Below are 57,107 nucleotides of genomic sequence, written 5' to 3' on the forward strand. Positions count from 1 at the left end.
GCCCGTCGGCACCGGCGTCCGCCAGGAGCAGGATGAAGAACAGCGGCGCCATGAGGATGCGCACCACGGTGATGATGTTGGCGACGTTCGCGGTCGATGCCGGACCGGGCCCCTTGCGGAGGATCCGGCCGCGCCACGGGAATCGATTGGTCGTGCCGTCGGAGGCGGTCATGGTCTCACTCCCTGCCCGTCAGGCCCCAGGCGTCCTCGTCGGTGTCGCCCTCCACCTCATCGTACCCGCGCGTCATGCCGGCCACCGGGTCGTCTCCGTAGCGGTCGTCGGAGCCGTCGCCGGACGGCGCAGCCGCGGCTGGCGCAGCGGGAGCGGCGGGCGCCGCCGGGGGTTCCTCACCACGCAGCTTCGCGAGCACCGCCGGCAGCTGGTCCCCGGTGACGAGCACGTCGCGGGCCTTGGAACCCTCGGACGGCCCCACGATGTCGCGGGACTCCATGAGGTCCATGAGACGCCCGGCCTTGGCGAAGCCCACCCGGAGCTTGCGCTGCAGCATGGACGTCGAACCGAACTGCGTCGAGACGACCTGCTCGACCGCCGCGAGCAGCAGTTCGAGGTCGTCGCCGATGTCCGCGTCGATATCCTTGCGCTCGACCACGGCGGCGACGTCCTGCCGGTACTCGGGCTGGGCCTGCCGGGTGACGTGCTGGACGACCTCGGCGACCTCGGTCTCCTGCACCCACGCGCCCTGCACGCGGACGGCCTTCGACGACCCCATCGGCAGGAACAGTCCGTCACCCTGGCCGATGAGCTTGTCGGCACCGGGCTGGTCGAGGATGACGCGGGAGTCCGTGACGCTCGTGACGGCGAACGCGATGCGCGACGGCACGTTCGCCTTGATGAGCCCGGTGATGACGTCCACCGACGGACGCTGCGTCGCGAGCACCAGGTGGATGCCGGCGGCGCGGGCGAGCTGGGTGATGCGGACGATCGACTCCTCGACGTCGCGTGGGGCGACGAGCATGAGGTCGGCGAGCTCGTCCACGACGACGAGCAGGTACGGGTACGGCTTGAGCTTCCGCTCACTGCCGGCCGGCAGCACGATCTCCTCGTTCTGGACGGCCTTGTTGAAGTCGTCGACGTGCCGGAAGCCGAAGGACGCCAGGTCGTCGTACCGCATGTCCATCTCCTTCACGACCCACTGCAGCGCTTCGGCCGCCTTCTTCGGGTTCGTGATGATGGGGGTGATGAGGTGCGGGACGCCCGCGTAGATGGACAGCTCCACGCGCTTCGGGTCGACCAGGACCATGCGGACCTCGGACGGCTTCGCGCGCATGAGCAGCGAGGTGATCATCGAGTTGATGAACACCGACTTGCCGGAGCCGGTGGAGCCCGCGACGAGCAGGTGCGGCATCTTCGCGAGGTTCGCGACGACGAACCCGCCCTCGACGTCCTTGCCGACACCGATGGTCATCGGGTGCTTCGACTTCGTGGCGGCGCTCGAGCGCAGCACGTCGCCGAGGGACACGATCTCGCGGTCGGTGTTCGGGATCTCGACGCCGATCGCGCTCTTGCCCGGGATCGGCGAGAGGATCCGGACCTCGTTCGAGGCGACCGCGTACGACAGGTTCTTCGACAGCGCCGTGACCCGCTCGACCTTGACACCGGGGCCGAGCTCGATCTCGTACCGGGTCACCGTCGGCCCGCGCGAGAAGCCGGTGACCTTCGCGTCCACCTTGAACTCCGTGAGCACGCCGGTGATCGCCGCGACGATCTCGTCGTTGGCCTGGCTGCGCGCCACGGACGGTGTGCCGGCGCTGAGCGTCGTCGCCGCCGGCAGGCGGTAGGGGTGCGCCGGGTCCTCCTCCGCCGCGACGGGCGGGAGCCCGTCGGGCTCGTCGTCGACGCCGACGTCGCCGAGGTCCGACTCCGCCGACACGACGGGGACGGAGGGAGCCTCCGGCGCGGGACCGGTCGCGAGGCCCGTGGCGACGGCCGCCGCGACGTCGCGGTCGGGACGGAACGCCTCGGTCGGGGACGACGGTGCGGGCGACCCGAAGTCACGCAGCGCCTGCTCCGCCCGGTCCAGGTCGTCGGCGACGTCCTGCTCGAGTGAGTCGTTGAGGTTGACCGACACGGGCTCGGCCGGCGTCAGGTCGCGCAGGCCGCCGGCAGCGCCGGTGGCAGGTGCGGCGGCAGCAGCGGCCGGAGCGACCCCGGTACCGGTCGGCGGGATGACGGGGCTGTCGTACGCCGGGTCCTCTTCCCGCCCGGACTTGTTGCGACGCCACCACGGCAGGTGCTCGTCGGCGTCCTCGCCGGCGGGAGCGCCGTCCTCGTCGAACCCGAGGTCCTCGAACAGCGGGAAGTCCTGCGACTGCCCCTTCGCACCGCGCTTGCGGGCCGGCTTCGTCGAGGGCGCTGCCTCGTCCTCGGCGACCGGCGCCTCGGCGGCGGGACCGGGCGCACCGAACAGGTACGCGTACAGCTCGTGCAGACGTCGGCCGAGCTTGTTCGGCGGCGTCTTCGTGATGATGAAGAGCGAGAGCGCCAGCAGCACGATCGCCACCGGGACCGCGACCCACGTCGTGGCGACGGCGACGAGCCAGCCGATGACGACCCAGCCGAGCACGCCCCCGGCCGCGGCCAGGGCCGGCATGCCGTCCGACGCGTTCGGCTGGCCACCGAACACGTGGCAGAGCGAGGCGATCGACACCACCATCAGACCGAGGCCGATGCCGATCCGGGTGTTGTCGTGCACGGACGCCGGGTGCCGGAAGAGCCAGCCCGCGAAGACGACCATGATCACCGGCAGCGCGAAAGCCAGACGCCCGAACAGGCCGCCGAACGTGTACGCGTCGAGCGCGACGGAGACCGGGTTGGTGGGGTTGAGCCACTCCACGACGGCCCCGACCACCGCGAGGACGAACAGCAGGAACGGGAACCCGTCCCGACGCTGGTCCTTCTCGAGCGACTCCTTGCCGAGCAACCGGAAGCCGGCGCCGACGCCGTGCGCCATGCCCAGCCACGCGGTGACCAGCGGGTTCTGCTCGCGGAACACCGGTGTCGGCGCCGCCTGTGGCAGTTTCTTCGTCGTGGCCTGGGTGCGCGACGTCCCGCGCGACCCGCCTCCACGGGTCGACGACGAGGACGCGCGCGAGCGCGTGGTCGACTTGGTGCCTCCGGCCATGGGGAGACCCTAACGCCAGCGGGCGACGAACGACGCGAGGCCCGCCGCAGCGTCCGTGGTGGACGTGCGACGGGCCTCCTGGCCGTGTGACGGGACCTACGCCTCGATGACCACCGGGACGATCATCGGACGTCGGCGGTGCTTCGTGTTCACCCAGCGACCCACGGTGCGGCGGACGACCTGGCTGAACGCGTGCGCGTCGCGCGTGCCGTTGCCGGCGGCGTCGGCCAGGGCCTTGGCGATCTGCGGCCGGACCTCGTCGAAGACCGAGTCGTCCTCGGCGAAGCCCCGCGACTGGATCTCCGGGCCGATGACGCACTGCCCCGTGGTGAAGTCGACCGCGCAGAAGACGGTGATGAAGCCCTCTTCGGCGAGGACCCGGCGGTCCTTGAGGTCGGCGTCCGTGATCTCGCCGACCGTGGAGCCGTCGACGTAGACGTACGCGATGTCGAGCTGCCCGGCGACGGTGACCTGGCCGTCCTTGAGGTCGACGACGGTGCCGTCCTCGCCGAGGATGACGTTGCGCGGCGGGACACCCGTCTGGATCGCCAGGTCGGCGTTCGCGAACAGGTGGCGGTGCTCGCCATGCACGGGCATGACGTTGCGCGGACGCAGGATGTTGTAGCAGTAGAGCAGTTCGCCGGCGGAGGCGTGTCCGGAGACGTGCACCTTGGCGTTGCCCTTGTGCACGACCTTCGCGCCGAGCTTCGTCAGGCCGTCGATGACCCGGTAGACGGCGTTCTCGTTGCCCGGGATCAGCGACGAGGCGAGGATGACGGTGTCGCCCTCGCCGATCTCGATCTGGTGCTCGAGGTTCGCCATGCGCGCCAGGACCGCCATCGGCTCGCCCTGTGACCCCGTCGACATGTAGACGATCTGGTCGTCGGGGACGTTCTTCGCCTTCTTCGTGTCGATGAGCACGTTCTCCGGCACCCGCAGGTACCCGAGCTCGGCGGCGATCGTCATGTTGCGGATCATCGACCGGCCCATGAACGCGACCTTGCGGTCCGCGGCGGCGGCGGCGTCGAGGACCTGCTGGACGCGGTGCACGTGCGACGAGAAGCTCGCCACGACGACCTTCTTGCGGGCGCGCGTGATGATGTTCTCGAGGACCGGTCCGATGTCGCGCTCCGGAGCGGTGAAGCCCGGCACGTCGGCGTTGGTCGAGTCCGGCAGGAACAGGTCGACGCCCTGCTCGCCGAGACGCGCGAACGCACGGAGGTCCGTGATCCGGTCGTCGAGCGGCAGCTGGTCCATCTTGAAGTCACCGGTGTGCAGCACGCGGCCGGCCGGCGTCGTGATGGCGACGGCGAGAGCGTCCGGGATCGAGTGGTTCACGGCGACGAACTCGAGGTGGAACGGGCCGATCTGCTCGGTCTGGTCCTCGGCCACGTTCAACGTGTAGGGCTTGATCCGGTGTTCCTTGAGCTTCGCCTCGACGAGCGCGAGGGTCAGCGTGGAGCCGATCAGCGGGATGTCACCGCGGAGCTTCAGCAGGTACGGGACGGCGCCGATGTGGTCCTCGTGGCCGTGCGTGAGCACGACACCGAGGACGTCGTCCAGGCGGTCCCGGATCGGCGCGAAGTCCGGCAGGATCAGGTCGACACCGGGCTGGTGCTCCTCGGGGAAGAGCACCCCGGCGTCGACGATGAGGATCTTGCCCTCGAACTCGTAGACGGTCATGTTGCGACCGATCTCGCCGAGTCCCCCGACGGGGATGACTCGGAGTGTTCCGGGTTCGAGCGGCTGGGGTGTGGAGATCTGTGTGGGCATTCGGTCCTTGCTGCTTCCGGCGGCGCACCGTGGTGCGCCGCGTCCTGTCAACGGGTGGTGCCTGGCACCTTCGGTAGAGCGCCTCCGGCCGCGGCGTTGCGGTCGGGGCGGAAGTTGGAGAAGTCGGCGCCCGGGACGCCCTGGACGGCTTCGAGCGAGGTCTCGATGGCGTACGCCTCGGAGTCCTCGGGCCCGACGAGGGGCAGGCGGACACGCGGGCTGCCGATCCGGCCGAGGCCGTGCAGCACGTACTTGGCGGCGACGGTGCCGGGCACGTGGGTCATGATCGCGCGGACGAGGGGCTCGAGCCGCTTGTGCTCGGCGGTCGCGGTCGCCAGGTCACCACGGTTCACGGCGTCGACGATGGTCCGGTACGGCGCGCTGGTGATGTTGGCGGTGACGCCGATGAGCCCGGTGGCACCGATCGACAGGTGCGGGAGCACGTTCGTGTCGTCACCCGAGAAGTACATGAGGTCGGTGTTGTTGAGCACGCGGGAGACCTCGGCGAAGTCGCCCTTGGCGTCCTTCACGGCGAGGATGTTGGGGTGCTTCGAGGCTCGGAGGATCGTGTCGTACGTGATCGGGATGCCGGTGCGGCCCGGGATGTCGTAGAGGATGACCGGCAGGTCGGTCGCGTCGGCGATCATCCGGAAGTGCGTCAGGACGCCGGCCTGCGTCGGCTTGTTGTAGTACGGCGTCACGATCATCACCCCGTCGGCGCCGGCCCGCTCGCTCTGCTTGTACAGGTGGATCGCGTGCGCGGTCTCGTTCGAGCCACCGCCCGTGATGATCTTCGCGCGTCCGGCGGCGACGGACTTGCCGACCTCGACCAGGCGGAGCTTCTCGGGGTCGGTGAGCGTGCTCGTCTCACCGGTCGTCCCGGTCACGACGATGCCGTCGGCACCGGCGGTGATGCAGTCGTCGATGTGCTGTTCGACGCCCGGCCAGTCCACCTCGCCGTCGGCGGTGAACGGGGTCACGAGCGCGACGAGGACCTGACCGAAGGGATTCTCACGCGTGGACACGGGGTCCAGCGTACCGGGGATGCGCGCGAGCACCGCCGTCCGCCCGGACGGTGGCGGCCGGGAGGCTCGGATCACCTCCGGCGGGCGGCGCGGGAGCGCGGGTTCAGGCGCCGCGCCGCCACTCGAGGAAGCGGTAGCGGGTGCCGTCGACGCGGGACTCCTGCCAGGGCCCCTCGTCGACGAGGGTCCAGTCGTCGCCGAGGGTCGGCGCGACCGTGTCCCCGTCGACCTCGACGTCGACGACGGTCTCGGAGACGCGGTCGGCGAAGGCCACGGCGTCGGCGTAGACCGCACCGCCACCGATCACCCAGACGGGCTCGTCGGTGTCGAGTGCGGTCGCGAGGTCGTGGACGACCTCGGCACCGGCCGCGGACCAGGTGTGGTCACGGGTGAGCACCACGTTCCGCCGGCCCGGCAGCGGCCGGAACCGTTCGGGCAGCGAGTCCCACGTGCGACGGCCCATCACCACGACGCCGTCACCCGTGACCTGCCGGAAGTGCGCGAGGTCCTCCGGCACGTGCCAGGGGATGCTCCCGTCCGCACCGATCACCCCCGACACCGTGCGGGCCCACACCATGCCGACACCGGTGCCGTGGGACTCCATCAGACCGCGACCTTGCCGGAGATCGCCGGGTGGTGCTCGTAACCGACGACGGTGATGTCCTCGTACTCGTAGTCGTCGATCGAGTCGCGGGGGGCGAGCTCGAGCGTCGGCAGTGGGAACGCCGTCCGGGACAGCTGCTCCTGCACCTGCTCGACGTGGTTGTCGTAGATGTGGCAGTCGCCGCCGGTCCAGATGAAGTCGCCGACCTCGAGCCCGGTCTGGGCCGCGACCATGTGCGTCAGCAGCGCGTACGAGGCGATGTTGAACGGGACACCGAGGAACATGTCCGCGCTCCGCTGGTACAGCTGGCACGAGAGCTTGCCGTCGTTGACGTAGAACTGGAAGAACGCGTGGCACGGGGCGAGCGCCATGCTCGGGATGTCCGCCACGTTCCATGCCGACACGATGAGCCGACGCGAGTCGGGGTCCGAGCGGATCTGCTCGATGACCTGGGCGACCTGGTCGACGTGTTCGCCGGACGGGGTCGGCCAGGATCGCCACTGCACGCCGTAGACCGGTCCGAGGTCGCCGTCCTCGCCGGCCCACTCGTTCCAGATCCGGACGCCGTGCTCCTGCAGCCAACCGACGTTCGAGTCGCCGCGGAGGAACCAGAGCAGCTCGTACGCGATCGACTTCATGTGCACGCGCTTCGTGGTGACGAGCGGGAAGCCCTGCGACAGGTCGTAGCGCAGCTGGGCACCGAACAGGCTGCGGGTCCCGGTGCCGGTCCGGTCGCCCTTCGGGGAGCCCTCCTCGAGCACTCGGCGCAGCAGGTCTTCGTACGGCGTGGGGTTCTCGGTCACGTCGACGAGCCTAAGCGACCGCAGGGACATCACGGGGGCGTCCGTTCCGGACGTGGTCCGCGCCCGCGAGCCGGGGTACGGGGTCGCACCGGGCCCCCGGCAGCTGGCTGAGTACCGTGGCGATATGATGTCACAGCCGCTCTCGATCCTGGTGGCCGGCGCGTCCGGCTTCATCGGCACCCCGCTGGTCCGCGCCCTCCGCGACGCCGGACACCACGTCTCGACGCTGGTGCGCCGCGAACCGCGGACGCCGACCGAGTTCCGGTGGTCGCCGGGCGAGCGGCCGCTCGACCCGACCGTCCTGGACGGCGCCGACGTCGTCGTCAACCTCTCGGGGGCCAACCTCGGCAAGTTGCCCTGGACGGACGCGTACCGTCGCGAGATCCTGTCGTCCCGCATCGACGCCACCACGACCCTGGTCGAGGCGATGCACGCCGCGACGACACCGCCCCGCGCCTTCCTGTCCGGCTCGGCGTCGGGCGTGTACGGCGACCGGCCGGCCGACGTGCTGGAGGACGACGCGACGAGTGGCAGCGGGTTCCTCGCCGACGTCTGCACCGCGTGGGAGGCCGCTGCGACCCGCGCACCGGAGGGCGTCCGCGTCGTGCTCCTGCGGACCGGCATCGTGGTCGGGCAGGGCGGCGGGGCCCTCGCCCCGCTCGTCCCGCTCACGAAGGCCGGCCTGAGCGGCCGCCTCGGCACGGGCGGTCAGTGGTGGCCCTGGATCGCCCTCGAGGACGAGGTCGGCGCGATCGTGCACCTGGTCACCGCCGAGGACGTCTCCGGCCCGGTCAACCTGGCCGGTCCGGAACCGGCGGTGGCGGACCGCATCACCAAGCGCGTCGCCGAGGCCCTGCACCGCCCGTACCTGTTCCGCGTGCCGGCGTTCGCCCTCCGCACGCTGCTCCGGGACGCGGCGGACGAGATGCTCTTGTCCAACCAGCGGTTGGTCCCGACCAAGCTGCTGGGGTCCGGCTACACCTTCCGGTACACGCGGGCCGAGGACGCCGTCGACGCCGCGTTCTGAGCGTCGCGGCGACGGACCTGCGCCAAGGCGCCTGCGTCGACGGACCCGCGTCGACGGACCCGCGTCAGCGCGCTGCGTCAGCGCGCGTGCGTCAGGGCGCGTGCGTCAGGGCGGTGCGCATGGCCGCGCGGGCGCGCTTCCGGTCCCCCGCCGCGTCGTAGACGACCCCGAGGCGGTACCAGGCGCGCCAGTCGGACGGGTCGGCCTCGACCGCTGCCCGGTAGCGCGGGAACAGGTCGTCGGCGGCGCTGCGGTCCGGACGTCCGGACGGGCGGACGGGGACCACGTCGTCCGGCACTCCGCCGTCGCGTTCGAGCCGGGCGCCGAGGCGGGTGATGCGCACCCCGAAGCGGAGCTCCAGCACGAGGAGCAGCGCCCCGACCACGGCGACGACGATGAGCGCGACGCCGATGCCGATCCCGACCGGGATGCCCGTCGCGACGAACGCCACCGCCCGCTGCCCGACGAGCACGATGTAGACCACGAGCAGGACGGTCATGAGCAGCACGCCCCAGAGCGGTGACCGCAGGCCTCGCACGAGCGTCTCCTAGCCGATGCCGAGCACGGAGCCGAGTCCGACCGTCAACCCGCGCATCGGACCGACGGCCTGCAGTGCGGCACGGATGCCGGGCAGGTACGCCGCGTCGTCCCCGGTGTCGTGCCGGATGGTCAGGGTCTCGCCGGGGCCGCTCAGCACGACGTCCTGCACGGCCTTCACCCCGGGCAGCCGGAGCGAGTGGACCGGCACGCTCGCGACCTGCTGTCCGCGGGCGCGCTGGTCGACGTGTGGCGCCTCGACCGGGCCGACGTCCCGCCGGGCCTCGGCGATGAGCTCGGCCGTGCGGACCGCGGTGCCCGACGGCGAGTCGATCTTGCCCGCGTGGTGGCTCTCGACGATCTCGACCGAGGGGAACCAGGGTGCGGCGATCGTCGCCAGGTGCGTGCCGATCACCGACCCGATCGAGAAGTTCGGCACGACGAAGGCGCCCTGCTCGGGCCGGTCGGCGAGTGACGTCCGCAGCCTGCCGAGCCGCTCCCCCGACCAGCCGGAGGTGCCCACCAGCACGTTCGCGCCCGTGGCCAGGGCGTTCTCGACGATCGCGGGACTCAGAGCCGGGACGGTGACGTCGACGACGATCCGGGCGCCCGCGAAGACCGACCCGGGGGCGTCGTGTGCGCTGTCCCGCGAGGACAACCGTGCGACGAGTTCGAAGTCGTGGAGTTCCTCGACGACGGAGGCCACGAGACCCCCGAGCCGACCGGAGGCGCCGACGACGGCGACGGGAGTGACCATGCCCCCATCCTAGGATCGGAGCATGCCCGAGGATCGCAGTCAGGTCAGCGTCCGCGTCGTCCCCGCCGACCTCCCCGAGGTCGACGACCTGCTCGACCGGTACCTCGACGAACGCGAGGCGACGTTCCCGAGCGCGCAGGGCAGCTACGCACGCAAGCGCACCCCGGCCGCCGAGTTCGTCCCGCCGAACGGGGTGTTCGTGGTCGCGTTCGACGGTGACACCGCGGTGGGCTGTGGTGGGCTCCGGCGCATCCCGGACGCCGACGGCGACGTGCGCTTCGAGGTGAAGCACGTGTTCGTCGCGCCGGAGGGCCGGGGCCGCGGGGTCGCGACCGCCGTCATGGACGTGCTCGAAGCCGCCGCGGTGGAGTTCGGGGCGACCGGCGTCGTCCTCGACACCAACGACTCGCTCGTCGCAGCGGGGGCGATGTACCGCGGTCGCGGCTACGAGCGGGTGGCGGCGTTCAACGAGAACCCCAACGCGACCGCCTGGTACCGCAAGCCGGTGCGCTGACACGGCCGGCAGCCTCCCGTCCGGGATCGTCCACGGGACGGGCGGCCGGCGTCGCGTCAGAGCGGCTGCGGGACGGGCAGTCCGGTGCGGAGCTCCACCGGCAGGTGCGCCAGGTCGTTGAGTGTGACGAGCTCGGCGGGCTTCGCCGAACGGATGCGGACGATCGTGAGCGACCCGTGCGCGACGTTCGTGCCCATCCAGCGCCACTCCGGGGCCTGGAAGACCTCGCGCACGAACCAGCCGATCACGGCGTTGTGCGTGATGAGGAGGTCGTGCCGGTCCTCCATGGCGGGGGTGAACCACTCGGCGACCGCGTCGCCCATCTGCGCCTGCCCGGCGGCGATCTCCTCCTCGGTGACACCGCCGTACCAGCCCTTGTAGGCGTGCGGCATGTCGGGCGTCGGTCCGGACGGGATGCAGTCGAACAAGAGGGTGGACGGCTCCGGCTGGATGGCCGGCAGCCGCTGCTGCAGGAAGGACGCGGTCTCGCTCGGGGCGTCGAGCGGGGAGTGCCAGACGCCGTCGAAGGGCACGCCACCCAGTCGGTCCGCGATGAGCATTGCCTGCCGCTTGCCGCGTTCCGAGAGCTTGCCGTCCCGCAGACCGTGCTCGGCGTCCTGGTGTTCACCGTGCCGGACGAGGTAGAGGTAGTGCGACATCGTGGAGGTCAACCGTCGATCCCGAGTGCGGCCGCCAGACGGTCGCGCTGCACGTCGCCGACGACGGCGGTCACCGTCGGCCGGGTCAGGAGGTCGCGGGACAGGTCGAGCACGTCGGCGGCGGTGACGCGGTCGACGCGCTCCAGGGCGGTTGCGAGGTCGGTGAACTCACCGGTGCCGAGCTCGGCGCGGCCGAGGCGGGTCATCCGCGCGTCGGAGTCCTCGAGCGAGAGGGTCAGCGCGCCTTCGATCTGGCCCTTGGCACGGCGGAGCTCGTCCTCGGTGATGCCGTCGTCGACCATGCGGCGGAACTCGCCGTCGATGATCTCGACGACGCCGGTGACGTTGTCCGGAGCGCAGCCGGCGTAGACTCCGAAGGCACCGTTGTCGAGGTAGGCGGGCGCGAAGGACGAGACCGCGTAGGCCAGTCCGCGGCGCTCACGGACCTCCTGGAAGAGCCGTGAACTCATCCCGCCGCCGAGCACGGCGTTGAGGACACTGAGCACCGGGCGGCGGTCGTCGCGGAGGTCGAGACCCTGGGATCCGCGGAGCATGCTGACCTGCTCGGTGGGGCGGTGCACGACCCGCACCGAGGACTGCACCGGGTCCGCCACGGGTTGCGCGGTGCGCCGTCCGAGCGGCGCGGCTGCCGCGGCGTCGGCGAAGACGGACTCCACGAGCGCACAGAAGTGGTCGTGGTCGACGGCGCCGGCGGCGGTCACGACGATGCCGTTCGGCTCGTAGTGCTCGGCGTAGTGCGCCATCACCTCGTCGCGCTGGACCTCGCGGATCGACTCCGGGGTTCCACCGATCGGTCGGCCGAGGGCGTGTCCGTCGAAGGTCGCGGCGAAGAACGCCTCTCCGGCGACGTCGGCCGGGTCGTCCGCAGCCATCGCGAGTTCTTCGAGGATGACGCCGCGCTCGACGTCGAAGGCCGCGGGGTCGAGTGTCGAGTTCGTCACCATGTCGCCGATGACGCCCACCGCCATCGGGACGTCGGTGTCCCGGACGCGGGCGTAGTAGCAGGTGTACTCCTTCGCGGTCGCGGCGTTGTGCTCGCCACCGACGGAGTCGAACGCCACCGCGATGTCGAGCGCGCTGCGGTTCGCGGTGCCCTTGAAGAGGAGGTGCTCGAGGAAGTGCGTGGAACCGTACTGCCCGGCGCGCTCGTCTCGAGAGCCGACTCCCACCCAGTACCCGATGCTCGTGGAGTGGACGGACGGGACGGACTCGGTGAGCACACGGACGCCCGAGGCGAGAACGGTGCGCCGGACGAGGGCTCCACCGGACGTCACGAAGGACGTTTCCGGAGCCTCGAGCGGCAGCGGCACTGGGCGGTTCATCGTGATGACTCTACTGAAAGCCGTCGGGTGCACCGCCCAGTTTCCCGCCCGTGTGGGGAAGTCACTCGAACAGGGGTACAAAAAAGAAGGACAGACGGACTCGTCTGTCTGTCCTCCTTGTGCTACAGTGATGTCACCGGATCGGGAGCCCCCCTAGATCTCGATCCGGTGGCTCGGGACATCAGTCCTGCGCGGCAACGAGTCCCCCCACTCCGCCGCGGAGCCGATGACCCAAGGAGAGCCACGCTGTGACGGTCGATTCCCCCCAACCGACCGTCCAGCGTCTCCTGGGCCAGCGTCTGCAAGGACCGGTCTCGAGCAACCAGAACCTCGCGTCGCCGGACGGGTCGAGCGTCCCCCCGGCTCCCCGCTCCGGCGGCGCGAAGGTCCGCATCCTCGAGACGGCGACCCGTCTGTTCTACGAAGAGGGCATCCACGGCGTCGGCGTCGACCGTCTCATCTCCGAGGCGAGCGTCACGAAGGCGACGTTCTACAAGCACTACGGCTCGAAGGACAACCTGATCCTCGCCTACGTGCGTGAGCAGCACACGCGCGTGCAGGCCTGGATGGAGTCCGTCGTCGCCGACGCGGACACCCCCGAGTCGGCCGTCCGCGCCTGGGTCGACGCCCTCGCTGCCGACGTGAACCGCTCTGGCTTCCGCGGTTGCGCGTTCCTCAACGCCGCCGCCGAGTACCACGACCCGCGTGACCCGGTGCGCGAGGTCGTCGCGATGCACCGCGACTGGTACACCGAACGACTCGGCGACCTGCTGCAGGCCGCCGGACACCCGCTCGCCGGGGACGGTGCCGACGAGCTCATGCTCGCCCGCGACGGTGCGATGTCCGGCGCCTACGCCGGTGACGCGATCGCGGCGACCGCGGCGCTCAACCGGGTCGCGGACCGGGTCCTGTCCGCCTGAGGGGCCGGTCGACCGTTCCCGGTGTCCGTGGGGCGTGCGGGTGTTGGCTCGGAGCATGACCAACGACCCCAACTGGAACCTGCCCGACGTGGCGTCCTTCGCCCTCTCCAGCCCCGACTTCACCGACGGTGGACAGCTGCCCGGATGGGCGCGCGGCACCGACGCCGGCGGCGAAGACCGCTCCCCCGCGCTGACGTGGTCCGGCGCACCCGAGGGCACGCAGAGCTTCGTGCTCACGGTGTACGACCCCGACGCCCCCACCGGCTCGGGCTTCTGGCACTGGACGGTCTCGGACATCCCCGCGTCGGTCACGTCCCTGCCGCAGGGCGCCGGCACCGACGACACGCTGTTGCCCGAGGGCGCGACCCGTCGCCGCAACGAGTACGGGACGGACACCTTCCTCGGTGCGGCCCCGCCTGCCGGCCACGGCCCGCACCGCTACTTCTTCACGCTGAGCGCGCTCGCCGTCCCGACGCTCGAGGTCCCCGCCGACGCGACGCCGGCCGTCGTCGGCTTCATGCTCCGCGAACACCTGCTCGGTCGCGCGCAGCTCGTCGGCATCCAGGAGACGCCCGCCTCCTGACCACGCCGCCGCCCGGCGACGGACCGTCGGGAGGCCCGCCCCGCGACACGACGACGGCCGCCGTCCTTCAGGACAGCGGCCGTCGTGGTGTTCCGGCGATCGGTGATCAGCCTTCGGCGGGCATCTCCGCGTGGGTGCCGTGGTCGTCGCGACCCTCGGTGTCCACCTCGTCGGCCACGACCGGGGCGAGCGACAGCTTGCCGCGGTCGTCCACCTTGGTGACCTCGACCAGGATCTTCTGGCCGACGCCCAGGACGTCCTCGACGTTCTCGACGCGCTTGCCTCCGGCGAGCTTGCGCACCTCGGAGACGTGCAGCAGACCGTCCCGGCCCGGCAGCAGCGACACGAAGGCGCCGAAGGTGGCGATCTTCACGACGGTGCCGAGGAACTGGTCCCCGATCTCCGGGTTCGTCGGGTTCGCGATCGCGTTGACCTGGGCACGGGCGGCCTCGGCCGACGGACCGTCGACGGCACCGATGTAGACCGTGCCGTCGTCCTCGATCGAGATGTCGGCACCGGTGGTGTCCTGGATCCCGTTGATCGTCTTGCCCTTCGGGCCGATCAGCTCGCCGATCTTGTCGACCGGGATGGTGACCGAGATCACGCGCGGGGCGGTGTCGGCCATCTCGTCGGGGGCGTCGATCGCCTCGGTCAGCACGCCGAGGATGGCCGAGCGGGCCTCCTTGGCCTGCTTGAGGGCGGCGTCGAGGACCGACGACGGGATGCCGTCGAGCTTGGTGTCGAGCTGGATCGCGGTGACGAAGTCCGCGGTGCCGGCGACCTTGAAGTCCATGTCACCGAGGGCGTCCTCGGCACCGAGGATGTCGGTCAGCGCCGCGTAGCGGGTCTGACCGTCGACGGTGTCGGAGACGAGGCCCATCGCGATGCCCGCGACCGGCGCCTTGAGGGGCACACCGGCGTTGAGGAGCGACAGGGTCGAGGCGCAGACGGAGCCCATCGACGTCGAACCGTTGGAGCCGAGGGCCTCGGACACCTGACGGATGGCGTACGGGAACTCCTCGCGCGACGGCAGCACCGGCACGAGGGCGCGCTCGGCCAGGAAGCCGTGCCCGATCTCGCGACGCTTCGGCGACCCGACGCGGCCGGTCTCACCGGTCGAGTAGGGCGGGAAGTTGTAGTGGTGCAGGTAGCGCTTCTTCGTGACGGGCGACAGCGAGTCGATCTGCTGCTCCATCTTGAGCATGTTCAGCGTGGTGACGCCCAGGATCTGGGTCTCGCCGCGCTGGAAGATCGCGGAACCGTGGACGCGCGGGATCACGGCGACCTCGGCGTCGAGCGGACGGATGTCGGCGAGGCCGCGGCCGTCCATGCGGACCTGCTCGGTCAGGATGCGGCCGCGGACGACCTTCTTCGTGACCGACTTGTACGCGGCGCTGACCTGGCCGTTGGCGGTCTCGGGCAGCGTGCCCGCGGCGACCTGCTCGGCGATGGCCGCCTTGACGCGGGCCTTGAGGGCGTCGTCGGCGTCCTGGCGCTCGAGCTTGCCGGCGATCTGGTAGACGCCCGTGAGGTCCTCGAGCGCGATGGACTCGACGGCGGCGTAGACCTCGTCGGCGTACGGCGGGAAGACCGGGTAGTCCTGGATCTCCTTGGCCGACTGCGCGGCCATCTTCGCCTGCGCCTCGACGAGCACCTTGAGGAACGGCTTGGCCGCTTCGAGGCCCTGCGCCACGACGGCCTCGTCCGGCTTCGTGGCACCGCCCTCGATGAGGTCCCAGCTGTGCTCGGTGGCCTCGGCCTCGACCATCATGATCGCGACGTCCTCGTTGCCCGCCTCGTCGGTGACGACACGGCCGGCGACGGTGAGGTCGAAGACGGCGTCGGCGAGCTGCGAGGCCTTCGGGAACGCGACCCACTGGTCGGTGCCGTTCGCACCCGGGATGAGGGCGAGGCGCACACCGGCGATCGGGCCGGAGAACGGCAGACCGGAGATCTGCGTCGACGCGGAGGCCGCGTTGATCGCGAGCGCGTCGTAGAACTCGTCCGGCGCGATGCTCAGGACGGTGATGACGATCTGGACCTCGTTGCGGAGGCCGTCGACGAACGACGGGCGCAGCGGCCGGTCGATGAGGCGGCAGACGAGGATCGCCTCGGTGCTGGGGCGGCCCTCGCGGCGGAAGAACGAGCCGGGGATCTTGCCCGCGGCGTACGAGCGCTCCTCGACGTCGACCGTCAGGGGGAAGAAGTCGAAGCCCTCGCGCGGGTGCTTGCCGGCGCTGGTGGCCGACAGCAGCATGGTCTCTTCGTCCAGGTACGCGGCGACGGCACCCTGTGCCTGCTGCGCGAGACGACCGGTCTCGAACCGGACCGTCCTGGTGCCGAAGCGACCGTTGTCGATGATCGCTTCGGCGAACTTGATCTCGGGACCCTCCAAGAGGATGCCTCCTTGCGTGTGTGATGCAGCAGACCCGGCCTCGGGCACACGCGTGCACGTGCGCTCCACGACGCGGAACGCATGTCTGGCCAGCAGTAGAAGCACTCGGGACGCGTGTCCGGCCCGGATGCCACCACCGATGACCAGCTTCGTGCCGGTCTGCGTGCGGTGTTGTGTGTCGTCTCGGGGAACGGTCCCCAGACGAGCCGACCTTAGCATTCTGCGGTGGACCAGCGGCGGCGCTGACGGCGAACGGGCGTGTCCTCGGTAGCCTGCACCCATGCGCGGGGAAGCAGCACGACGGAACGCCGGACCACGGGTCGCAGCACCGGGCGACGTCCCTCGGCGGACGGGGGCCCGTCGTGCCCTCCTCGTCGCGGGCGTGCTGGTCGGCGCCCTCCTGGTCCCCGCCGTGACCGCGGCGCCGTCCTCGGCGACCGAGTACCCGACGTGGCAGGACGTCGAGCGGGCGAAGGGCGACGAACAGGCGAAGCAGGCCGAGGTGACGAAGGTGCGCGCGGCGCTGCGCGCGGTCCAGGCCGACGCGGCCGAGACGTCGCAGGCCGCCCTCGAGGCCGCAGCCGACGCCGCTGCGGCCGAGGCGGACCTGACCGAGGCCACGCGGACCGCGACGGGCCTCCAGGCCCAGGCCGACGAAGCGTCCGCGACCGCCGAGCGCGCCCGCACCCGGGCCGGGCAGCTGGCCGCCGACCTGTACCGGGACGGCTCGACCGACCAGATGACGACGCGGATCGCGACGGCCGACGACCCCGAGCAGCTGCTCTACCAGCTCGGCGCGCTCGACCAGCTGTCGACGACGTGGGACGGGGTGATGGACGAGGCCGAGGTCGCCGCCGGCACCGCGTCCGCACTGCACGACCAGGCGGCGCGGGCCGAACACGAGCGTGCGTCCCTCGCGGCCGCGGCGGAGACGACGGCGTCGACCGCGCGCGCGGCGAAGCGCCGGGCGGACGCGGCCGTGGCCCGGACCCGGTCGCACAGCGACGAGCTGTACGCGCAGCTCGCCGAGCTCGAGGACTCCACCGCCGAGACCCAGCGCCGCTACGAGGTCGGGCAGGCGGTCGCGGCACAGGCGGCGGCGCAGGCAGCCGCGGCACGGGCCGCCGCCGAGTCTGCGGCACGGTCGGCATCGGGGGCTGCGACGTCGTCGGACAACGCCTACCCGAGCACCGACGGTGTCACGGTCGACCCGGCGGCCGCGCAGGCCTACGCGCGCAGGGCCCTCGGCAGCCACGGGTGGGGGGACGACCAGTTCGGCTGTCTCGTCTCGCTGTGGACGCAGGAGTCCGGCTGGCGGGCGAACGCGCTCAACTCCTCGAGCGGTGCGTACGGGATCCCGCAGGCCCTGCCTGCGTCGAAGCTCGCCGCCGCGGGCGCGGACTGGCGGACGAACGCCGAGACGCAGATCGACTGGGGCCTGGCGTACATCCAGGACCGCTACGGGTCACCGTGCGGTGCGTGGGACCACGAGATGAGCGTCGACCCGCACTGGTACTGACCGTGCGGGCCCCAGCGGCCTGCAGCTCGAGCGGGTCCGTCCCGGCGGCCTAGTTCCGCAGGCCGCCGAGCAGTGACGCGAAGTCGGTGACCTCCGGTAGCGCGTCCGCCGACTGCGGCTGCCGCCGGGAGGCCCGGACCGCCCAGGCGAGATCGGCCCCACCCCGGCGGATCCGTGCGTCGAGCGCGCCCGCGTCGTCGCTCCCCCAGTCGTCCGTGGCCGCGAAGACAGCGGTGGGGACGACGGCGGCGCGGAGGTAGGCGAACACCGGCCGGATGCCGTGCTCGAGGGCGAGCGAGTGCCGTGCGGTCCCGCCGGTCGCGCCGAGCAGCACCGGCATGTCGGTGAGGGCGTCCTTGTCCAGCACGTCGAGGAAGGACTTCGCCAGGCCGCTCATGCCCGCCGTGAAGACCGGCGTGACGAACACGACCGCGTCCGCCTCGACGACCGTTGCCGTCGCGGCCGCGAGTGCCGGTGCGGAGAAGCGGGTCAGCATCGCGTCGGTGATCTCGTGCGCGAGCGGGCGGAGGTCGACGTTGCGGACCTGGACCGGGCCTCCCGGCTCGCCCTCGAGCGCGGCGACGGCGGCGGCCGCGAGGCGGTCGGCGAGGAGGCGGGTCGAGCTGGGCTCGGAGAGACCGGCGGAGACGACGGCGATGGTGGTCATGGGAGCTCCCGACTTTCAATGCGTTTGCATGAACGGTACACGGAACCGGGCCGGACCCGTCGGCATTCCCGGGCACGTGTCGGAACGGGGCGCTGGTCGGCGACCGGGCATCCTGGACGACGGAACTCCGGGAACGACGGAGCCCCGAACCTCACGAGGAGGACCGGGGCTCCGGACCAGCAGGGCTGCGACGAGGCAGCACCCTGACGATGACTAGCGGCGCAGGCCGAGGCGCTCGATGAGCGCGCGGTAGCGGGCGATGTCGACGTCGGAGAGGTAACCGAGGAGACGGCGACGCTGACCGACCATGAGCAGCAGGCCACGACGCGAGTGGTGGTCGTGCTTGTGCTCCTTGAGGTGCTCGTTCAGGTCGTTGATACGACGCGTCAGAACGGCGACCTGGACCTCGGGGGATCCGGTGTCGCCCGGGTGGGTCGCGTACTCTTCGATGATCTCCTGCTTGATCTTCGCGTCAAGTGCCATGGAGGATCCCCTTTCCTGCTCTGCGTGAGAGCGTGTCCGTTGCGCGGTGCTCACACCTGCTGTGTGAGCGCTCTTGATCCGCGGCCGTTCGACGGCAACCGAACGAGCATACCAGAGCGGGAGCAGGCCAGGACGAGCCGGCGGGCTCAGGCGGTCCGGGCACGCAGGGGTCGACGCCGACGCCGCTCGGGCAGCAGGCTCCGGACGAACCCGACGAACGTCGCACCGAGCAGGCCGCCCATGCCGTTCGACAGCACGTCGCGGGGGTCGGCGACCCGGTAGGGCAGGTACACGGCCTGCGCGAACTCGATCCCGACCGACAACCCCACGGCGACGACCGCGCCGAGGATCCACCAGCGTCGGGGCAGCCACAGCGCGGCGATCAGCCCGACCGGCACGAACATCGCGACGTTCGCGAGGAACTCGGTCCGGTCGTAGGTGAACCACGCGCCGTGCGGCAGCTGCTGGACCCAGGCGACCGCGTGCAGGACGAGGGAGTTCTCGGCCTCGGTGAAGACGTGCGGCGTCAGCGTCATGCGCCAGATCACCCAGGCGTAGCCCGCCGTCAGGGCGAGGAGGAGCAGTTTCCGCAGCATCACGTCAGTCTGGGGCACCGCTGCTGGCCGGGTGCTGGGCAGTGCCCTGGCATCCGGTGCCGATCGGATGGGAACATGGCCGACAGCAGCGGCGTCGATCGGGGGCGGCGCGCGACAGGGAGGATCGGCCGATGCCGGGAGTGCAACGGGCGTCGACCGCGAGACAGTGGGTGTGGATCGGGGTCGTGGCCGCGCTCGTCGTCGCGGTGGTCGTCGCGGTGACCGTGGTCCTGCCCCGGACCGGGGACCGGCAGGTCGTGCACCGCAAGAGCGTCGCCGAGGCCTGGCCCGGCGGGCTCGCGCACCAGCCCTCCAGCGCCAACCAGCCGCGCTGGCACGTGACGGCCGCGCGCGAGGCGGGACGGGCGGCCACGGCGGAGCGGCTGGCCGTGATCGCCGACCAACCCATCGCGACCTGGCTCACCGACCCCTCGGTACCGGAGACGGTCGCCACCGTGGAGCGCGTCCTCGCCGCCGCCCGGGCACAGCAGAAGACGCCGGTGTTCGTGCTGTACGCGATCCCGGACCGCGACTGCGGACACTGGTCCCGCGGCGGCACGACGGCCGACGCCTACCTGCCGTGGGTCCGGGCGGTCGTGCGGGCGCTCGCGGGCTCGCACGCGGTCGTCCTCGTCGAGCCCGACTCGATCGCGCAGATCGCCGTCTGCGCGCGCCTGCGCGACACCCGGCTGCCGCTCCTCCGGGAGGCCGTCGGCGCCCTGAGCGGCCACGGGCTGACGGTGTACCTCGACGGCGGCAACGAGAACCGCGTACCGGTGCCGACGATGGCCGACTGGCTGCGGCGCGCGGGCGTCGACCGGGTGCAGGGCTTCGCCGCGAACGTGTCGAACTTCTACCGCGTCGACCAGGAGCGTGCCTACGCCGACGAGCTGGCCGACACGATCGGCGGTGACCCGCATTTCGTCATCGACGTCTCGCGGAACGGGCAGGGCTGGCGCGGTGACTGGTGCAACCCCGACGGCGCCGGCCTCGGGCAGACGCCGCACGTCACCCGCGGCACGACGCGGCTCGACGCACTGCTCTGGGTGAAGACGCCCGGACTGAGCGACGGCAGCTGCAACGGCGGTCCGGCCGCCGGCGAGTGGTGGGAGTCGTACGCGCTCGCCCTGGTCGCCAACCGCAAGCGGGGCTGACGCCAGCCCGGTCGCGCTGTCGGCCGCCGGTGGTTGCATGTCGCCATGACCAGCCGCACCCGGCGCTCCGTCGTCCCGCCGTACCTGCTCCGTGCCGTCGCCGACGCGCCGGAGGACCGCTTCCCACGGGCCACCTCGGCCGCACGCACGGCGCTCGCCACGATCGACCTCGTCCAGGAGCCGAAGCAGGCGACCGGCCTCCGGGCTGCCCGGACCGTCGGTCGGACGGACACGTCGCCGCAGCGGACGGTCTCGGACGCTGCCGGCACCACCACCCTGCCGGGCAGGGCGGTCCGGCTCGAGGGCGAGGGCGACACCGGCGACCCGGCCGTCGACGAAGCGTACGCCGGGCTCGGCGCCACGCACGCGTTCTGGCTCGACGTGTTCGGCCGTGCGTCGATCGACGGCGCCGGACTCCCCCTCGACGCCACCGTGCACTACGGACAGCAGTACGACAACGCATACTGGGACGGTCGACGGATGGTGTTCGGTGACGGGGACGGCGAGGTCTTCCGGCGCTTCACGATCGCCCTCGACGTGATCGGGCACGAGCTCGCACACGGTGTCACCCAGTACACCGCCGACCTCGTCTACCAGGGGCAGTCGGGCGCGCTCAACGAGTCGATGAGCGACGTGTTCGGGTCGCTCGTGGCCCAGTACGCGGCCGGGCAGACGGCGGAGCAGGCGACCTGGCTCATCGGCGCCGGCCTCTTCACCGACGCCGTGCAGGGGGTGGCCCTCCGCTCGATGCGGGCGCCCGGCACGGCGTACGACGACCCGGTGCTCGGGAAGGACCCCCAGCCGGCGACGATGGCGGACTACGTCGACACGACCGAGGACCAGGGCGGGGTGCACCTCAACTCCGGCATCCCGAACCACGCGTTCTTCCTGGCGGCGACGGCGATCGGCGGTCCGGCCTGGACCGGGGCCGGCGCCGTGTGGTGGGACGCGCTGACGTCCGCCGAGGTCGGCGCGTCGATCGACTTCGCGGGGTTCGCGGCCGTCACCGTGCGGGTGGCCGCTGACCGGTTCGGCGTCCGGTCCCGCGAGCACACCGCGGTGGCCGAGGCGTGGCGGAGCGTCGGGGTGCGGCCCTGACCCGCAGCCCGACGGCTGGACCGACCGCGTGCTGACGGCGTAGGTTCCGCAGCATGCAGATCGTCGTGCACCGCAGCGGTGGGTTCGCCGGGACGACGCGGAGCTGGCGGGTCGACACCGACTCCCGACCCGACCAGGACCGGTGGGACGCGCTCGTGGGGGCACTCCCCCGCGACGTCGCCGGGCCGGCGGACGACGACGGTGTCCGGGACGACTTCGTCTGGACGGTGAGCGTGGCCCGGACGACGGTGACGATCCCCGGGCGGCGGCTCGACGGCCCGTGGGCGACGCTCGTGGAGCGCGTGCGCGACCAGGGCGAGCCGGGCTGATCGGGCGAGCGCCGGGCCTCCCGTCCGCCGTGACGGGCAGCCGCCACGCCGACAGCTGCCCGCTGCTCGCTGCTCGCTGCTCGCTGAGCAGCCGGAGCCGGGGTCGGGCCGGCCAGAGCGGTTCGGGGACCGGCGGCCGGCGGCCGGTTCAGGCGACCGTCAGGACCGTCAAGCGCCGCGTCGGACGCGTCATCGCGACGTAGACCGCTGCCGCCGCCCGGGCCGCGTCGGACCCGACCCGGTCCGGGTCGACGAGCAGGACGCCGTCGAACTCCAGCCCCTTCGCGTCCGCGCCGGTGAGCACGGTCACCGACCCCGGGCGCGGCGAACCCAGGCCACGGACGTCGGCGTCGGTCCGGGCGAGGCGCTCCCGGACGGCGGTGACGTCGGCCTCCGGCACGATGACGCCGATCGTCCCCGACCCGATCAGGTCCCGCTCGGCGTCGACGCGCTCGGCGACCGCGTCGAGGAGGTCCGCACGGGCGACGGTCAGCTCCTCGACCGGGTCGCCGTCGCGCACCGCCTCGTTCGCGGTCACGGTGAGCCCCGCCGACTCGGCGAAGGCACCGGCGGCCTCGACGATGGAACGCGGCGTTCGGTAGTTGACGGTGAGCTCCTCGACCCGCGAGTCGAGCGGCACCTGCGGAGCACGACCACGACGACGACGGGCCAGCGCCCCGCGCACGTCGTCCCAGGTCCGGGCGGCACCGGGCGACGACCCCTGCGCCATGTCCCCGACGATCGTGAAGGACCGGAGCGGGTTGCGCCGGGCGAGGATCCGCCACTGCATCGGCGAGAGCTCCTGCGCCTCGTCGACGACGATGTGCCCGTAGGTCCATTCGCGGTCCTCGGCGGCGCGCTCGGCCGTGGAGCGGGGGTCCCCGCCCTCGGCGAACGCCCCGGCGACCTGCTCGGCGCTGACGATCCCCTCGACACCCATGTTCTCGATGGCCTGCCGGGCGTTCTCGATGTCCCGGTTCCGGCTCGCCTTCGCCTGCCGCTTCGCCGCACCACCGGTCGGGTCGAACACGCCGAGCAGCTCGGCGGCCTCGTCGAGGAGCGGGACGTCCTCGACCGTGAACCCGGCGCCGCGCGCACGGCGGAGCAGTGCCCGACGCTCGGGGGTCCAGTTCGGCGTCAGGGACTCGAGCCAGTTCGGCCGGGCGTACAGGTCCTCGAGGAGCTTCTCGGCGGGCAGCGGCAGCCATGCGGTGTTGAGCAGGACGCGGGCGTCGTGCGAGCTCCGGATGTCCTCGCGCAGGACCTTCTCGTCAGCCTCGTCGACCGTCGTCCCACGCTGCCGCAGCTGCTCGGCCAGGAGGCGCGTCATGGCGTCGAGAGCGCTCTTGTTGAAGGTGACGCGAGCGACGTTGTGCGGCTTCCCGCGGTCCTGCGCCCGACGCATCGCCTCGGCGACGAGCTGCGGCGGGACGACCAGTCGCTCGCCCTCGACGTCGAGCGTCACGGTCTCGGTCGGGACGACCTGGCGCGAACGGACGGCTCGACGGAGCAGGTCGGCCATCTCGGCGGAGCCCTTCACGGCGGCGACGTCACGGCGGTCGTGGACCGTGGTGTGCAGCCCCGGGTACAGCGAACCGAGGGACGCCATCACGACGCCGGTCTCACCGAGGGACGGGAGCACCTGCTCGATGTAGGTGAGGAACGCCGGCGACGGTCCCACGACGAGCACGCCGGACCCGCGCAGCCGCTCGCGGTACGAGTAGAGCAGGTACGCCGCCCGGTGCAGGGCGACGGCGGTCTTGCCGGTGCCGGGACCACCCTGCACGATGAGGACGCCCTCGAGCGGCGACCGGATGATGCGGTCCTGCTCACCCTGGATCGTCGCGACGATGTCGGTCATCCGGCCGGTGCGCTCGGCGGTGACGGCCGCGAGCAGGGCTCCTTCGCCCTGCAGGTGCGTCCGCTCGTCGTCGTACAGCGAGGCGTCGAACACCTCGTCCTCGACGCCGACGACCGACCGGCCCTCGAGCGTCAGGTGGCGGCGGGCACGCATGCCCATCGGGTGCGCCGCCGTCGCCTGGTAGAAGGCACTCGCCCCGGGCACGCGCCAGTCGAGGAGCAGCGGACGGTGATCGGCGTCCCGGAGGCCGACCCGGCCGATGTACCGGAACGTGTCCTCGTCGGCGGGCGGGTCCTGCACCTCGAGTCGCCCGAACACCAGGCGGTCGCCCACCTGTCGGAGCGTGGCGACGGTGTCCTCGTACAGCCTGGCGAACGCGTCACGCTCGGTGCGGCTCTGGTGGTTGCCCCCGACGGCCTGGCGACGGGTCTCGACGAGGCGCTGTTCGGCGTCGGCGGTCAGCTCGTCGAGACGGCGGAACAGCCCGTCGACGTACCCGCGCTCGCGGTCGATCTCGGTCGGTTCGGACACACGCGCTTCGGACACTCGCAACCCTTCGGGACAGGGGTACCAATGGTATCCCCCTGCCCCGGTCGGGTTCGACGCGAGTGCGGCGTCTACATCTCCTCGTGCGTGTCCGGGTCGCCGTCCCAGAGCCGACCGCGCTCGAGCGCCGAGATGGCCCGGACCTCGTCGTCGGTCAGCGTGAAGCCGAACACGTCGAGGTTCTCGCGCTGGCGGTCCGGGTCGCCCGACTTCGGGACCGGGACGGCGCCGAGCTGGACGTGCCAGCGGAGCACGACCTGGCCGGCCGACACCCCGTGTGCCGTGGCGGCGGCGGTGACGGGCTCCTCCGTGAGGAGCTCGGACTGCTTCGCCAGCGGGCTCCAGCTCTCGGTCACGATGCCGAGACGCTCGTGCACGGCGCGGAGCTCGGCCTGCGGGAAGTACGGGTGCAGCTCGACCTGGTTCACCGCGGGGGCGACCCCGGTGGCGTCGAGGATGCGGTCGAGGTGCTCCGGCGTGAAGTTCGAGACGCCGATCGAGCGCACCTTGCCGCTGTCGCGGAGGTCGACGAACGCCTTCCAGGTCTCGACGAACTTCCCGACCGAGGGGTTCGGCCAGTGGATGAGGTACAGGTCCAGGTGGTCGAGCCCCAGGTTCGCCAGGGTCTCGTCCACGGACCGGTGCGCCTCGTCGTAGCCGTGGTGGCGTCCCGGCAGCTTCGACGTCACGACGAACTCGTCGCGCGGCACGTCGGACTCGCCGACCGCGCGGCCCACCGCGTCCTCGTTGCCGTAGTTCAGCGCGGTGTCGAGCAGGCGGTACCCGCTCGTGATCGCTGCGCCGACCGCCGCGACCCCGTCGTCCCCGTCGAGCGAGTACGTGCCGAGACCGAGCGCCGGGATCCGGTGCCCGTCGTTCAGCTCGAGGGTCGGGACCTCCGGGACGCCCGCCATCAGCGGACCCCGAGCAGGTCGATGACGAAGATGAGCGTCTTGCCGGAGAGGAAGTGTCCGCCACCGGCCGGGCCGTAGGCGAGCTCCGGCGGGACGACGAGCTTGCGGCGACCGCCGACCTTCATGCCGGGGATGCCCTCCTGCCAGCCGCGGACGAGTGCCGCGAGGGGGAAGTCGATCGGCGCGCCGCGGCCCCAGGAGCTGTCGAACTCCTCGCCGGACTCGTACTCGACGCCGGCGTAGTGCACCTTGACGGTCGAGCCGGCCTCGGCGACCTCGCCGTCGCCCTCGACGATGTCGGTGATGACGAGGTCGGTGGGGGCCGGGCCCTCGGGGGCGTCGAACTCGGGCTTGCTGTTCAGGTCAGTCATGCCCGCCAGTCAACCAGAGGACGCGCACGTGCCCCGCAGGAGCCCTCCAGGCCACAGAATGGTTCCATCGTGACACCAGATGCCCCCGCGAAGCCCCGCCGTTCCCTGCTCGCCGACCTGACCCCGCTCCGCCGCTCCCCCGCGTTCGCGCGGCTCTGGATCGGCAGCTCGATCGCCGGCATCGGCACCATGATGACGAGCGTCACGGTGGGCCTCGAGGTGTACGAAGTCACCCGGTCCACCTTCATGGTGTCGCTCGTCGGCGTCATCTCCCTCGTCCCGATGATCCTCGCCGGCCTGTACGGCGGGATGCTCGCCGACGCCTTCGACCGCCGCACCGTGGCCCTGGTCTCCGCGGTCCTGGCGTGGGTGTCGACCGCGCTCATCGCCGCCCACGCGTGGCTCGGCTTCGACAGCGTCACGCTGCTGTACGTCCTCGTCACCGTGAACGCCGTCGCCGGCACCGTGATCGGGGCGTCGCGGGCGGCGATCGTGCCCCGCCTGGTCGGCATCGAGCTGCTCCCCGCGGCGAGCGCCCTCAACAGCATCAGTGCCGGGTTCTCGGTGACCGTCGGTCCTGCCGTCGGCGGCGTGCTCGTCGCCGCGTTCGGCTTCGCGCCCACCTACACGGTCGACGTCGTCCTGTTCAGCGCGGCGTTCCTCGGGGTGGTCACCCTGCCGCGGATGGCCCCGGAGCACGACGCCCTGCGCCCCGGGCTGTCGTCGCTGATCGAGGGGGCGAAGTTCCTCCGCCGCTCGCGCAACATCACGATGACGTTCGTGCTCGACATCATCGCGATGACCTTCGGGCAGCCCCGGGTGCTGTTCCCCGCGATCGGCGCCCTCGTCGTGGGCGGCGGGTCGATCACCGTCGGGACCCTGACGGCGGCCTACGCCATCGGCGCGCTGCTCTCGGGGATCTTCTCCGGCCCGCTCGGCCACGTGCGCCGCCAGGGCGAGGCGGTCGGCTGGGCGATCACGGTCTACGGTGGAGCGATCGCTGCGTTCGGCGTCGTCGTCGCCTGCGCGCACCTCCTCGGCGGCCGGGCCTCCGAGACGTTCTCGGCGGGCATCCTGCCGGCGCTGGCGCTCTGCGCGCTCTTCCTCGCCGTGGCTGGCGGCGCGGACAACGTGAGCAGCGTGTTCCGCGGGACGATCCTCCAGGCCGCCGCGCCGGACGGGATGCGCGGCCGGCTGCAGGGCATCTTCATCGTGGTCGTGACCGGTGGACCGCGGGTCGGCGACCTGTACGCCGGGCTCGTGGTCGCCGCCGGGTTCGCGTACCCGCCGGTGATCGGCGGGGTGCTCATCATCGCGCTCGTGGCGCTGTTGCTCCGGCTCGTCCCGTCCTTCCGGCGGTACGACGCCCTGCACCCGAACGCGAACTGAGGCGCCCGGCACGTCACCGGCTGACGGACGGGAGGCGCGGGGAGCGGCCGCCACGGGCCTGGCGTCCGACGCCGGACGGGGACCCGCCGCTCGCCTCCCAGGTCAGGGCTGGCGGGGGCGGGAGGTCACTTCGCGCTCGTGCTGCTCGAGCATCGCCTCGGTGACCACCGGCATCGCGCCGGTCGCCAGTTCGATGCCGGACAACCGGGCCGGGCTGAGGACGCGGTGCACCTGGTGCTCGTCCATCAGGCCGGCCGCGATCACCAGTGTCGAAATCGGCGTCGAGGTCGTCAGCGCCGTGTGCGCGATCGAGGCGGCGGCCGCGTAGCCGATGTACGGCGTCAGCGCGGTGACGACGCCGACGTTCGTGTCGACCTGAGCGGCGAGCTTGGCCTCGTTCGCCTCGATGCCGGTGACACAGTGCTCGCGGAGGGTCGCGCAGCCCCGCGCCATCCACTGCAACGACTGCAGGATCGAGTGCGCGATGATCGGCTCGAAGGCGTTGAGCTGGAGCTGTCCGCCCTCGGCCGCCATCGTCACGGTCGTGTCGGCGCCGGCGACGGCGAACGCGATCTGGTTCACGACCTCCGGGATCACCGGGTTCACCTTGCCCGGCATGATCGACGAGCCGGCCTGGCGTGCCGGCAGCGTGATCTCGCCGAGGCCCGCCTGCGGACCGGACGCCAGCAGCCGCAGGTCGTTGCAGATCTTCGAGAGCTTGGCGGCACTGCGCTTCACCGTGCCGGAGAGGGTCATGAACGAACCGGCGTCACTCGTCGCCTCGATGAGGTCCGGAGCGGTGACGACGTCGATGCCGCTCGCCTCCTGCAGCTGCCGGCGCACCTCGTCGCGGTAGAGCGGATCGGCGGTGATGCCGGTCCCGATGGCCGTCGCGCCGAGGTTCATCTCCGCCAGCAGCGGCACCACCCGGCGGAGCTGGACGACGTCCTCCTGGATGGTGTGCGCGAAGCCGGTGAACTCCTGCCCGAGGGTCATCGGCACGGCGTCCTGCAGCTGGGTGCGGCCGACCTTGAGGACGTCGGCGAAGGCGTTCCCCCGCTCGGCGAACGCGGCCGAGAGCTGCTCGAGCTGGTCGGCCAGACGGCGCACCCCGTAGATCATCGCGATCTTGATGCTCGTCGGGTACGTGTCGTTCGTCGACTGGCTGCGGTTCACGTGGTCGATCGGGTGCAGGTACGCGTAGTCCCCGCGCTCCCGGCCGAGCAGTTCGAGGGCCCGGTTCGCCAGGACCTCGTTCGTGTTCATGTTCGTGCTGGTGCCCGCGCCGCCCTGCACGACATCGACGACGAACTGGTCCCGCAGCGCCCCGTCACGGACCTCCTGCGCGGCCCGGTCGATGGCGTCGGCACGCTCGGCGTCGAGCACCCCGATCGCCCGGTTCGCGCGGGCGGCGGCCTGCTTCACGGTGACGAGGGCGGCGACGAGGTCCGGGTACACCGCGATCGGCACCGACGCGATCGGGAAGTTCTCCATCGCCCGCAACGTGTTGATGCCCCAGTAGGAGTCGACCGGCACCTCCCTCGAGCCCAGGGAATCGGTCTCGGTGCGGGTGGCAGCGCTCGTCACGTCGTGGTCCTCTCCGTCGCGGTCACGTCCCGAGGGTAGTCCGCGACCGTCCGGCCGGTACGGCGCGGCGTGCTCGGCGGGACGTGGCCGCGCGGTCCGCGTCAGTGGAAGGCGGGGACGATCAGGTAGATGCCGTACAGCACGGCCGCGCCGCAGAGCGCGAAGCAGACCACGGCGAGCGCCCGGAACAGCCGGATCGCCGTCGCGGCCGCGGTCGGGTCCGGGAACCCGGCGGTGGCGGGGCCGATCGTCCCGTCGTCCTTCACGGTGTACTTGCCGGCGCGGGCGTCGGCGGCGCTCCAGAACCGGAGGCCGACCGAGTACACGGCGACGACGAAGCAGGCCGAGACGACGGCGACCAACGCCACGAGCAGGAAGGCTCCCCAGTCGATGCTCATCAGCAGGTCCTCCCCAGCAGGAACGCTCCACAGCTTCCGTCCATGGTGATGCCCATCAGCGACGGCCTCCCTTGCGTCCGGCCATGCGACGGAGGGTCCGCTCGCGGCTCAGTTCGGCGCGTCGGGCGGCGACCGCCTCGGCACGCTTGGCGCGCTGCAGGTCGCGCTGCTCCTTGCGGGTCAGCACGGCGTTCGCGGCGACGTCCACCTCGATCGCCGAGGCGTGCTCGTGCGGTTTGCGCAGCGACCAGAGGTACAGGCCGAGGACCACCGCACCGCCGACCACGGCGTCGACGACGAGGCCGACCACGCCGAAGTGCGCGATGCCCGAGGCGACCGCGCCGACCGCTGCGGCAGCCGGGAGCGTGATGAACCAGGCGATGACGATCTTGCCCGCCGTCGACCACTGGATCTTCGACCCGCGGCGGCCGAGGCCGGCACCGATGATGGACCCGGACGACACCTGGGTCGTCGACAGGGCGAACCCGAGGTGGCTCGAGGCGAGGATCGTCGCGGCGGTCGACGCCTCGGCCGCGAAGCCCTGCGTCGCCCGGATCTCGGTGATCCCCGACCCGAGCGTGCGGATGATCCGCCAGCCGCCCGTGTACGTGCCGAGCGCGATCGCCAGGGCGCAGGCGGCGACGACCCAGAACTGCACGCCCTGGTCGGCGGACTGCGCTCCCGAGGCGATGAGGGTCAGCGTGATGACGCCCATCGTCTTCTGCGCGTCGTTCGTGCCGTGCGCCAGCGACACCATCGAGCTGGTGAACACCTGGCCGATCCGGAAGCCGCCGCGCTCGTTCGGGAACACGGGCCGCCGGGTGATCCGGTACGCGATCCGCGTGGCGAGCAGCGACACCAGGGCCGCGATCACCGGCGACAGGAACGCCGGGATGATCACCACCGTCAGCAGGGCCGCGTAGTTCACCGAGTCGAAGCCGGCACCGACGATCGCGGCACCGATGAGCCCGCCGAACAGCGCGTGCGAGGACGACGACGGCAGTCCGCGCAGCCACGTGATCATGTTCCAGACCACCGCCCCGATCAGGCCGGCGAAGATCATCTCCGGACTGATGGCGACGCCACCGGGTCCCTCGTTGATGAGCCCGTGCGAGATCGACGTCGCCACAGCGGTGCTGAGGAACGCCCCGACGAGGTTGAGCACCGCTGCGACGGAGACCGCCACCGTGGGCTTCATGGCGCCGGTCGCGATCGGGGTCGCCATTGCGTTGGCGGTGTCGTGAAAACCGTTTGTGAAGTCGAAGAAGAGGGCCAACGCAATGACCAGGACGACTATGAGCGTGATGTCCACCGCGGGCAAGTGTCCCAGGCCGGGCGGTGCTGAGCAAGCCGAGTGGTCACCTGGTGTTCACCCGGGCTTCACATCCGCTCAGGTCGGGACGGAACCGATGGGAGGATGGGGCCCGTGGACATCGCCGAGTTGCTCATCCTGTTGGTCGGATCGCTCGCCGTCACCGGGTTCGCCCGCGCCTGGGGTCTCCCCGCTCCGCTGCTCGTGACGGCGGTCGCGCTCGGGGTGTCGTTCATCCCGGGCCTGCCGCACATCGAGATCGACTCCGAGGTCATCCTGACGGTCGTCCTGCCGCCGCTGCTCTACTCCGCCGCGCTCGACGTGTCGTGGCAGAGCTTCCGGGGGTCGATCAAGCAGATCCGACGACTCGGCGTCTTCCTCGTCATCGTCACGGCGCTGGCCGTGGGCCTGGCCGCGTACCTGATCATCCCGGACATGACGTGGCCCGCAGCGATCCTGCTCGGTGCGATCGTCGCCCCGCCGGACGCGGTCTCCGCCGCCGCGATCGGACGGAAGCTCGGACTCCCCCGTCGGGTGATGACGGTCCTGTCCGGCGAGAGCCTCATCAACGACGCCGCGTCGCTCACGCTGGTCCGGGTGTTCACGCTCATCATCGCCGGGACGTCCCTGACCATCTGGCAGGACCTCGGGATCTTCGGACTCGCGATCGGCGTCGGCCTCGTCGTCGGCGGCGTGCTCGGCGTCGTCGTGCACTGGATCCGGATGCGGATCAACGACCCCGTCGTCGAGACGATCATGAGCATCCTGCTGCCGTTCGTCGCGTACATCCTGGCGGAGGAACTGTCCGGCTCCGGGGTCATCGCGGTCGTCACGGCCGGTCTCTACATCGGCTACAACTCCCCCAAGGAGGGCTACGCGACCCGGCTGCAGGAACGCCCGCTGTGGACGAGCGTCGACGTCATCCTCGAGGGCTTCGTCTTCGCGCTCATCGGCCTGCAGCTCAGCACCGTCGTGCAGGACCTCGTCGAGAGCGAGCGGAGCCTCGGCCAGACCCTGACCGCGGCGGCCGTCGTGCTCGCGGTCGTCATCGTCGTGCGTCCCCTCTTCATCTTCGAGTCGTACGCGCGGAACCGCCTGCACGGCCGGTTCATCCGACCGCTCCGGATCCGCGCCTCCCGGGGGCACCGGTCCCTCCGGTGGATCCGCGGCTCGGCCGAACCGAAGCTCAACTGGCGGGAACTCACCGTGATCTCGTGGACCGGGATGCGCGGAGTGGTGACGCTCGCTGCGGCGGCCTCCGTCATCGACAACCCGATCGAGATCCCCGCGCAGGACACCATCGTCGTCATCGCGTTCATCGTCACGGTCGGCACCCTCCTGCTGCAGGGCCTGACGCTGCCGCTCGTGATCCGCGCCCTCAAGGTGCAGGACCCCGCCGAGGACGACCAGGACCGCCGCAGCGAGATGCTGCTCAACCAGCGCACGACGGTCGCCGCGATCGAGCTGCTCGACCGTCGTCGCCCGGACTGGGCCGAGCGCTACGGCCACCAGGCGGTCGACTCGGTCGTCGCCCGGCTGAAGGCCCGTCTGGAACGGCAGGCCGAGACCTTCCGGCAGGACGCAGAAGAAGAGGAGACCGAGGAGCGCAACGCCCCCGCACGGCTCCGCGGCACCCAGATCCAGGACATCCGGCGTGAGCTGCTCGACCGCCGCCGCGAGATCGTGCTCGAGGAACGCGAGAAGGGCAACCTGGACGAAGAGGTCATGCGCCGCGTGCTCGTGACGCTCGACGCCGAAGAGCTCGCGATGGACTCCGCGCAGGCCTCACGCAGCCGCTCCTGATCGCCGCCCTCCTCCCCCGAGCCGCCCGGCCGACGCGGCGTATCCTGGGCGCCAGACGACGAGACAGGAGCGCAGCGCCGAGTGAGCACCCCGCGGAACCACGAACGCAGGAACAACGACCTGCCGGTGCCCAGCGCCGACACCGTGGTGAGCGGAACGCCGTCCGCGCCGCCACGGTCACCGCGTCCACCGCGCGCGACCCGGCCCACGCCGCCACCGAAGCAGCACATCGGCCGTTACCGCCGCTGGTACTCCACGCTGCACCCGTCGCTCCAGCTCATCGGCCTGCAACTCTGGATGCCGCTGTTCTTCATCGTCGGGTTCTGCCTCTGCTACGTCTTCGCCTTCCACGCGCCGCACCCGCACGACGTCCCGGTGGCGCTCGTCGGCAGCGACCCGACGTTCGTCGCCGCCGTGCAGAAGGCCCTGCCGGGCGAGTTCGTCTTCCACTCCTACGACTCCCTCGCGGCGGCGAAGCGCGATGTCCTCGCCGGTTCGATGGCGGTGGCGTACGACCCGTCGACGAACGAGTTCTTGAAGGCCAGCGCGCACCAGTTCCAGGTCGCGAACCTCGTCCCGGCGACGCTCACGGCGGTGCTGACCGGCATCGGGGTCGCGACGCCGGAGGTCACCGAACTCGCCGCGCTCCCGGCGTGGGACGAGTACGGCACGGTTCCGATGTACGTCATGCTCGCGTGGTGCATCGGCGGCTACATGGTGGCGATGTTCATCGGCATCATGGGCGGCCCGCTGCGGCACCGCACCCGCATGACCGTGATCGTCGTCGGCGGCCTGGTCATCTCCGTCATCACGAACACCCTCGCGGGCCCGGTGGTCGGGGCGATCCACGGACACTTCCTGCCGCTCGTGCTCATCGCCTGGGGCTGGATCGTCGCCATCGGCCTCGCGGTGAACGGGCTGAGCTACTTCGTCGGACGCTTCGTCGCCGCCCCCGCGATGATCTGCTTCGTCTTCCTGTCGATGCCGTCGTCCGGCGGGGCCTACCCGAAGTGGTTCATGCCGGAGCCGTTCGCGTGGCTCAACCACGTCGTGGTGGGCTCGAGCATGGTCGACATGATCAAGCACCAGGTCTACGGCGTCGGCCCCGGTCCCGCCCGCGGCCTGGTCACGATGGCCTGTTACGCGGCCGCCGGACTCGTGCTCATGTACTTCGGCAAGAAGTGGTGGGAGCGCCGTCGCATCCGGGCGATCGTCACCGGCCGGACGACGATGTTCCAGGACGCGAACACGGCGAACCGCGAGTTCCTCGGCCGTGAGCGTGACGCCGAGCTCGAGCGGCACGGCCTCACCTCGACCGCGACCGGCACACTGCAGGTGGTGCCCGACGACGGGTGGGAGGACGAACGGGCCTCCGGGGACGTCTTCACCGGTGGACGCGACGGCCTCGAGAACGAACCGCTGAATGCCGGCCGGTAGCGGTTCCGGGGATCGGTATCCTGGGCGATCATGTCGCGTACCGCCTGGCACCGCCTCCTCGTCACGATCGTCGTCGTCTTCCTCGTCATCGCGGCGATGTCGTACGTGACGAGCATCGTCCTCGCCCCGAGCGGTGGCCGCAGCGTCGCCGGACTCTGGGACGGCTGGGCGATGTTCTCGCTCGTGGCCGCGATCGCCTTCGGTGTCGTGGACTTCTTCGTCCGTCCGCTCGGCGGCCAGAGCGGTGACGCGGACGTCATGGCGGCGGCCGAGGAGGCCAGGACCGGCAGCACGCGCACCCAGCGCAGCCGCTGACGACGATCGATCGCCGCTCGGTCGCGGCGCGCCTCAGCCCGGCTCCCCGATGCCCGTCCCGCTGAACCCCGCGACCGAGGCGTTGTCCTCCGCGAACACCACGCGTGCGTCGACCCGTCCGCCCGCGAGCACACCGGGCAGCCAGTAGCGGGCGTCGTCCCACATCGCGTCGTAGGGCACGGCGTCGACCGGCACCCACCGCGGCTCCAGCTCGTCGCCGCCCGACGGGTCGCCCTGCCAGCGGCGGCAGACGAAGACGTCCGAGACCTGGGACCAGGACGGGCGGAACGGGAAACGGTAGCGCAACGTGCCGCGCGCCTCCAGGTCGGCAGCGTCGACGCGGAGACCGACCTCCTCGGCGACCTCGCGGACGGCGGTCTGGACCGCCGTCTCGTCACCCTCGCGCTTGCCGCCCGGACCGACCACGCGGCCAGTGCCGAGCCCGCGTCGCTTCTCGCCGAGCAGGACCTCCGGCCCGGTCGCACCGTCCCGGAGCAGGTACACGACGACCACGGCCGGGTGCTGGGACTTGCTCTCGTCGCGCTCGGTCATGTGGTCCAGTGTGGCCGATCCGATGACGTACGCTCGATGCATGGCAGGCGTGCTCTGGGGGCGTCATGGCTGAGTCCCGGAGGGCGGGGCGCAGCCTCGAGGTGCTGCGCGCCGAAGCCGCCGAGGAGATCTCGGTCATCGTCGAGCACCGCTGTCGGCAGGGGGACGACCCCTGGGACTTCATGCACACACTGCCGAGCGTCGACGAGCAGGTCGTGCTCATCCTGCGGGCCGAGGCGATGGAGGTCGACGTCCGGATCGGCCGGCGCAGCTCGCAGTGGTCGGCGCACCCTGCCTCCGGTCACGGCACCGAGCACGGCGAGGAGTACCACCGCCTCCGCCGCATCGCGCTCCAGCACCCGGAGCTGACGCAGGCGGTCTGGAAACTCATGGACACGCTGCCCGGCGGTCACTGACCTGGGGTTGGATGGGGACCATGACCGACACCGTCCTCGCCGTCCTGAACCAGCCCTCGCGCGACGCTGCGCCGCACGACCCCGAGGCGGACGCCTTCACGTGGGAGAAGCCGCTCGAAGAGCACGTCCAGGTGATGGACCTCGGGCTCACCCGCGGGGACGGCGTGTTCGAGACGATCACGGTGATCGACGGTCGACCGCAGGCGCTCGAGGCGCACCTGGCCCGCTTCGGTCGCTCCGCCGCCAAGCTCGACCTGCCCGAGCCGGACCTGGACGCCTGGCGACGAGCGATCGAGGCAGTCTGCGCCCGCCTCGACCCGGTGCGCGAGGCGTACGCCAAGACCGTCCTGACGCGCGGCGTCGAGGGGCTGGGTCGGCCGACCGGCTGGGTCTACGCGGCACCGTCCGCCGATCAGACCCGTGACCGCACCGAGGGCATCGGGGTCGTCACGCTCGACCGCGGCTACCGGCACGACGTCGAGCGGACCTCGCCGTGGCTGCTGCAGGGTGCGAAGACGCTGTCCTACGCGATCAACATGGCGGCGCTCCGCGAGGCCGTCCGGCGCGGCGCCGACGACGCGCTCTTCGTCTCGACCGACGGCTACGTGCTCGAGGGCACGCGGGCGAACCTCGTCATGTCCGTCGGCGGGCGGTTCGTCACGCCCCGTACCGACATCGGCATCCTCGACGGCACCACACAGGCCGACGTCTTCCGCTTCGCCGAGCAGGAGGGCATCGAGACCGGCTACGAACTCGTCACGCTCGACGACCTGCGGGCCGCCGACGCGCTGTGGCTCGTCTCCAGCATCCGGCAGGCGGCGCCGATCCACACCGTCAACGGGGTGCGGATCGAGATGGACCTCGGCATGACGGAGCGCATCAACGACTTCCTGCTGGCGCGCGAGGACTGACGCGGCGTCGGACGGGAGGCGCGGGGCCGCGCCGCGTCGCGCCTCCCGTCCGACACGGTGTCACCAGCGCGGCGTCGTGACGCCCTGACCGTCGACGTAGGCGAAGACCTGGCGGCCCTCGATCCAGACGCGCTGGGCGCGGCTGGTCGCGTCGAGCGGGTCGCCGTCCCAGAGGACGAGGTCGGCGTCGTACCCCACGGCGAGGCGGCCGACACGGTCGCCGAAGCCGAGGATGTCCGCGGGGGCGGAGGTGATCGCCTCGAGCGCGGTCTGCCGGGGCAGGCCGTCGCGGACGGCCATCGTGGCCTGGGTCACGAGCATGTTGATCGGGACGACCGGGGCGTCGGTGGTGATCGCGACGCGGACCCCGGCGGCGGCGATCGTGGCGAGGTTCGGGATGCCGCGGTCACGGAGTTCGACCTTCGACCGGCTGGTGAACAGCGGTCCGTAGACCACCGGGATGCCCTTCTCGGCGAGCAGGTCGGCGAGCTTGTGGGCCTCGGTGCCGTGGTTGACGACCAGGCGGTAGCCGAACTCCTCGGCGAGACGGACAGCGGTGGCGATGTCGTCGTGGCGGTGGGTGTGCTGGTCCCAGGCGAGTTCGCCGTCGAGGACGCGCGCCAGCGTCTCCTTCGTCAGGTCGCGCTCGAAGGGCTCCCCCTTCGTCTCGGCCGCTGCCCGGGCGTGCCGGTAGTGGTCGGCTGCGAGGAAGGCTTCGCGGATCACCTTCGCCACGCCCAACCGCGTCGACGGCGTCTGGCCCTTCTCGCCGTACACGCGCTTCGGGTTCTCGCCGAGGGCGCTCTTCACGCTGACGCTGTCCGAGATGAGCTGTTCGTCGATCGTCCGCCCGCCCCAGGTCTTGATCGCGACCGTCTGCCCTCCGATCGGGTTGCCGGAGCCGGGCTTGACGACGATGCTCGTGACGCCGCCGGACAGGGCGTCGCGGAAGCCCTCGTCCTCGATGTCGACCGCGTCGACCGCCCGGACGGCGGCCATGTTCGGGCCGGTCATCTCGTTCGTGTCGTTGCCGGCCGAGCCGTTCGCCTCTTCGTGGATGCCGACGTGGCCGTGCGCCTCGACGAAGCCGGGCAGGAGCCAGGCACCGGCGGCGTCGACGACCGGCAGGCCGTCGGGCGGTGTCACGTCCGGGCCGACGGCCGTGATCCGGCCGTCCTGCACGACGACGGCACCGCCGTCGAACTCGTCGCGGTCGACGGGGACGACGTGGGCACCGGTGATCACGAACGAGTTGTCAGTCATTCCACAACGGTACCGATCGGGGCCCGGAGCGCCGCCGAGCGTGTACCGAGTGCCGCTCGTGCACACGACATCCCGATTCCTCGCTGTCGGGGCAGCCCGGCCACTACCGTCGACGGCCGCGAGGAGCGGGAGGCAGCATGACGGGCAACACGGAAACGACGGCCAGGACCGACACGAGGAGGACCGACACGACGGGAAACACGGCTGCGACCGACCGGACCGGCACGACGGACCGGACCGGCGCGACGGAGGACGGCATCGCGATGACCGAGCGCGCCTGCGACGGCGTCGCGCTCGCGGCGACCGGGCGTGGTCATGACGGAGCCGGGTGGCCGCGCCACGGCTCGACCACGCGTCCGTGGCGGAGCACCGGACGGCCGCCGCGGGCCGACCGGATGACGCGGTCGGTGCGGTGCTCGCTGCCGCCCGCGATCGCGGATCAGGCGTTCGTGGCGCCGCCCCACCTCGCCGACCTGCTGGCGCGCGCGACCGACCGTCTGGTCGACGTCGACCGCCGGCTCGGGGACCGCACGGCCGCCTTCGACCTGCTCCTCGCCCGCACCGAGGCGGTCTCGTCGTCCCGGATCGAGGAGTCACACGCCACGCTCGACGACTACGCCCGGGCACTCGTCGGCATCCGGGCGAACGGCAGTGCCACGGCCATGGTCGGTGCGACCGCCGCGCTGCGCGGGATGATCACGGCCGCCGGACGCGGCCGCATCACCGAGCGGTCCGTGCTCGACGCCCACGCGGTGCTCATGCGGGACGACCCGGTGGACGGTCCCGTCGCCGGACAGTGGCGTCGGGTGCAGAACTGGATCGGCGGCGGGGCTTCTCCCCGGGACGCCGCGTACGTGCCGCCGCCTGCCGACGACGTCCCCGCTGCGATGGCCGACCTCTTCGCGTTCCTCGCGCGTGGCGACGTCGACGCCCTGGCGCAGGCCGCGATCGCCCACGCCCAGTTCGAGTCCGTCCACCCGTTCACCGACGGCAACGGAAGGATCGGACGAGCGCTGGTCAACGCGGTCCTGCGACGGCGTGGCGTCACGACCGCACACGTCGTGCCCGTGGCCGCTGCCCTGGTCGCCGATCGAGCGGGCTACTTCACCGAGCTCGAACGCTACCGGGACGGCCACGTCGACGGGATCATCGCCCTGACGGCGCGGGCGGTCGGGGTCGTCTGCGACGAGGTCGAGTTCACCGCGCTCCGACTCGACGAGGTCGAGCACGACCGGAGCGCGGTCCGCCCGACGGGCAACGGGCAGCAGGTCACACACCACTCGGACCTCCTCCGCGTCCTCCTGGCCGACCCGGTCCTGACCGAGACCGCGGTCAGCGCAGCGCTCCCGGCGGACCTGCCGTGGACCGACGCGGTGATCGGGGAGTTCGTCGACGCCGGCGTGCTCCGGCCCGTCACGGCACGTCGGCGGGACCGGGCATGGGTCGCGTCCGACGTCCTGGCAGAACTCGACGCACTGGGCGAGCGGATCCGGGCGGCAGCGGATCCGGTTCCGCCCGGCCCGACCACGGCGGCCGCGTGACGGGGCGACAGCGTCACCGGAGTGTGCGGTGACCGCAGCGGCGAGCGCCGCCGCCCGACGGAGCCGGGCGGCGCTTCCATGCCGAGCGCATAGGGTGGGCCGGTGACCAGCGAGCACGACGTGACCACCCCGCCGACCGCCGCCAAGCGGCCCGTGACGCGGACCCACCACGGCATCGACTTCGTCGACGACTACGAGTGGCTCCGGGACAAGGAGTCCCCCGACACCGTCGCGTACCTCGAGGCCGAGAACCGGTACACCGAAGCGCAGACCGAGCACCTCGGCGCGCTCCGCGACCGCCTCTTCGACGAGGTGAAGAGCCGCGTGCAGGAGACCGATCTCTCGGTGCCGGTGCGGATGGGGCAGTGGTGGTACTTCACCCGCACGAGCGAGGGCAGCCAGTACGGCGTGCAGTGCCGCGCCCCGATCAGCGGGCCGGACGACTGGACACCGCCGTCCCTCGACGAGGGTGCCGCGACCCTCCCGGGTGAGGAGGTCGTCCTCGACGGCAACGCCCTCGCCGACGGACACGACTTCTTCTCGCTCGGCACGTACGACATCAGTGACGACGGCAGCCGCCTCGTGTACGGCGTCGACGTCGAGGGCGATGAGCGGTACACGCTCGCCGTCCGCGACCTCGAGACCGGGCAGGACCTCGCCGACACGATCCCGAACACCGGAGCCGGCGCGACGTTCGACCCCTCCGGTCGGTACGTCTTCTACCCGACGGTGGACGAGTCCTGGCGCCCGGACCGCATCTGGCGGCACGAGGTCGGAACTCCCGCCGAGGCCGACGTCGTCGTGTTCGAGGAGCCGGACGACCGGTACTGGGTCGGCGTCGGGGTCACCCGCTCGTCGCAGTACATCATCATCGAGCTCGGGTCGAAGATCACGGCGGAGGCGCTCGTCCTCGACGCATCCGACCCGACCGGCGAGTTCCGCGTCGTCTGGCCGCGCCGCGAGGGCGTGGAGTACGAGATCGAGCACGCCATCGTCGGGGGCAGCGACCGTCTGCTCGTCCTGCACAACGACGGTGCCGAGAACTTCGAGCTGGTCGACGTCCCCGCGGACGACCCCACCTCGGCGTCCGACCGCCGGGTCGTCGTCGCGCACAACCCGGAGCGTCGCATCGAGTCGGTGGACGCGTTCGCCGGGCACCTGGCGCTCGAGTACCGCTCCGAGGCACTCCCCCGGATCGCCGTCATCCCGATCGAGGGCGTCGGCTACGGCGAGCCGCACGAGGTGCCCTTCGACGAGGCGCTGTTCTCGGCCGGGCTCGGCGGCAACCCCGAGTGGGACCAGCCGACCCTCCGCCTCGGGTACACGTCCTTCGTGACCCCGTCCGAGGTGAGCGACCTCGACCTCGCGACCGGACAGGTGACCGTCCTCAAGCGGCAGCCGGTGTTGGGCGGGTACGACCCGGCCGACTACGTGCAGGAGCGTGACTGGGCGACCGCGGCCGACGGCACCCGGGTCCCGATCTCGCTGGTCTGGCGCAAGGACGCTGTGGACGCGGACGCCCCGGCGCCGTTGCACCTGTACGGCTACGGGTCGTACGAGCACTCGATCGACCCGGGCTTCAGCGTCATGCGCCTGTCGATGCTCGACCGTGGGGTCGTCTTCGCGGTCGCGCACGTCCGCGGTGGTGGTGAGATGGGCCGGCACTGGTACGAGGACGGCAAGACCCTGACGAAGAAGAACACCTTCACGGACTTCGTCGCCGTCGCCGAGCACCTCATCGACACCGGTCGGACGAGCGCGGACCAGCTCGTGGCCGAGGGCGGGAGCGCCGGTGGGCTCCTGATGGGCGCCGTCGCGAACCTGGCCCCCGAGCGCTTCGCGGGCATCCTCGCCGCGGTGCCGTTCGTCGACGCGTTGACGAGCATCCTCGACCCTGACCTCCCGCTGACCGTCATCGAGTGGGACGAGTGGGGCGACCCGTTGCACGACGCCGAGGTCTACCGGTACATGAGCGAGTACTCGCCGTACGAGAACGTCCGCGACGACGTGCAGTACCCGCGCATCCTCGCCGTGACCTCCATCAACGACACCCGGGTGCTGTACGTCGAGCCCGCGAAGTGGACCGCGAAGCTCCGCGAGGTCGGGGCACCTGTGCTCCTGAAGACCGAGATGGCTGCCGGGCACGGTGGTGTCAGCGGCCGGTACGACTCGTGGAAGGAGCGGGCGTTCGAGCTGGCCTGGCTGCTCGACGTCCTCGGGCTCGCCGACGTCTCCCCCGCCGCGGCGACGGCGAACCCGATCGCGGCGGGCTGACACCGCCCCGGAGCCGACACGACGACGGCGCGCACCCTGATCGGGTGCGCGCCGTCGTCGTCTCGGAGTTCGACGTCAGACGCGGTCCAGCGCGTGTACCGCCTCGTCGTAGGACTCCTCCGCCAGCCGCACCCGGTCGCCCGCGAGGACGCCGTACCCGAACGTCCCCTCACCGCCGCGCTCGGCGATCCCGGACTGCACACGCAGCTGCTCGAGCGCGTGCAGGGACCGCACCCGCTCGGTGAGGACGTCGGCTGCCGTGCCGATGCGCTTCCAGAGGGCGTGCGGGAACGCGTCGTCGCCGAGGACGTCCATCGCCATCCGGGCGCGGAGCGTCGCGTGCCACGCGCGCTCGGTCGCCTCGCGGTCGCCGGTCTCGTCGGCAGGGTCGTCCCCGACGGCGGCCCGGACGAGCTCGCGGACGCGCGGCTTCTCGACGGCGGACACGTCCTGCGCGACCTGCTTCGGATCGCGCAGGGCCCACGTCGTCGGCTGCGGACGTTCGACGGCGTCGTCGAGGGCCTCGAGGAGTTCGAGGAACGACTCCTCGTGGAGGGCGAGCACGACTTCACGGGTGGCGTCGTCCCGGCGCTGCCGGGTGGAGGCGAGGATGCGTTCGCGGGTGACCGAGTCGACGAGGGCCTCCTGTGCCGGGCTCGACGCGCGTGGCAGTCGGTCGACCAGGTACTCGGCGAGTGCGGCCCGCGCCGTGACCGCTGCGAGGGTGTCGGCCGCTGCGGCGGCACGGTCCATGGTGTCCCCGTCGGCGAAGGCGGGCCGGTAGGAGCCGAGGACGGCGGCGATGCCGAGTGCGGTCTCGGCCGTCTCGGTGAGGTCGGTGGGCGCACCGGACCGGAGCCGGGCCTCCTGTCGGAGCAACGCGGTCCGCAGCTTGCGGAGCCGCTTGGTGAGTGCACGCGCCGCGGTGCCCTTCTGCGGCTTCTCCTCGGTCTGGAGGCGCGGTGCCGGTGCGCCGGCGAGCCCGCGTGCCAACTTGGACGCGACGGCCGCGGGGCCGGCGCCGACGGCGGCGAACCGGTCGTCGAGGGCGGCGAAGAGCTCGCTGGCGACCTGTGCGTCCACACCCTCGACGGCCTCGACCTCGACCTCCCGCCAGGTGCTCGCGTCGGCCGGTGCGTCGGCGTCGAGGCGTTCGGCGACGACCCGGTCGTCCGCGAGCTCGGCGATCTGGTCGCCGTCTTCGTCGAGCAGTCGTGTGACGGTGCGGGTGGTGGTGATCCGGACGACCGGGTGCAGGCCGCGGCCCCGGCGCTCGGTGAACAGGGCGGCGAGGACCTCGTCGGGAACGGTGTCCGGGTCGTCGGTGAGCGGGAAGTGCTGCTCGTGCCGGACGGTGTCGGACTCGGCGCGCTTGATGTGCCAGCCGGCGTCGTGCCCCCCGGTGCGGCGGCGGACGGTGACGTGCGCGGCGACGAGGTCGTACCGCTGCGTGTCCCAGTAGGTGGCGTCGAGCTGGAAGGGCTCCTGGTGCTCGATGCGCATGACGCCACCGACTCCGATGAGGTCGGGCAGTGCCGCGCCGTCGGGTAGGTCGTAGGTGCGCTCGATCTCGAGGTGGGTGTCGCTCACACGGTCTTGTCTACCAGGGTGACGGCGTGCTCCTCACCGCGGGTGCTTCGACTGGACCGGGCGGTCCGCCAGGCGAGGAACCCGGCGACGACCACCGAGAGCCCGGGCAGGGAGACGATGCACGGCTGCAGCCGGATCTGCACGACCGCCCACAGCGCGCCGCTCTCGACCAGGGTGGCCACTCCGAGCGGGAGCAGCAGGAGCAGCCACGCGCGTCGTGGTGCCTCGATCGCGACGAGCCAGCCGGCGAGCGCGAGGAGGAACGGCAGCACCGCCGGGAGGATGCTGACGGGCCAGCCGGAGTCCGGGACGACGAGCGGGGTGACGACTGCACCGGCCGCAGCGGCGGCGACCAGCGCGGCGCCGAGGCGACGGCGACCGGGACCCGATCCGGACAGGAGCAGGGCCGCCGCGGTCACCGCTGCCCCCGGCACCAGGTACGACAGGAGCCAGATGCCGACCAGACCGACGGTGCGGTCGAGGTCGCTCTCGTACCCGTAGTTGGGCTGCAGGATCAGCCACGGTCCTGTCATCAGGATCGCGAGGACGGCGACCGTGACCAGCACGGGAACGGTGCGGATGGTGTGCGGTGTCGCCGCTGTCGAGAACGGTGTGGTGGTCATGGTCTCTCCCCAGGTGGTACGCCGAACCCCTCGGCGGTGGAACAGTGCGGTGGTCAAGGCGCCGAACGCCAACGCCGTCGGCGAGAGCCCGAAGTCGGCCGCGTCGCGCAGGTCCGCCTGCCACTGCTCGCGCCGGACAAGGCGGTGCTCGGCGGGTGAGATGGCCACTGCGGTGGCGACGAGGGCGCGACCGAGCGCGGTCACGAGGTCACCGGGCGGGAGCTCGGGCGCGCTGCGGGACGGGCGGCTGCGGCGTCGGCTGCTCGTCGGGCGTCGATGAGCTCGGCCGCTGCCTGTCGTCCGTCGGCGGTGAACTCGTAGAGGCGGCGTCGGGGGCCGGAACGCTCGGCGTCGTCGTCCCAGCTGGAGTCGATCCATCCCTGACGCTCGAGTCGTTCGAGGATCGGGTAGACCGTGCCGGACGGCCGTCCGATCACCTTGATGAGTTGCAGACCCCAGGCCGGGCCCTCTGCCGCGAGCAGGGCGGCGACGACGTCGAGCGTCGGAGCGGTGACGCGGAGCAGCGGTTCCATGTTTGTAACCTAGCTATGTAGGACAAGCCGGTCAAGGGCTTCCCGGGGAGCGGGGCGAGAATGAGCACATGAGCGAGACGATCACCCGTGACGCGTTCGTGCCCGAGGCCGGCGGCGTCACCATGTTCACCACGAGCTGGTGCGGCTACTGCGCCCGGCTGAAGAACCAGATGACCAAGGCCGGTGTGCCGTTCCGCGAGGTCGACATCGAGCAGACGCCGGGCACCGCCGAGCTGGTCGCCGAGGTCAACGGCGGCAACCAGACCGTGCCGACCCTGGTGTTCCCGGACGGCAGCACCGCGACGAACCCGTCCCTGGCGGAGGTCCAGTCGCGCGTCTGACGCGCACGGCACTCCCGCACCCCGCGCGAGCCGCACACGAGCACGCGCCGCACAACGGACAACGCGCCCCGTTCCGACGGGGCGCGTTGTCCGTTGCGGGGCGCGGAGCCGAGCCGCTAGCGGCTGAGGGCGTCCATCAGCAGCGCGGCCATGGCGTCGAGCTGGATGTCGCCGGAGTCGACGACCTCTTCGTCGGAACCGTCGAGCGCCCGCGCGGCCAGCCCGGCCTTGCTGTCGATGAGCTCGGCGATCTTCGTGTCGATCGTCTGCGCGGCGATGATGCGCCACGCGGTGACGGGCTCCTCCTGCCCGATCCGGTGCACGCGGTCGATCGCCTGGGTCTGCTCGGCGCTCGTCCACGACAGCTCGGCGAGGACGACGTTGGACGCCACCTGCAGGTTGAGGCCGACGCCCGCCGCGGTGAGCGAGCAGACGATGACGGCGACGTCCGGGTCGTTCACGAACGAATCGATCTCGGCCGTGCGCTGCGTCGGGGTCTGGTCGCCGCGGATCGTCGCGGTGCGCAGGTGCCGACGGGCGAAGACCTCCTCGGCCTGGTCCATCACGTCGAGGTGCTTCGCGAAGAACACGACCTTGCCGACGTTCGAGGCGAGCTGCGCCGCGTAGTCCGCCGCGAGCTGGGCCTTGGCACGGCCGATGCGCCGCACCATCGAGAAGACGTTCTCGCCGGTGGACGAGGCGTCCTGGTCCTCGAGCTCCCAGCGGGCGACCTGGCGGACGAGCTTCTCGTCGATGCCGACCACCGGGTCCTGTCCGGTGCGGGCCGCGAGCGCCTGGTGGTACCGCTTGACGAGCTTCGCGGTGAGCTCGCGCTCTGCGTCGCGGATGGAGCGGCCCTCGTCGCCGTCGAGTTCGACCGGGATGTCGGCGATCCGGCGGGCGGGGATGTCCGCGGCGACGTCGACCTTCCGGCGTCGGACGATGCCGAGGTCGATCACGGCCTTCCGCGCCTCCGTGAAGAAGCCCTGGTCGGCCGGGGTGAGCCCGATCTCCTCGAGCTCGTTCATGAGCTGCGCGCGGGGCTTCTTGTCGTCGATCCAGCCGAGGAACTCCCAGATGGTGCGGAAGTCCTCGACGGAGTTGATGAGCGGGGTGCCGGTGAGGGCCATGAGCAGCGGGTTCGCCGTGCGCTCGCGGATCTTCTCGGCGAGCTGCAGCACGAACTTCGAACGCTGCGACTCCTTGTTCTTGATGAAGTGCGCCTCGTCGACGACCATGCCCTTGAAGCCGAACGTGCCGAGCCAACCGACGTGCCGGTCGAGGATCTCGTAGTTGACGATGAGGATGTCCGCGAACCCGTCGAGGTCCTGGCCGTCACCGTGGATGACGGTCGCACGGTGGTTCGGGACCCAGCGCTCGGCTTCACGCGCCCAGTTCGTCTTGACGACGTTCGGGACGACGACGAGCAGCGGGAAGGCCTTGGCCGCGTCCGCCGCGAGCAGCGACTGCGCGGTCTTGCCGAGACCCGGCTCGTCGGCGAGCAGGAACGTGCGGTGTCCCTGCGCGGCGGCGGTGACGAGCTCGGCCTGGTGCTTCATCAGGGTCACACCGGAGGGCGTGTGCAGCGAGGACGGTTCGGGCAGCGGCATCGAGGCAGCTCCCCCGCCGGCGCCGTACTCGAAGGACTTGAACAGGGGGCCGAACAGTTCCCAGTTCGCCAGCCGGCGCGGGTGCGCGACGGGCTGGTCGGCGAGGGCGAAGTCCGGCGGCAGGAACGGGTTCGCGAGCTGGCGCTGCACGACGGCCTGGGGCACCACGGCGCGTTCGGGGGTCTCGACCGCGGCGGCGGGCTCGGTCGCGATGACGAGGTCCTCGGGCTGGAGCTCCATGCCGGCGGCGATCATCATGTCGCGCTTGACGGTGCGGGTGGCCTCGGAGACCGCTGCCTCCTCGGTGAGGAGCTGGATGACGCTGGTGTCGCGGGCGGCGGTCTTCGCCAGGATCGTGGCGACACCGTCGAGACGCTTGAGTTGCTCGGCGCGCTGGGCGTCGGTGAGGGTCGTGTCCGCCTTCACGCGGGCACGCTCCTCGCGCATGAGCAGGGCGACCGCCTGGAACTTCGTGCGGTTCGTGGCCTTGAGGGCTCCACGCTGCGCGGCGGCCTCGACCTCGCGGACGGCGCGGGCGAGGACGGGGATGAGACCGTCGTTGTCGAGCGGCCGGGTCCGGCGCGACGCCGTCCGCGTGCCACCGGCAGCGCGGCGGGTACCTGATCGAGCCAAGGCTCCTCCTGTTCCGCCCTCGTCGGGGCGAGCCACCCGGTACGGGCGGAAGTCGTGTCGGTGCGTCCGTCGCACCCGGGTCCACCACGGGCCGCCGTGGCCCGCAGTACACCGGATCGTCCGGCTGACCGCATCGAGGGCCCAGGGTGTGGGCCGGTGGTCGATGTGCCGGTCTGCGCGGGGGTCCGGCGCCGTCACACGCACGCCCCGTCCTGGGTGTGCCCCAGCGAACTCCGACCACCGGGAGGCCACGCCTCGGAAGGCCTGCCCCGAGCGGTCCGAACTCAGACGACGCGGATCCGGTGCCCGCACCGGTCAGGTGACCGGTCGTCGCGTCAGGAATCGACGCCACATGCGAACACGCGGTGCGTGCGCGGTCAGTTTACTCCCCAGCCGTCGACGGGGGCGACTCTCCACAGCCCGCGCGTGGCGGGCCTCCCGGCGGGACGCTGCCGATTCGGTCGCGTCCGGAGCAGTGCCCGGCAGCGGCCGGCCCCGCAGGCGACGAGCGACGGACGCTCAGACGCGCGGCGCGGACCGCGGACGGCCGGTGCCGGACGGGAGGCTCGGGGCCGGTTCCGCCAGCGCGGCCCGCGTCGCCGCGAGCAGCTGTTCCGCCGTCGCGATCCCGTTCGCCGACCCGGTCGTGGCCTGCCCGCCGGCGTGGGCGAGGAGCTGCGCGCCGATCGCGGGACCGATGCGCTCAGCCTCCTGCGGGTTGCGCGCCACCCAGTCGCGGGCGACGGCGTCCGCGAGGCGCTCGGCAGCCGCACCGCGCTCGGCGTCCCCTCGTGACCGGTGCCACAGCCCGGTGACGACGAGGTGCGCGACCACGGCACCGATGTCCCGCACCGGGTGCCCCCACCCCGCGGTGTCGATGTCGAGCAGCCCCGAGATGCGCCAGGGCTCGTCCTCGTCGACGAACACCTGCTCGAGGTGCAGGTCCCCGTGCACGACCTGCTTCGCTCCGGCGGCCCAGCCGATCGACCGACGTCCGATGGCGTCGTACAGGCGGTCGATCTCCTCGGCCTCCGCCGGCAACGCGGTCGTCAGGGTCCGGCGGTGCCAGTCGGCGTGGTCCATCGCGTCGGCGCGGGCCTGCTGCGTCATCGGCACGGTCGCGATCCGCCCGGTGAGGGCGGCGAGGGACGCCACGAACCGTGGGTCGTCGGCGATCTCGGTGATCCGGCTGCCCGCTGGTACGCCGCGGACGAGTTCGAGGACGAGCAGCCCGTCGCCGCGGCTCGACAGCACACGTGGGACCGGCAGGCCGGCTGCGGCGAACTGCTCGTGCGTCCGGACGATCGGGGCGACGCGGTGTGGGCGGACGATCTTGATGAACAGGGTCCGCTCCGGTGCGTCCACGCGGACGACTGCACGCTTGCCGGGCCGGTAGGCGGCGACCGTCAGCGTCGGGTTCGTCACCGGCATCCCGAGCGTGGTGAGGAGCTCCGCGACGGCGTCACGGTACGTCACCTGCGGCAGGACCGGGAGGCCCGGGTCGTTCGGGTAGGCCCACACCGACACCGGGTCCCCGGTGGCGGGGTCGGTGACGATGGCACTGTTCTGGTCGTGCGCACCGCCGGTGTCGACGTACGTCAGGACGGTGGCACGCTGACCGGCCCGGTCGACCGTGTCCACCTCGTACCCGTACAGGTACCCGTTGCCGGACGGTTCGACCGAATGCGCGCGGGCGGCCACGACGGTCGTCCCGGACCCGGCGAAGGCCTCGGGGATGACTCGCTCATGGTTCGGCCACACAGCGACAGTCAACCGTGTCGCCGGGGTTTCGTCGCGTTCGTGCACGGCTCGGCGTGCGGCTCGTGGCTACCGTGGAGGGGTGAACCCGGTCGCGCGCCTCCGCAGCTCGAGCCGCACCCCGTTCCTGCAGGTCGTGAAGACCGCGGTGGCGGTGGTCGCGGCGGTGCTCCTGTGCGAACTCCTCATCCGCGGGCCCTTCCCGACCTTCGCCGCCATCGCCGCGCTGCTCGTGGTGCAACCGAGCATCAACCAGTCGTTCGTGAAGGGCCTCGAGCGGAGCGCCGGGGTCCTGCTCGGGGTGGTGCTGGCGACCGGGGTGCACCTGCTCCTCGGCGATGCCGTGGCGGTCGTCCTGCTCGTCGTCGTCCTCGCGATCCTGCTCGCCTGGGCGCTGCGACTCACCCCGACGTCGGCGACGCAGGTCGGCATCAGCGGGATGCTCGTGCTCACCGCCGGGGTCGTCACCCCGAACTACTCGGCCGACCGGATCCTCGAGACCGTGATCGGCGCGGTGGTCGCCCTCGCGGTGAACGCCGTCATCGTGCCGCCGGTGCTCCTCGAGCCCGCCCACCTCGCCGCCGCCCGGCTCGCGCGGGACACCGCCGCCGCCTTCGAGCGGATCGCCGTCGGGCTCACCGAGGGGTGGGACGCTGCACGGTGGGACGAGGCCCTGCTGCAGGCGCGGGCACTCCGGCAGCAGCACGCCCGGACCGAGGCGGCGCTGACGTCGGCCCGGGACTCGCTGACGATGAACCCGCGCGGGGGTCGACACCGCACGATCCTCGAGCGCGACGTCGCGGTCGCCGAGCACCTGCGCGTCCTCGTCACCCGGGTGACCGGCATGACCCGCGCCGTCCGGGACAACACCGCTCCGGACCTCCGCGCGGACCCGATGGTCGGCCGGATCGCCACCGAGGTCGCCCGGATCGGCGCGGACGTCCGTCGTCTCGGCGCGCAGGTGGAGTCCGCGCGCCTGACGCCGGGCGAGCTCGCCGACGGGCAGGACGACACGGACCTCGAGCACGCGTTGACGGCGCCGCTCGAGGTGGTCCGCCCGAACTCCCGACACTGGGTGCTCATCGGTGCCCTGCTCGAGGACGTCCGACGGGTGCGTGAGGAGCTCCTCGGCGAGGACGACTGACGCCCGACGGGCGCTGACGACGAGCGCGGACGGCCGACGGGCGTTTCAGCGGACGGGTTCGCCCGCTGCGTTCGCGGCCTCGACCGCGGTCGCCAGCACGTCGACCCACACTTCGGACGCCGGCCAGGCCGGGTCGGAAGTGACCACCTCGACGTCGGCGAACCGGCGGATCTCGGCGACCACGGCCTCCTGTCCGGCGGTCCGTGCCGCTCGACCCGCGCTGTCCGGCACGGCCGTGCGCAGGTAGGCGACCACGCGGTCGCGGTGTGGTCCGTCCGACGAGCCGAGGCTGACGACGCCCTTCCAGGCGGCGTCGAGTTCGGCGCGCAGGCGGACGATCTCCGGAAGGTCCGGGTCGTGCATCGTGCCCCCAAGTACAGGACGGTCTGTCGGGTACAGCGTCCGAGGCGGAGCATAGCAACGACGGGGGTACTGTCAGTACCCGTCAGTCTCGGGTGTCCACTGACCGCAGCTCGGCAGCAGCGGGCTGTGACGCTGCTCAGGCGTCGCGCAGCCGGATCCGCCCACACGGTCCGTGTTCGATGCCACGATGGTCGCAGGAGGTCCAGATGCGCTTGTTGGTGGTCGAGGACGACGACGAGATGCGCGCGCTCATGGAGCGCGGGCTCGCCGCCGAGGGGTACCGCGTCACCGCGGTCGAGAACGGCGTGGAGGCGCTCATCGCCCTGGGCGAGCAGGCCTACGACATCGCCGTGGTCGACGTGATGATGCCCGGCATGTCCGGATTCGAGCTGGCGCGCCGCGTCCGCGAGCGTGAGGACCCGGTCCGGATCCTGCTCGTCACCGCGCGCGACGCCGTCGACGACCGGGTCTTCGGGCTCGACGCCGGCGCCGACGACTACCTCACCAAGCCCTTCGCGTTCGCCGAGCTCACCGCTCGCCTCCGTGCCCTCGGTCGCCGCGAACCCGCCGGCGCTCCCCGGACCATCGAGGTCGGGGACGTCTCGATCGACTCCGAGGCCCGACGCGTCTCCGTCAAGGGCCAGCGAGTCGCCATGAGCCCGACGGAGTTCGCGCTGCTGCGCTTGCTCGCACGTTCGGTCGGCACCGTCGTCGACCGTCCGAAGATCCTCGAAGAGGTCTGGGACGGGTCGCAGCACGTCGACCCGAACGTCGTCGAGCAGTACATCTCGTACCTGCGGAAGAAGCTCGTCGCGCACGAGGCGACGGTCGTCATCAGCACCGTGCGCGGTCGCGGCTACCGACTCGACCTCGTCAGCGCCTGACGACCGCGTGATGCGGTCGGACGACGGGGAGACCGCGCGACGGACTCCAGGGTCGCGCGTGGCTCCGGGGTGGCGCCGTGGGCCGGGGACCAGGTGGCTGCGGACGTCGCGTCCGTCGTCGTCGCGGTCGCTGTCCCTGCGGTCGCTGTCCCTCCGTGCCCGGATCACCATCGGGTCGACCGTGATCGCGGCCGTCGTCATCGCGCTGCTCGTGCTCGTGATGCGTCTGCAGGTCGTCAACGTCGTCGCGAGTGCCACCGAGACCCTGCTCGACGCCGACACCGACCCGTACGTCGCCACGCTCGAGGTGGACAGCGACCCGAACCTCTCGCCGCCCGGCAACGCCCAGTTCGTCGCCGTCGTCTCCCCCACCGGCGACATCACCCTCTCCTCGATGCCCCGCCGGCTCGAACAGTCGCTCGGCAGCCTCCGCACGACGCCCGCGGGCACCTCGGTGGTCGAGCTCGGCGGGTCCCAGTACCGTGTGGTCGTCGAACACCCGGTCAACCAGGCCGGACGGTGGACCGTGGTCGCCGCCCGCAACTCGCAGGCCGAGGCGATCGTCGTCGACGAGCTCACCACCACCCTGTCGTTCACCGGGTTGGCGATCCTCCTGGCCTTCGGCGTCGCGTCGTGGGTACTCGCCACCACCGCCCTCCGACCGGTCAACCGGATGCGCCGCGAGGCCGAACGACTCTCCGTCGCCTCGGAGCGCGCCGAACTGCCGGTCGGGCCGGCGCAGGACGAGCTCGCGTCGCTCGCGACGACCCTCAACGCCTTCCTCGCCCGGACGCGGCAGGCCACCGAGCGCGAACGGCAGATGGTGTCGGACGCCAGCCACGAGCTCCGTACGCCGCTCGCGATCCTCACCACGCAGCTCGACCTCGCCGCCCTCGACCGCGGCGACGCGCGTGCCCTCGCCGCGCACATCGAGCGTGCGAAGAACAGCGTCGCCCGGCTCTCCCGACTGGCGAACGACCTGCTCACGCTGTCCCGCATCGAGGAGTCGGAACGCCGTGCCGCCGACGGTGCGCCGCAGTCCGCCACGTCCTGGTCCGACCTCGGTGACGAGGTGATGGCCGCCGTCGACCGGGTCCGGCTCATCGCGAGCGCGAAGGACGTCACCGTCGACTTCGAACTCGAGCCGCCGGTTCCGGTCGACGGCCCCGACGGGAGCGGCTCCGGCTCGGGGTCCCGTTCGGGTTCCGGTTCCGGTTCCCGTTCCGGTCCCGGTCCCGGTCCCGACGAGCCGCGGTACCGGCTCGACACCGGGGGGATGGCGCAGCTCGTCACGAACACCGCCGGGAACGCGGTCGCTGCGCTCCCCCGCGGCGGCACCGTGCTCGTCACGTGGCGGGCGGCCCCCGGCGAGGGCGTGCTGTGGGTCACCGACGACGGGCCCGGCGTGCCGGAGTCGTTCGTGCCCGTCGCGTTCGACCGCTTCACCCGGCCCGACGAAGCCCGCACCTCGCGCCGCGACCCGGACCCGGCGACCGGCGGGATCCCGATGCCGGGCGGGTCCGGCCTCGGACTCGCGATCGTGCGCGCGGTCGCGGAACGGGCGGGAGGCTCGGCCTCCCTCCGCAACCTGCCGGCCGGTGGTCTCGAGGTGACGGTGCGGGTGCCGGAGGTGCGAGGAGCGCCGGCGGTGCGGGCAGCGCACTGAGCCGCTGTCGGCCGGTGTTCCTGGGGGCGTCCCCTTCGTGACGGCACGGCCGGTGTGCCCGTCCTGCCTGCGTCCGTCCTGCCCGCGTCCGTCTGCCCGCGTCCGTCTGCCCGCGTCCGTGTCACTGGAAGTCCCGCGACCGGGTCCGGACGGCGAGCGGCAGGTGCTCGATCCGGTCCGCGACGAGGTTGACCACCCCGTCCGGCGACCGCTCGAGGATGCCCCGCACGATGACCGCCGGGGACTCCCGCGCCACCCGTCGGTACCGCCCCCACACCCCGACGCTGCAGATCACGTTCACCAGGCCGGACTCGTCCTCGACGTTGAGGAAGGTGATCCCCGATGCCGTCGCGGGACGCTGCCGGTGCGTCACGATGCCGCCGACCTCCACGCGCCGACCGGTCTCCGCCGTCCGGGTGTCTTCGACGCTGAGCACACCCCGCGCCGACAACCGCTCGCGGAGGTGCCCGACGGGGTGGTCGTCGGTGGACATCCCCGTGGACCACATGTCCGCGATGAGGACGTCACCGCTCGTCATCTGCCCGAACAGCGGCGGTTGCACGACGACCTGCGTGTCCGGCAGCTGGTCGGGCCGTTCCGCCGCCGCCTGTGCCGCCGACCACATGCCACCACGTCGGTCGATCCCGAGTGACTCGAACGCGTCCGCGGCCGCGAGCGCCTCGAGCTGCGCGGTCGTGAGGCCGACCCGACGGGCGAGGTCGGACATGTCCGTGAACGGGCCGTTCGCCCGGCGTTCGGCGACGATCCGCTCAGCGCTCCGGCGACCGAGCGACGCCACCTCGGCGAGTCCCAGCCGCACGGCGAAGGCGCCGTCGCGACGGTGGTCGGCGGTGTCGTCCGGAGCATCCCGGTCGAAGGGCAGCACCGGTGGCTGTTCGGTGGCGAGGCACGCGTCGTGTCCGCCTGCCGTGGGCCCGCCGGCGGTGGCCGCGTCTGCCGTGGCCGCGTCCGTGTCCGTCCGACCCTCGATCGGCTCGAGCGTCGCATCGACCTCCGACCGCAGGATGTCCGGCCGGAGCACCCGCACACCGTGCCGTCTGGCATCGGCGACGAGGGTCTGCGGCGAGTAGAACCCCATCGGCTGTGCCCGGAGCAGCGCCGCCAGGAACGCGCCCGGGTAGTGCAACCGCATCCAGGCGCTGGCGTAGACGATGAGCGCGAAGCTGATCGAGTGGCTCTCCGCGAAGCCGAAGTTCGCGAACGCCTGGATCTTGGCGTAGATGGCGTCGGCGTCCTCGCCGTGGATGTCGTTCTCCGCCATCCCCCGGTAGAGCTTCTCGCGCAGACGGTCGATCTTCTCGAGGCCGCGCTTGGACCCCATCGCCCGCCGGAGCAGGTCGGCGTCGTCGCCGGAGCAGTTGCCGACGGCGATGGCCATCTGCATGAGCTGCTCCTGGAACAGCGGCACCCCGAGCGTCCGTTCCAGCACCGGTTCGAGAGCGGGGTGGATGTAGGTCACCGGTTCCTCACCGGTGCGTCGACGGATGTACGGGTGCACCGCGCCGCCCTGGATCGGCCCGGGACGTACGAGGGCGACCTCGATCACCAGGTCGTAGAACCGGCGCGGCAGCAGCCGGGGCAGCGTGCCCATCTGCGCTCGGGACTCGACCTGGAAGACGCCGATCGTGTCGGCCCGGCAGAGTTGGTCGTAGACGCCCTGCTCCTCCTTCGGGATGGAGTGCATGTCCCACCGCTCCCCGCAGTGCTCGGCGGCCAGGTCGAACGAGTACTGCAGGGCGGCGAGCATGCCGAGCCCGAGCATGTCGAACTTGACGAGTCCCATGTAGGCGCAGTCGTCCTTGTCCCACTGCAGCACGGTCCGACCGTCCATCCGGGCGTGCTCGATCGGCACGACCTCGCCCACCGGCCGGTCGGTCAGGACCATCCCGCCGGAGTGGATGCCGAGGTGCCGCGGGAACCCGAGGACCTGCTGGGCCAGGTCGACCACCGGCTCCGGGATGTCGTGGTCCTGGCTCTCGGTGACCGACCCCCACCGTTCGACCTGCTTCGACCAGGCGTCCTGCTGGCCGGGGCTGTGGCCGAGTGCCTTCGCCATGTCCCGCACGGCCCCCTTCGGCCGGTAGGTGATGACGTTCGCGACCTGCGCCGCGTTGAACCGGCCGTACTTGTCGTAGACGTACTGGATGACCTCTTCCCGCCGGTCGGAGTCGAAGTCGACGTCGATGTCGGGTTCCTCGTCGCGCATGGCCGACAGGAACCGTTCGAACGGCAGCCCGTACCGGATCGAGTCGACGGCGGTGATCTCGAGCAGGTAGCAGACCGCCGAGTTCGCGGCCGAGCCCCGACCCTGGCACAGGATCCCCCGCCCGCGGGCGTACTGCACCATGTCCCGCACGATGAGGAAGTACCCGGGGAACCCCTTGTCCTCGATGACCGCCAGTTCGCGTTCGATGCGCTCCCGCTTGTGGGCGTCGACACCGTCCGCGTCGCCGGGGTAGAACCGGCGGGCTCCTCGCCAGGTGAGTTCCCGGAGCCAGCTCATCGGCGTGTGGCCCTCGGGCACGTCGAGGTCGGGCAGCCCGGGCTTCGCCGTCTTCAGCTGGAAGCCGAGTTCGTCGGCGAGCACCACGCTCTGCTCGACGGCACCCGGCCACCGGGCGAACCGCCGGGCCATCTCGGCGCCCGAGCGCAGGTGCGCGGTGTCGGCGGCCGGCAGCCACCCGTCGATCTCGTCGAGGCTGCGCCGGGCCCGGACAGCGGCCAGTGCGGTCGCCACCGGGAACCGGTCGGGGGTCGCGTAGTGCACGTTCCCGGTCGCCACGACCGGCAGCGCGTGCCGGGCGGCGAGCGCGGCGAGGACGTCGTTCCGGGCACTGTCGAGCGGATGGCCGTGGTCGGAGAGTTCCACGACGACGGCCCCGGTGCCGAACCGGTCCAGCAGTGCCCGGAGTGCCCGCTCGGCAGCGCTCTCCCCGTCGCGTTCGAGGGCCTGTCTGACGGTGCCCTTCCGACAGCCGGTGAGCACCCGCCAGCGTCCACCGGACCGCTCCGCGAGGTCGTCGAGGTCGTAGCGGGGACGCCCTTTCTCGGAACCGGCGGCGAGGTGCGCGGCCGTCACCGCGCCGGCCATCCGGTGGTACCCGTCCTGCCCGTCGGCCAGGAGCAGCAGGTGCGAGCCCTCCGGGTCCGGGACGCCGTTCTGGGGTTCCGTCAGCCCGAGGGACAGTTCGGCACCGTAGACGGTGGTGACACTCGGGTACGTCTCGGCGACCTCGGCCATCCGCGCAGCACCGTAGAAGCCGTCGTGGTCGGTGATCGCCAGGCCGTGCAGGCCCAGGCGTGCGGCCTCTTCCAACAGGTGTTCCGGTGGGCTCGCACCGTCCAGGAAGCTGAAGGTGGAGTGCGCGTGGAGTTCGGCGTACGGCACGGCGGGCGGCGCGTCCGGCGCGGCGACGTCCGTCGGGCGGTACGGCGCGCGCTTCCGAGACCAGGCCGGACTGTCGCCGCCGTCGCCCTCGGGGGTCGTGCCGGGACTCCGCTTGTCGGACAGGGCGCGCTCGAACTGCGACCACGGGATCGGCGGGTTGCTGTAGCCCATCAGTGTCCGTCCTTCACGTCGCGATCGCCTCTGCCCACCAGCGGTGGTCGGCGAGGACCAGGTACCACGCCCGCCCCTCGGCGTCGACGAGTTGCAGGCGGTGCAGTCGCCGTCCGCCCGACTCCCACCACCGCACGACGAGCGGCCACGGCCCCGCCCACGCCGTGACCGGCGCGAACCGCCCACCGCGGTCACCGTCGGAGCGGAACCGTCCGGGTTCCCCGGTCAGGGCACCCCGGTCGTCGACGTCCACCGCGCCGCCGTCCGCCGTGACGACGTCCACCGGCCGGGGGCGCTCGAGGACCGTCGCCGGCGGCGGCCCGGGCAGCTTGCCGGGCCACGGACGGTCCCGAACCACCGCGAGGGCGCGTTCACCCCCGGCCGGCGCGTCGCCCCACGGCACGAGCACGATGCGCTCGGCGAGCGTGCGACCGCCGCCGATCCGCGGGGTGACGACGCCGTCGTGTCCGACCATGCCCTGCACCCGGGCCAGTCCGTGGTGCACCCGTTCGTCCGGCCCGGAGCCCCAGAGTCCCCGCTCGTGGTTCGCGACGTCGTCCACGGCGACGGGTTCGAGCACGACCGTGGTGACCGGTGCCTCGAGCCCCGTGGGGTCGACCCCGCCCGCGAGCTGCCAGCGCACCCGGTCCACCACGTCAGCGGCGTCGAACCACCGTGGGTGCGCCCACACCCGTTCGAGCAGGACGTCCCGCTCGTCGACGATGCCGACCCGGATCGTCGTCGCGACGAGCCCGGCTGCGCGGAGCTTCGCGGCGAACTCGTCAGCGGAGCGGCGGAAGGCGAAGGCGATCTGGTCGGCACGGTCGAGGGGTGGTTCGAAGGACGCCTGGACCTCGAGGTCGGGCGGGACCTCACGCGCGGAGACCTCTCGGGGGTCGCGCCCGCCGGCGAGTCGGTGCAGGAACGCACCGGGGACGCCGAACCGGTCGCGCACCTGTTCGTCGGTGAGCGCGGCGAAGTCCCCGAGCGTCGCGATCCCGAGTCGGCCGAGCACCATCGCGAGGTCGGGATCGCCGAGCACACTGAGCGGCAACGGAGCGAGGAACTCCGCCGATCCGCCCACCGGCACCATCCGGACGCGCTCCCCGGGACGCCGAGGTCGTGCCCGTGCGGCCTGTTCGGCGGCGAACGGGGTGTCGGCCACCCCGGCTCGGACCCCCGGCGCACCGTGGTCGGCCGCGATGCCCGCCAGGATCGTCGCCGCCGCCCGTTCGCCACCGTGGTAGCGCGCCGGACCGCGGGCTCGGAGCGCGATCGTGCCGGGACGCAGGACCTCGACCCCGGGTGCGGCCACCTCGATCGCGCGGATGACCGGCTCGAACGCACGGTGGTCGAGTGCGTCGTCGTAGGGCTGCGTGACGAGGTCGGTGCAGCGCGCCTGCGCTTCCCGCACGCGCAACCCCCGGACCACCCCGACCTGCCGTGCTGAAGCGGAGCTGGCGAAGACCAGGCCCTTGGCGATGAGGGCGAACGGCTGCTCCGGTGGCGTTCCGGCAGCCCGGGCGGCCGCGATGACGGGCCAGTCCGGGCACCAGAGGACGA

At 71.9% G+C, this 57,107-nt stretch carries 50 protein-coding genes (2 of these 50 only partly in view); 20 read left to right on the forward strand and 30 right to left on the reverse strand.

Annotation, left to right across the window (positions count from 1 at the left end; translation table 11 throughout):
* The 6 genes from pgsA to DEI83_RS07385 form a co-directional block, all read right to left on the reverse strand.
* A protein-coding gene (gene pgsA, locus DEI83_RS07360; protein ID WP_111081139.1) for a CDP-diacylglycerol--glycerol-3-phosphate 3-phosphatidyltransferase crosses the window boundary here: on the reverse strand, window positions 1-172 show its 5' end (the start). The gene continues 461 nt to the left of window position 1, outside the view; 172 of the gene's 633 nt are visible here — the first part of the coding sequence; its start codon is at window positions 170-172; the stop codon falls past the left edge of the window.
* Between the two features lie 4 nt (window positions 173-176).
* Window positions 177-3,143: a DNA translocase FtsK gene (locus DEI83_RS07365; protein ID WP_111081140.1), complete on the reverse strand. Its 2,967-nt coding sequence runs from the start codon at window positions 3,141-3,143 to the stop codon at window positions 177-179.
* Between the two features lie 96 nt (window positions 3,144-3,239).
* A complete protein-coding gene (locus tag DEI83_RS07370; protein WP_111081141.1) occupies window positions 3,240-4,916 on the reverse strand; it encodes a ribonuclease J in 1,677 nt (558 codons plus the stop codon).
* A 47-nt stretch (window positions 4,917-4,963) separates the two neighbouring features.
* Entirely contained in the window at window positions 4,964-5,941 is a 978-nt protein-coding gene (gene dapA, locus DEI83_RS07375; protein ID WP_111081308.1) for a 4-hydroxy-tetrahydrodipicolinate synthase, read from the reverse strand.
* A 103-nt stretch (window positions 5,942-6,044) separates the two neighbouring features.
* Window positions 6,045-6,545 carry a dihydrofolate reductase gene (locus tag DEI83_RS07380; protein ID WP_111081142.1) on the reverse strand — a complete coding sequence of 167 codons (501 nt, stop codon included), beginning with the start codon at window positions 6,543-6,545 and terminating at the stop codon, window positions 6,045-6,047.
* Window positions 6,545-7,348 carry a thymidylate synthase gene (locus DEI83_RS07385; RefSeq protein WP_258371094.1) on the reverse strand — a complete coding sequence of 268 codons (804 nt, stop codon included), beginning with the start codon at window positions 7,346-7,348 and terminating at the stop codon, window positions 6,545-6,547. Before DEI83_RS07385 ends, DEI83_RS07380 begins: the two co-directional genes overlap by 1 nt.
* A gap of 124 nt (window positions 7,349-7,472) precedes the next feature.
* Between DEI83_RS07385 and DEI83_RS07390 the strand changes: the two genes are divergently transcribed.
* Window positions 7,473-8,375 carry a TIGR01777 family oxidoreductase gene (locus DEI83_RS07390; protein WP_111081143.1) on the forward strand — a complete coding sequence of 301 codons (903 nt, stop codon included), beginning with the start codon at window positions 7,473-7,475 and terminating at the stop codon, window positions 8,373-8,375.
* A gap of 91 nt (window positions 8,376-8,466) precedes the next feature.
* On the opposite strand, the gene DEI83_RS07395 is transcribed toward DEI83_RS07390, so the two are convergent.
* Both DEI83_RS07395 and DEI83_RS07400 read right to left on the reverse strand, forming a co-directional pair.
* A complete protein-coding gene (locus DEI83_RS07395; protein ID WP_111081311.1) occupies window positions 8,467-8,874 on the reverse strand; it encodes a tetratricopeptide repeat protein in 408 nt (135 codons plus the stop codon).
* Between the two features lie 48 nt (window positions 8,875-8,922).
* Window positions 8,923-9,669, reverse strand: a complete 747-nt coding sequence (locus tag DEI83_RS07400; protein WP_111081144.1) for a 4-hydroxy-tetrahydrodipicolinate reductase — start codon at window positions 9,667-9,669, stop codon at window positions 8,923-8,925.
* Window positions 9,670-9,691: 22 nt separating this feature from the next.
* Here DEI83_RS07400 and DEI83_RS07405 point away from each other — a divergent pair, with 22 nt between their 5' ends.
* Complete coding sequence (locus DEI83_RS07405) at window positions 9,692-10,183, forward strand: GNAT family N-acetyltransferase (RefSeq protein ID WP_111081145.1); 492 nt, start codon at window positions 9,692-9,694, stop codon at window positions 10,181-10,183.
* A 56-nt stretch (window positions 10,184-10,239) separates the two neighbouring features.
* Here the strand turns inward: DEI83_RS07405 and DEI83_RS07410 are convergent, their stop codons facing one another.
* A complete protein-coding gene (locus DEI83_RS07410) occupies window positions 10,240-10,842 on the reverse strand; it encodes a histidine phosphatase family protein (RefSeq protein WP_111081146.1) in 603 nt (200 codons plus the stop codon).
* Window positions 10,843-10,850: 8 nt separating this feature from the next.
* A complete protein-coding gene (locus tag DEI83_RS07415; protein WP_111081147.1) occupies window positions 10,851-12,185 on the reverse strand; it encodes a pitrilysin family protein in 1,335 nt (444 codons plus the stop codon).
* Window positions 12,186-12,433: 248 nt separating this feature from the next.
* Here DEI83_RS07415 and DEI83_RS07420 point away from each other — a divergent pair, with 248 nt between their 5' ends.
* Together DEI83_RS07420 and DEI83_RS07425 are read left to right on the forward strand one after the other, a co-directional pair.
* Window positions 12,434-13,105 (forward strand): TetR/AcrR family transcriptional regulator, encoded by a 672-nt coding sequence (locus tag DEI83_RS07420; RefSeq protein ID WP_111081148.1) that lies wholly within the window; start codon window positions 12,434-12,436, stop codon window positions 13,103-13,105.
* A gap of 55 nt (window positions 13,106-13,160) precedes the next feature.
* Complete coding sequence (locus DEI83_RS07425) at window positions 13,161-13,688, forward strand: YbhB/YbcL family Raf kinase inhibitor-like protein (RefSeq protein WP_111081149.1); 528 nt, start codon at window positions 13,161-13,163, stop codon at window positions 13,686-13,688.
* Window positions 13,689-13,794: 106 nt separating this feature from the next.
* Here DEI83_RS07425 and DEI83_RS07430 read toward each other — a convergent pair whose 3' ends face one another.
* Window positions 13,795-16,083: a polyribonucleotide nucleotidyltransferase gene (locus tag DEI83_RS07430; RefSeq protein WP_111081150.1), complete on the reverse strand. Its 2,289-nt coding sequence runs from the start codon at window positions 16,081-16,083 to the stop codon at window positions 13,795-13,797.
* A 280-nt stretch (window positions 16,084-16,363) separates the two neighbouring features.
* Between DEI83_RS07430 and DEI83_RS07435 the strand changes: the two genes are divergently transcribed.
* A complete protein-coding gene (locus DEI83_RS07435; RefSeq protein ID WP_146243267.1) occupies window positions 16,364-17,602 on the forward strand; it encodes a lytic transglycosylase domain-containing protein in 1,239 nt (412 codons plus the stop codon).
* A 49-nt stretch (window positions 17,603-17,651) separates the two neighbouring features.
* Here DEI83_RS07435 and DEI83_RS07440 read toward each other — a convergent pair whose 3' ends face one another.
* The 3 genes from DEI83_RS07440 to DEI83_RS07450 form a co-directional block, all read right to left on the reverse strand.
* On the reverse strand, window positions 17,652-18,269 hold the full coding sequence (locus DEI83_RS07440; RefSeq protein ID WP_111081152.1) for a CE1759 family FMN reductase: 618 nt from the start codon (window positions 18,267-18,269) through the stop codon (window positions 17,652-17,654).
* A 213-nt stretch (window positions 18,270-18,482) separates the two neighbouring features.
* Window positions 18,483-18,752 carry a 30S ribosomal protein S15 gene (gene rpsO, locus DEI83_RS07445; RefSeq protein ID WP_110823867.1) on the reverse strand — a complete coding sequence of 90 codons (270 nt, stop codon included), beginning with the start codon at window positions 18,750-18,752 and terminating at the stop codon, window positions 18,483-18,485.
* A gap of 146 nt (window positions 18,753-18,898) precedes the next feature.
* Entirely contained in the window at window positions 18,899-19,348 is a 450-nt protein-coding gene (locus tag DEI83_RS07450) for a VanZ family protein (RefSeq protein ID WP_111081153.1), read from the reverse strand.
* A gap of 131 nt (window positions 19,349-19,479) precedes the next feature.
* On the opposite strand from DEI83_RS07450, the gene DEI83_RS07455 reads away from it, so the two are divergent.
* The 3 genes from DEI83_RS07455 to DEI83_RS07465 are packed head-to-tail and all read left to right on the forward strand — an operon-like array spanning window position 19,480 to window position 21,929.
* A complete protein-coding gene (locus DEI83_RS07455) occupies window positions 19,480-20,502 on the forward strand; it encodes a glycoside hydrolase family 6 protein (protein ID WP_111081154.1) in 1,023 nt (340 codons plus the stop codon).
* A gap of 45 nt (window positions 20,503-20,547) precedes the next feature.
* A complete protein-coding gene (locus DEI83_RS07460; protein WP_111081155.1) occupies window positions 20,548-21,600 on the forward strand; it encodes a M4 family metallopeptidase in 1,053 nt (350 codons plus the stop codon).
* 53 nt (window positions 21,601-21,653) lie between these two features.
* Window positions 21,654-21,929, forward strand: coding sequence for a protealysin inhibitor emfourin (locus DEI83_RS07465; protein ID WP_111081156.1), 276 nt, complete (start codon window positions 21,654-21,656; stop codon window positions 21,927-21,929).
* A gap of 148 nt (window positions 21,930-22,077) precedes the next feature.
* On the opposite strand, the gene DEI83_RS07470 is transcribed toward DEI83_RS07465, so the two are convergent.
* From DEI83_RS07470 to DEI83_RS07480, 3 genes are all read right to left on the reverse strand, one after another.
* Complete coding sequence (locus DEI83_RS07470; protein ID WP_258371095.1) at window positions 22,078-24,336, reverse strand: ATP-binding domain-containing protein; 2,259 nt, start codon at window positions 24,334-24,336, stop codon at window positions 22,078-22,080.
* A 71-nt stretch (window positions 24,337-24,407) separates the two neighbouring features.
* Window positions 24,408-25,250: an aldo/keto reductase gene (locus DEI83_RS07475; protein ID WP_111081158.1), complete on the reverse strand. Its 843-nt coding sequence runs from the start codon at window positions 25,248-25,250 to the stop codon at window positions 24,408-24,410.
* Complete coding sequence (locus DEI83_RS07480) at window positions 25,250-25,621, reverse strand: FKBP-type peptidyl-prolyl cis-trans isomerase (protein WP_111081159.1); 372 nt, start codon at window positions 25,619-25,621, stop codon at window positions 25,250-25,252. Before DEI83_RS07480 ends, DEI83_RS07475 begins: the two co-directional genes overlap by 1 nt.
* 69 nt (window positions 25,622-25,690) lie before the next feature.
* On the opposite strand from DEI83_RS07480, the gene DEI83_RS07485 reads away from it, so the two are divergent.
* The gene (locus DEI83_RS07485) at window positions 25,691-27,010 is read left to right on the forward strand and encodes an MFS transporter (RefSeq protein WP_111081160.1); all 1,320 of its coding nucleotides are present in this window, start codon (window positions 25,691-25,693) and stop codon (window positions 27,008-27,010) included.
* Between the two features lie 102 nt (window positions 27,011-27,112).
* Here the strand turns inward: DEI83_RS07485 and DEI83_RS07490 are convergent, their stop codons facing one another.
* From DEI83_RS07490 to DEI83_RS07500, 3 genes are all read right to left on the reverse strand, one after another.
* On the reverse strand, window positions 27,113-28,597 hold the full coding sequence (locus DEI83_RS07490) for an aspartate ammonia-lyase (protein ID WP_111081161.1): 1,485 nt from the start codon (window positions 28,595-28,597) through the stop codon (window positions 27,113-27,115).
* Between the two features lie 101 nt (window positions 28,598-28,698).
* Window positions 28,699-28,995 (reverse strand): hypothetical protein, encoded by a 297-nt coding sequence (locus tag DEI83_RS07495; RefSeq protein WP_111081162.1) that lies wholly within the window; start codon window positions 28,993-28,995, stop codon window positions 28,699-28,701.
* A 55-nt stretch (window positions 28,996-29,050) separates the two neighbouring features.
* Window positions 29,051-30,307 (reverse strand): inorganic phosphate transporter, encoded by a 1,257-nt coding sequence (locus tag DEI83_RS07500; RefSeq protein ID WP_111081163.1) that lies wholly within the window; start codon window positions 30,305-30,307, stop codon window positions 29,051-29,053.
* 105 nt (window positions 30,308-30,412) lie between these two features.
* Here DEI83_RS07500 and DEI83_RS07505 point away from each other — a divergent pair, with 105 nt between their 5' ends.
* The 3 genes from DEI83_RS07505 to DEI83_RS07515 all read left to right on the forward strand — a co-directional run bounded on the left by DEI83_RS07505 (window position 30,413) and on the right by DEI83_RS07515 (window position 33,862).
* Window positions 30,413-32,110 carry a sodium:proton antiporter gene (locus DEI83_RS07505; RefSeq protein ID WP_258371096.1) on the forward strand — a complete coding sequence of 566 codons (1,698 nt, stop codon included), beginning with the start codon at window positions 30,413-30,415 and terminating at the stop codon, window positions 32,108-32,110.
* Between the two features lie 81 nt (window positions 32,111-32,191).
* Entirely contained in the window at window positions 32,192-33,547 is a 1,356-nt protein-coding gene (locus DEI83_RS07510; protein WP_111081165.1) for an ABC transporter permease, read from the forward strand.
* A gap of 30 nt (window positions 33,548-33,577) precedes the next feature.
* Window positions 33,578-33,862: a hypothetical protein gene (locus tag DEI83_RS07515; RefSeq protein ID WP_111081166.1), complete on the forward strand. Its 285-nt coding sequence runs from the start codon at window positions 33,578-33,580 to the stop codon at window positions 33,860-33,862.
* A 33-nt stretch (window positions 33,863-33,895) separates the two neighbouring features.
* On the opposite strand, the gene DEI83_RS07520 is transcribed toward DEI83_RS07515, so the two are convergent.
* Window positions 33,896-34,414: an 8-oxo-dGTP diphosphatase gene (locus tag DEI83_RS07520; RefSeq protein WP_181431121.1), complete on the reverse strand. Its 519-nt coding sequence runs from the start codon at window positions 34,412-34,414 to the stop codon at window positions 33,896-33,898.
* A gap of 65 nt (window positions 34,415-34,479) precedes the next feature.
* Between DEI83_RS07520 and DEI83_RS07525 the strand changes: the two genes are divergently transcribed.
* Both DEI83_RS07525 and DEI83_RS07530 read left to right on the forward strand, forming a co-directional pair.
* On the forward strand, window positions 34,480-34,830 hold the full coding sequence (locus DEI83_RS07525; RefSeq protein WP_111081168.1) for a tryptophan synthase subunit alpha: 351 nt from the start codon (window positions 34,480-34,482) through the stop codon (window positions 34,828-34,830).
* A gap of 20 nt (window positions 34,831-34,850) precedes the next feature.
* Entirely contained in the window at window positions 34,851-35,741 is an 891-nt protein-coding gene (locus tag DEI83_RS07530; RefSeq protein ID WP_111081313.1) for an aminodeoxychorismate lyase, read from the forward strand.
* A gap of 60 nt (window positions 35,742-35,801) precedes the next feature.
* Here DEI83_RS07530 and DEI83_RS07535 read toward each other — a convergent pair whose 3' ends face one another.
* Complete coding sequence (locus DEI83_RS07535; protein WP_111081169.1) at window positions 35,802-37,004, reverse strand: amidohydrolase; 1,203 nt, start codon at window positions 37,002-37,004, stop codon at window positions 35,802-35,804.
* 449 nt (window positions 37,005-37,453) lie between these two features.
* Here DEI83_RS07535 and DEI83_RS07540 point away from each other — a divergent pair, with 449 nt between their 5' ends.
* Together DEI83_RS07540 and DEI83_RS07545 are read left to right on the forward strand one after the other, a co-directional pair.
* Window positions 37,454-38,545, forward strand: a complete 1,092-nt coding sequence (locus DEI83_RS07540; RefSeq protein ID WP_220036760.1) for a Fic family protein — start codon at window positions 37,454-37,456, stop codon at window positions 38,543-38,545.
* 102 nt (window positions 38,546-38,647) lie between these two features.
* A complete protein-coding gene (locus tag DEI83_RS07545; RefSeq protein ID WP_181431122.1) occupies window positions 38,648-40,819 on the forward strand; it encodes a S9 family peptidase in 2,172 nt (723 codons plus the stop codon).
* A 75-nt stretch (window positions 40,820-40,894) separates the two neighbouring features.
* Here the strand turns inward: DEI83_RS07545 and DEI83_RS07550 are convergent, their stop codons facing one another.
* Genes DEI83_RS07550 through DEI83_RS07560 form a run of 3 tightly spaced genes read right to left on the reverse strand, consistent with a single transcriptional unit; the run spans window position 40,895 to window position 43,565 of the window.
* Complete coding sequence (locus DEI83_RS07550; protein ID WP_111081170.1) at window positions 40,895-42,409, reverse strand: CYTH domain-containing protein; 1,515 nt, start codon at window positions 42,407-42,409, stop codon at window positions 40,895-40,897.
* Window positions 42,406-43,236, reverse strand: coding sequence for a hypothetical protein (locus tag DEI83_RS07555; protein WP_111081171.1), 831 nt, complete (start codon window positions 43,234-43,236; stop codon window positions 42,406-42,408). The genes DEI83_RS07550 and DEI83_RS07555 overlap by 4 nt, the downstream gene beginning before the upstream one ends.
* Window positions 43,233-43,565, reverse strand: a complete 333-nt coding sequence (locus DEI83_RS07560) for a PadR family transcriptional regulator (protein ID WP_111081172.1) — start codon at window positions 43,563-43,565, stop codon at window positions 43,233-43,235. Before DEI83_RS07560 ends, DEI83_RS07555 begins: the two co-directional genes overlap by 4 nt.
* A 68-nt stretch (window positions 43,566-43,633) precedes the next feature.
* On the opposite strand from DEI83_RS07560, the gene DEI83_RS07565 reads away from it, so the two are divergent.
* Window positions 43,634-43,906: a mycoredoxin gene (locus tag DEI83_RS07565; protein WP_022902366.1), complete on the forward strand. Its 273-nt coding sequence runs from the start codon at window positions 43,634-43,636 to the stop codon at window positions 43,904-43,906.
* Window positions 43,907-44,022: 116 nt separating this feature from the next.
* Here DEI83_RS07565 and DEI83_RS07570 read toward each other — a convergent pair whose 3' ends face one another.
* The gene (locus DEI83_RS07570; RefSeq protein ID WP_111081173.1) at window positions 44,023-46,149 is read right to left on the reverse strand and encodes a DEAD/DEAH box helicase; all 2,127 of its coding nucleotides are present in this window, start codon (window positions 46,147-46,149) and stop codon (window positions 44,023-44,025) included.
* A 519-nt stretch (window positions 46,150-46,668) separates the two neighbouring features.
* Window positions 46,669-47,910 carry an aminoglycoside phosphotransferase family protein gene (locus tag DEI83_RS07575; protein WP_146241616.1) on the reverse strand — a complete coding sequence of 414 codons (1,242 nt, stop codon included), beginning with the start codon at window positions 47,908-47,910 and terminating at the stop codon, window positions 46,669-46,671.
* A 79-nt stretch (window positions 47,911-47,989) separates the two neighbouring features.
* On the opposite strand from DEI83_RS07575, the gene DEI83_RS07580 reads away from it, so the two are divergent.
* Window positions 47,990-49,051 (forward strand): aromatic acid exporter family protein, encoded by a 1,062-nt coding sequence (locus DEI83_RS07580; protein WP_258371097.1) that lies wholly within the window; start codon window positions 47,990-47,992, stop codon window positions 49,049-49,051.
* Between the two features lie 45 nt (window positions 49,052-49,096).
* Here DEI83_RS07580 and DEI83_RS07585 read toward each other — a convergent pair whose 3' ends face one another.
* The gene (locus DEI83_RS07585; protein WP_111081177.1) at window positions 49,097-49,414 is read right to left on the reverse strand and encodes a hypothetical protein; all 318 of its coding nucleotides are present in this window, start codon (window positions 49,412-49,414) and stop codon (window positions 49,097-49,099) included.
* Between the two features lie 206 nt (window positions 49,415-49,620).
* Here DEI83_RS07585 and DEI83_RS07590 point away from each other — a divergent pair, with 206 nt between their 5' ends.
* Both DEI83_RS07590 and DEI83_RS07595 read left to right on the forward strand, forming a co-directional pair.
* The gene (locus tag DEI83_RS07590; RefSeq protein WP_111081179.1) at window positions 49,621-50,298 is read left to right on the forward strand and encodes a response regulator transcription factor; all 678 of its coding nucleotides are present in this window, start codon (window positions 49,621-49,623) and stop codon (window positions 50,296-50,298) included.
* A gap of 58 nt (window positions 50,299-50,356) precedes the next feature.
* Complete coding sequence (locus tag DEI83_RS07595) at window positions 50,357-51,964, forward strand: cell wall metabolism sensor histidine kinase WalK (RefSeq protein WP_258371098.1); 1,608 nt, start codon at window positions 50,357-50,359, stop codon at window positions 51,962-51,964.
* A gap of 121 nt (window positions 51,965-52,085) precedes the next feature.
* Here DEI83_RS07595 and DEI83_RS07600 read toward each other — a convergent pair whose 3' ends face one another.
* Together DEI83_RS07600 and DEI83_RS07605 are read right to left on the reverse strand one after the other, a co-directional pair.
* Window positions 52,086-55,544: an error-prone DNA polymerase gene (locus tag DEI83_RS07600; RefSeq protein ID WP_111081183.1), complete on the reverse strand. Its 3,459-nt coding sequence runs from the start codon at window positions 55,542-55,544 to the stop codon at window positions 52,086-52,088.
* A gap of 13 nt (window positions 55,545-55,557) precedes the next feature.
* A protein-coding gene (locus DEI83_RS07605; RefSeq protein WP_375334655.1) for a DNA polymerase Y family protein crosses the window boundary here: on the reverse strand, window positions 55,558-57,107 show its 3' portion. Its footprint extends 28 nt past the window's final position; the window shows 1,550 of its 1,578 coding nt (coding positions 29-1,578); its start codon lies off the right edge, out of view — the gene reads right to left on this strand; its stop codon occupies window positions 55,558-55,560.

It is taken from the genome of Curtobacterium sp. MCBD17_021 (genome assembly GCF_003234525.1).
GTDB lineage: Bacteria > Actinomycetota > Actinomycetes > Actinomycetales > Microbacteriaceae > Curtobacterium.

Bases quoted from the DNA above. Each gene is read 5' to 3' on its own strand.
- DEI83_RS07365 (WP_111081140.1), bottom strand. From the start codon at position 3,143: ATGGCCGGAGGCACCAAGTCGACCACGCGCTCGCGCGCGTCCTCGTCG.
- DEI83_RS07370 (WP_111081141.1), bottom strand. From the start codon at position 4,916: ATGCCCACACAGATCTCCACACCCCAGCCGCTCGAACCCGGAACACTC.
- DEI83_RS07380 (WP_111081142.1), bottom strand. From the start codon at position 6,545: ATGGAGTCCCACGGCACCGGTGTCGGCATGGTGTGGGCCCGCACGGTG.
- DEI83_RS07390 (WP_111081143.1), top strand. From the start codon at position 7,473: ATGATGTCACAGCCGCTCTCGATCCTGGTGGCCGGCGCGTCCGGCTTC.
- DEI83_RS07395 (WP_111081311.1), bottom strand. From the start codon at position 8,874: ATGACCGTCCTGCTCGTGGTCTACATCGTGCTCGTCGGGCAGCGGGCG.
- DEI83_RS07400 (WP_111081144.1), bottom strand. From the start codon at position 9,669: ATGGTCACTCCCGTCGCCGTCGTCGGCGCCTCCGGTCGGCTCGGGGGT.
- DEI83_RS07405 (WP_111081145.1), top strand. From the start codon at position 9,692: ATGCCCGAGGATCGCAGTCAGGTCAGCGTCCGCGTCGTCCCCGCCGAC.
- DEI83_RS07410 (WP_111081146.1), bottom strand. From the start codon at position 10,842: ATGTCGCACTACCTCTACCTCGTCCGGCACGGTGAACACCAGGACGCC.
- DEI83_RS07415 (WP_111081147.1), bottom strand. From the start codon at position 12,185: ATGAACCGCCCAGTGCCGCTGCCGCTCGAGGCTCCGGAAACGTCCTTC.
- DEI83_RS07425 (WP_111081149.1), top strand. From the start codon at position 13,161: ATGACCAACGACCCCAACTGGAACCTGCCCGACGTGGCGTCCTTCGCC.
- DEI83_RS07435 (WP_146243267.1), top strand. From the start codon at position 16,364: ATGCGCGGGGAAGCAGCACGACGGAACGCCGGACCACGGGTCGCAGCA.
- DEI83_RS07440 (WP_111081152.1), bottom strand. From the start codon at position 18,269: ATGACCACCATCGCCGTCGTCTCCGCCGGTCTCTCCGAGCCCAGCTCG.
- rpsO (WP_110823867.1), bottom strand. From the start codon at position 18,752: ATGGCACTTGACGCGAAGATCAAGCAGGAGATCATCGAAGAGTACGCG.
- DEI83_RS07450 (WP_111081153.1), bottom strand. From the start codon at position 19,348: ATGCTGCGGAAACTGCTCCTCCTCGCCCTGACGGCGGGCTACGCCTGG.
- DEI83_RS07455 (WP_111081154.1), top strand. From the start codon at position 19,480: ATGCCGGGAGTGCAACGGGCGTCGACCGCGAGACAGTGGGTGTGGATC.
- DEI83_RS07460 (WP_111081155.1), top strand. From the start codon at position 20,548: ATGACCAGCCGCACCCGGCGCTCCGTCGTCCCGCCGTACCTGCTCCGT.
- DEI83_RS07465 (WP_111081156.1), top strand. From the start codon at position 21,654: ATGCAGATCGTCGTGCACCGCAGCGGTGGGTTCGCCGGGACGACGCGG.
- DEI83_RS07475 (WP_111081158.1), bottom strand. From the start codon at position 25,250: ATGGCGGGCGTCCCGGAGGTCCCGACCCTCGAGCTGAACGACGGGCAC.
- DEI83_RS07480 (WP_111081159.1), bottom strand. From the start codon at position 25,621: ATGACTGACCTGAACAGCAAGCCCGAGTTCGACGCCCCCGAGGGCCCG.
- DEI83_RS07495 (WP_111081162.1), bottom strand. From the start codon at position 28,995: ATGAGCATCGACTGGGGAGCCTTCCTGCTCGTGGCGTTGGTCGCCGTC.
- DEI83_RS07505 (WP_258371096.1), top strand. From the start codon at position 30,413: ATGGGGCCCGTGGACATCGCCGAGTTGCTCATCCTGTTGGTCGGATCG.
- DEI83_RS07515 (WP_111081166.1), top strand. From the start codon at position 33,578: ATGTCGCGTACCGCCTGGCACCGCCTCCTCGTCACGATCGTCGTCGTC.
- DEI83_RS07520 (WP_181431121.1), bottom strand. From the start codon at position 34,414: ATGACCGAGCGCGACGAGAGCAAGTCCCAGCACCCGGCCGTGGTCGTC.
- DEI83_RS07525 (WP_111081168.1), top strand. From the start codon at position 34,480: ATGGCTGAGTCCCGGAGGGCGGGGCGCAGCCTCGAGGTGCTGCGCGCC.
- DEI83_RS07530 (WP_111081313.1), top strand. From the start codon at position 34,851: ATGACCGACACCGTCCTCGCCGTCCTGAACCAGCCCTCGCGCGACGCT.
- DEI83_RS07535 (WP_111081169.1), bottom strand. From the start codon at position 37,004: ATGACTGACAACTCGTTCGTGATCACCGGTGCCCACGTCGTCCCCGTC.
- DEI83_RS07560 (WP_111081172.1), bottom strand. From the start codon at position 43,565: ATGGAACCGCTGCTCCGCGTCACCGCTCCGACGCTCGACGTCGTCGCC.
- DEI83_RS07565 (WP_022902366.1), top strand. From the start codon at position 43,634: ATGAGCGAGACGATCACCCGTGACGCGTTCGTGCCCGAGGCCGGCGGC.
- DEI83_RS07585 (WP_111081177.1), bottom strand. From the start codon at position 49,414: ATGCACGACCCGGACCTTCCGGAGATCGTCCGCCTGCGCGCCGAACTC.
- DEI83_RS07590 (WP_111081179.1), top strand. From the start codon at position 49,621: ATGCGCTTGTTGGTGGTCGAGGACGACGACGAGATGCGCGCGCTCATG.
- DEI83_RS07600 (WP_111081183.1), bottom strand. From the start codon at position 55,544: ATGGGCTACAGCAACCCGCCGATCCCGTGGTCGCAGTTCGAGCGCGCC.